At 73.3% G+C, this 42,406-nt stretch carries 34 protein-coding genes, 1 tRNA gene and 1 pseudogene; 12 read left to right on the forward strand and 24 right to left on the reverse strand.

What is annotated here, in order from left to right; translation table 11 throughout:
* The 4 genes and pseudogenes from EBN88_RS08075 to EBN88_RS08090 form a co-directional block, all read right to left on the reverse strand.
* Positions 1 to 570, reverse strand: a pseudogene (locus EBN88_RS08075) (hypothetical protein); the annotation flags it as partial.
* Positions 567 to 1,223: an aminodeoxychorismate/anthranilate synthase component II gene (locus EBN88_RS08080; RefSeq protein ID WP_122183111.1), complete on the reverse strand. Its 657-nt coding sequence runs from the start codon at positions 1,221 to 1,223 to the stop codon at positions 567 to 569. The pseudogene EBN88_RS08075 and the gene EBN88_RS08080, both read right to left, overlap by 4 nt.
* Positions 1,220 to 1,399 (reverse strand): hypothetical protein, encoded by a 180-nt coding sequence (locus EBN88_RS08085; RefSeq protein WP_122183112.1) that lies wholly within the window; start codon positions 1,397 to 1,399, stop codon positions 1,220 to 1,222. The genes EBN88_RS08080 and EBN88_RS08085 overlap by 4 nt, the downstream gene beginning before the upstream one ends.
* Positions 1,400 to 1,477: 78 nt before the next feature.
* A complete protein-coding gene (locus tag EBN88_RS08090; RefSeq protein WP_122183113.1) occupies positions 1,478 to 2,224 on the reverse strand; it encodes a DUF881 domain-containing protein in 747 nt (248 codons plus the stop codon).
* 121 nt (positions 2,225 to 2,345) lie between these two features.
* Here EBN88_RS08090 and crgA point away from each other — a divergent pair, with 121 nt between their 5' ends.
* Positions 2,346 to 2,609 carry a cell division protein CrgA gene (crgA, locus tag EBN88_RS08095; protein WP_122183114.1) on the forward strand — a complete coding sequence of 88 codons (264 nt, stop codon included), beginning with the start codon at positions 2,346 to 2,348 and terminating at the stop codon, positions 2,607 to 2,609.
* A 248-nt stretch (positions 2,610 to 2,857) separates the two neighbouring features.
* Here crgA and EBN88_RS08100 read toward each other — a convergent pair whose 3' ends face one another.
* Positions 2,858 to 3,736: a rhomboid family intramembrane serine protease gene (locus EBN88_RS08100; RefSeq protein WP_122183115.1), complete on the reverse strand. Its 879-nt coding sequence runs from the start codon at positions 3,734 to 3,736 to the stop codon at positions 2,858 to 2,860.
* 103 nt (positions 3,737 to 3,839) lie between these two features.
* Positions 3,840 to 4,367 carry a peptidylprolyl isomerase gene (locus tag EBN88_RS08105; RefSeq protein ID WP_122183116.1) on the reverse strand — a complete coding sequence of 176 codons (528 nt, stop codon included), beginning with the start codon at positions 4,365 to 4,367 and terminating at the stop codon, positions 3,840 to 3,842.
* Between the two features lie 185 nt (positions 4,368 to 4,552).
* On the opposite strand from EBN88_RS08105, the gene EBN88_RS08110 reads away from it, so the two are divergent.
* Positions 4,553 to 5,035, forward strand: a complete 483-nt coding sequence (locus EBN88_RS08110) for a DUF5324 family protein (RefSeq protein WP_147472679.1) — start codon at positions 4,553 to 4,555, stop codon at positions 5,033 to 5,035.
* Positions 5,036 to 5,163: 128 nt separating this feature from the next.
* Here EBN88_RS08110 and pknB read toward each other — a convergent pair whose 3' ends face one another.
* The 6 genes from pknB to EBN88_RS08140 form a co-directional block, all read right to left on the reverse strand.
* Positions 5,164 to 7,185, reverse strand: coding sequence for a Stk1 family PASTA domain-containing Ser/Thr kinase (pknB, locus tag EBN88_RS08115; protein ID WP_122183118.1), 2,022 nt, complete (start codon positions 7,183 to 7,185; stop codon positions 5,164 to 5,166).
* Between the two features lie 263 nt (positions 7,186 to 7,448).
* Entirely contained in the window at positions 7,449 to 8,924 is a 1,476-nt protein-coding gene (locus EBN88_RS08120; protein WP_122183119.1) for a peptidoglycan D,D-transpeptidase FtsI family protein, read from the reverse strand.
* Positions 8,921 to 10,321 carry an FtsW/RodA/SpoVE family cell cycle protein gene (locus tag EBN88_RS08125; protein ID WP_122183120.1) on the reverse strand — a complete coding sequence of 467 codons (1,401 nt, stop codon included), beginning with the start codon at positions 10,319 to 10,321 and terminating at the stop codon, positions 8,921 to 8,923. The genes EBN88_RS08120 and EBN88_RS08125 overlap by 4 nt, the downstream gene beginning before the upstream one ends.
* A gap of 43 nt (positions 10,322 to 10,364) precedes the next feature.
* Positions 10,365 to 11,813, reverse strand: a complete 1,449-nt coding sequence (locus EBN88_RS08130; RefSeq protein ID WP_122183121.1) for a PP2C family protein-serine/threonine phosphatase — start codon at positions 11,811 to 11,813, stop codon at positions 10,365 to 10,367.
* Between the two features lie 40 nt (positions 11,814 to 11,853).
* On the reverse strand, positions 11,854 to 12,357 hold the full coding sequence (locus tag EBN88_RS08135; RefSeq protein ID WP_122183122.1) for an FHA domain-containing protein FhaB/FipA: 504 nt from the start codon (positions 12,355 to 12,357) through the stop codon (positions 11,854 to 11,856).
* A gap of 10 nt (positions 12,358 to 12,367) precedes the next feature.
* Positions 12,368 to 13,192: an FhaA domain-containing protein gene (locus EBN88_RS08140; RefSeq protein WP_122183123.1), complete on the reverse strand. Its 825-nt coding sequence runs from the start codon at positions 13,190 to 13,192 to the stop codon at positions 12,368 to 12,370.
* A 338-nt stretch (positions 13,193 to 13,530) separates the two neighbouring features.
* On the opposite strand from EBN88_RS08140, the gene EBN88_RS08145 reads away from it, so the two are divergent.
* Positions 13,531 to 13,617: transfer RNA gene (locus tag EBN88_RS08145), tRNA-Leu, on the forward strand.
* Positions 13,618 to 13,907: 290 nt separating this feature from the next.
* Positions 13,908 to 15,095 carry a glycosyltransferase family 4 protein gene (locus EBN88_RS08150; RefSeq protein WP_233580528.1) on the forward strand — a complete coding sequence of 396 codons (1,188 nt, stop codon included), beginning with the start codon at positions 13,908 to 13,910 and terminating at the stop codon, positions 15,093 to 15,095.
* On the opposite strand, the gene EBN88_RS08155 is transcribed toward EBN88_RS08150, so the two are convergent.
* The 6 genes from EBN88_RS08155 to hisC all read right to left on the reverse strand — a co-directional run bounded on the left by EBN88_RS08155 (position 15,067) and on the right by hisC (position 24,829).
* The gene (locus tag EBN88_RS08155; RefSeq protein WP_122183124.1) at positions 15,067 to 15,813 is read right to left on the reverse strand and encodes an SDR family NAD(P)-dependent oxidoreductase; all 747 of its coding nucleotides are present in this window, start codon (positions 15,811 to 15,813) and stop codon (positions 15,067 to 15,069) included. The two genes, EBN88_RS08150 and EBN88_RS08155, sit on opposite strands and share 29 nt — an antisense overlap.
* A gap of 17 nt (positions 15,814 to 15,830) precedes the next feature.
* Complete coding sequence (locus EBN88_RS08160; protein ID WP_122183125.1) at positions 15,831 to 17,378, reverse strand: sensor histidine kinase; 1,548 nt, start codon at positions 17,376 to 17,378, stop codon at positions 15,831 to 15,833.
* Between the two features lie 69 nt (positions 17,379 to 17,447).
* The gene (cydD, locus tag EBN88_RS08165; RefSeq protein WP_122183126.1) at positions 17,448 to 20,969 is read right to left on the reverse strand and encodes a thiol reductant ABC exporter subunit CydD; all 3,522 of its coding nucleotides are present in this window, start codon (positions 20,967 to 20,969) and stop codon (positions 17,448 to 17,450) included.
* Entirely contained in the window at positions 20,966 to 22,036 is a 1,071-nt protein-coding gene (cydB, locus tag EBN88_RS08170; protein WP_122183127.1) for a cytochrome d ubiquinol oxidase subunit II, read from the reverse strand. Before cydB ends, cydD begins: the two co-directional genes overlap by 4 nt.
* Positions 22,037 to 22,086: 50 nt before the next feature.
* A complete protein-coding gene (locus EBN88_RS08175; RefSeq protein ID WP_122183128.1) occupies positions 22,087 to 23,622 on the reverse strand; it encodes a cytochrome ubiquinol oxidase subunit I in 1,536 nt (511 codons plus the stop codon).
* A 139-nt stretch (positions 23,623 to 23,761) separates the two neighbouring features.
* On the reverse strand, positions 23,762 to 24,829 hold the full coding sequence (gene hisC / locus EBN88_RS08180; RefSeq protein WP_233580531.1) for a histidinol-phosphate transaminase: 1,068 nt from the start codon (positions 24,827 to 24,829) through the stop codon (positions 23,762 to 23,764).
* Between the two features lie 368 nt (positions 24,830 to 25,197).
* Here hisC and EBN88_RS08185 point away from each other — a divergent pair, with 368 nt between their 5' ends.
* The 3 genes from EBN88_RS08185 (at position 25,198) to EBN88_RS08195 (ending at position 28,418) form a co-directional block, all read left to right on the forward strand.
* Positions 25,198 to 26,325, forward strand: a complete 1,128-nt coding sequence (locus EBN88_RS08185; protein ID WP_122183130.1) for a LacI family DNA-binding transcriptional regulator — start codon at positions 25,198 to 25,200, stop codon at positions 26,323 to 26,325.
* A gap of 152 nt (positions 26,326 to 26,477) precedes the next feature.
* The gene (locus EBN88_RS08190) at positions 26,478 to 27,443 is read left to right on the forward strand and encodes a metallophosphoesterase (protein WP_233580529.1); all 966 of its coding nucleotides are present in this window, start codon (positions 26,478 to 26,480) and stop codon (positions 27,441 to 27,443) included.
* A gap of 258 nt (positions 27,444 to 27,701) precedes the next feature.
* A complete protein-coding gene (locus EBN88_RS08195) occupies positions 27,702 to 28,418 on the forward strand; it encodes a hypothetical protein (protein ID WP_122183132.1) in 717 nt (238 codons plus the stop codon).
* A gap of 536 nt (positions 28,419 to 28,954) precedes the next feature.
* Here the strand turns inward: EBN88_RS08195 and EBN88_RS08200 are convergent.
* Positions 28,955 to 29,806: an HAD family hydrolase gene (locus EBN88_RS08200; RefSeq protein WP_233580530.1), complete on the reverse strand. Its 852-nt coding sequence runs from the start codon at positions 29,804 to 29,806 to the stop codon at positions 28,955 to 28,957.
* Between the two features lie 113 nt (positions 29,807 to 29,919).
* Here EBN88_RS08200 and EBN88_RS08205 point away from each other — a divergent pair, with 113 nt between their 5' ends.
* The 5 genes from EBN88_RS08205 (at position 29,920) to EBN88_RS08225 (ending at position 34,648) form a co-directional block, all read left to right on the forward strand.
* A complete protein-coding gene (locus tag EBN88_RS08205) occupies positions 29,920 to 30,879 on the forward strand; it encodes an LLM class flavin-dependent oxidoreductase (protein WP_122183142.1) in 960 nt (319 codons plus the stop codon).
* A 134-nt stretch (positions 30,880 to 31,013) separates the two neighbouring features.
* Positions 31,014 to 31,988: an ABC transporter ATP-binding protein gene (locus EBN88_RS08210; protein ID WP_122183143.1), complete on the forward strand. Its 975-nt coding sequence runs from the start codon at positions 31,014 to 31,016 to the stop codon at positions 31,986 to 31,988.
* The gene (locus tag EBN88_RS08215) at positions 31,985 to 32,869 is read left to right on the forward strand and encodes an ABC transporter permease subunit (protein WP_122183134.1); all 885 of its coding nucleotides are present in this window, start codon (positions 31,985 to 31,987) and stop codon (positions 32,867 to 32,869) included. Before EBN88_RS08210 ends, EBN88_RS08215 begins: the two co-directional genes overlap by 4 nt.
* Entirely contained in the window at positions 32,866 to 33,783 is a 918-nt protein-coding gene (locus EBN88_RS08220) for an ABC transporter ATP-binding protein (RefSeq protein WP_122183135.1), read from the forward strand. Before EBN88_RS08215 ends, EBN88_RS08220 begins: the two co-directional genes overlap by 4 nt.
* A gap of 142 nt (positions 33,784 to 33,925) precedes the next feature.
* Positions 33,926 to 34,648 (forward strand): ABC transporter permease subunit, encoded by a 723-nt coding sequence (locus EBN88_RS08225; protein WP_122183136.1) that lies wholly within the window; start codon positions 33,926 to 33,928, stop codon positions 34,646 to 34,648.
* Positions 34,649 to 35,272: 624 nt separating this feature from the next.
* Here EBN88_RS08225 and EBN88_RS08230 read toward each other — a convergent pair.
* The 5 genes from EBN88_RS08230 to efeB all read right to left on the reverse strand — a co-directional run.
* Positions 35,273 to 37,351 (reverse strand): glycosyltransferase, encoded by a 2,079-nt coding sequence (locus EBN88_RS08230; protein ID WP_122183144.1) that lies wholly within the window; start codon positions 37,349 to 37,351, stop codon positions 35,273 to 35,275.
* Positions 37,352 to 37,465: 114 nt separating this feature from the next.
* A complete protein-coding gene (locus tag EBN88_RS08235) occupies positions 37,466 to 38,377 on the reverse strand; it encodes an HAD family hydrolase (RefSeq protein ID WP_122183137.1) in 912 nt (303 codons plus the stop codon).
* A complete protein-coding gene (gene serS, locus EBN88_RS08240; protein WP_122183138.1) occupies positions 38,374 to 39,651 on the reverse strand; it encodes a serine--tRNA ligase in 1,278 nt (425 codons plus the stop codon). The genes EBN88_RS08235 and serS overlap by 4 nt, the downstream gene beginning before the upstream one ends.
* A gap of 577 nt (positions 39,652 to 40,228) precedes the next feature.
* Complete coding sequence (gene pheA / locus EBN88_RS08245) at positions 40,229 to 41,167, reverse strand: prephenate dehydratase (RefSeq protein WP_122183139.1); 939 nt, start codon at positions 41,165 to 41,167, stop codon at positions 40,229 to 40,231.
* Between the two features lie 43 nt (positions 41,168 to 41,210).
* Positions 41,211 to 42,406, reverse strand: a 1,196-nt coding sequence (efeB, locus tag EBN88_RS08250) for an iron uptake transporter deferrochelatase/peroxidase subunit (RefSeq protein WP_122183140.1), incomplete at its 5' end; no start/stop codon positions are given.

A 42,406-nucleotide genomic window follows, 5' to 3' on the forward strand; every position in this document is an offset into this window, starting at 1 on the left:
GGCCGCGCGCCGGCGCGCGGCCCGCCCGCCGCCCTCGGCGCCGGACGCGCCCTCGCCGGACGCGACATCCGAACCCGCCCCGGCGTCAACCTCGTCGGCGAGCCGCCTCAGATCCTCGGGCCGGCGCAGGCCGACCGTCTCCGGGTCGTGTTCCCGCCGGGGCGGCCGGACCTGGAGCCCCATGGTCTCCGGGTCCGCCTCCTTCGCGCGGGGCGCGAAGACGTCGAACGCCGACTCGTAGTCGTATGTCTCGTGCGGATACTCGCCCCCCGCGTACTCCCCGGCCGGGTACGCCCCACCCGCGTACTCCCCGGCCGGGTACGCGTCCGCCGGATAGCCCTCCGCCGGGTAGCCGTCGAACGCCCCGGCCGGCGCGGCCCGGTGGTCCGCCGGCCCGCGCTGTCCGGGAAGCGGGTCGCCCAACGGGTCGTCGAGGGCGTCGACGGCCGCCTGGTACGGGTCGGCGGCGGCGTGGCCCGGCCGTTCTCCCGCCGCCGGATACGGTTCCTCCGCGTAGGGCTCCTGGTGCGGGTCCCAGGCCGCGCCCTCCCCGGGGCGCGACGCGTTCACGCCGCCGGCTCCTGCTGGCCGATCCGGCCCACGACGGGCGCGAGGCCGTGGGAACGCCCGACCGCGTCCGGGTCGCCGCAGCGGGCCAGCCAGTTGGCCAGCATCCGGTGGCCGCCCTCGGTCAGCACCGACTCGGGGTGGAACTGGACGCCCTCGACGGGGAGTTCGCGGTGGCGCAGCCCCATCACCACGGCCCCGGCCCGCGCCGTGACCGTCAACGCCTCGGGGAGTCTCGGCTCCTCGGCGGCCAGCGAGTGGTAGCGGGTGACCGTCAGCGGCGAGGGCAGCCCCTCGAAGACGCCCGCGCCGTCGTGCTCCACCTCGGAGGTCTTGCCGTGCAGCAGCTCGGGGGCCCGGCCGACCACGCCGCCGTAGGCAGCCGCCATCGCCTGCATCCCCAGGCAGACGCCGAACACCGGCACCCCGGTCTCGGCGCAGTGCCGCACCATCGGCACGCTGACGCCGGCCCGTTCGGGGGTGCCGGGGCCCGGGGAGATCAGCACGCCGGCGAAGCCGCCCTCCGCGACCCGGTCGGTGGTGACCGCGTCGTTCCGCAGCACCTCGCACTCGGCACCGAGTTGGTAGAGATACTGGACGAGGTTGTAGACAAAGCTGTCGTAGTTGTCCACGACGAGGATGCGGGTGGCGCTCACCGGCCGGTCCCCCCTTGGGCGTCGTCCACGGTCACGTCATTGAAGGGCAACAGCGGCTCGGCCCACGGGAAGACGTACTGGAAGAGCAGGTAGACCACGCCCAGCGCCAGGGCCAGTGAGAGCACCGACCGCACCAGCGTGTTGCCCGGCAGGTGTCGCCAGATCCACCCGTACATGGCTTCCCGTCCCCATTTCGTGCGACGCCGCGTGCCCCAAGCGTACGACGACGGCGTGGGGGCGCGGGGTGATCAGGGTCAGTTCCCGGGCTCGACGGGGCGGGCGTGGTGCAGCGCGACGCTTCCCTCGTATCCGGGCAGGGTCACCGAGTCGTGTTCCTCGACGTCCCAGCCGAGGCCGTAGGCGGCGACATAGCTCTGGTAGTTGCGCAGCGCGGGGGAGTCGTCGAGGGCGGCGCGCAGCCGGTCGGTCGGGCCGACGGCGGTGATGGTGTACGGCGGGGAGTAGAGCTGGCCCTGGAGGATCAGGGTGTTGCCGACGCAGCGCACCGCGCTGGTGGAGATCAGCCGTTGGTCCATGATCCGCACGCCCTCGGCGCCGCCCGACCACAGGGCGTTGACCACGGCCTGGAGGTCCTGCTGGTGGATGACCAGGTCGTTGGGGGTGGGCTCGGGGACGCCGGGGAGCAGCGGTTCGGCGTCCCTGGGGGCGTCGGTGAGGGTGACGGTGAGCCCGGGGCCGGTCAACTCGCTCAGCCCGGCGGCCGTCTCGGCCAGGTCCAGGCGCAGCGCCTGCTCGGGGTCGGTGCCGGAGTCGCGCTCGGTGAGGGCGGCCACCTCGGAACGGAGTCGCGCGGCCGAGGACTCCAGGGCGTCGTTCTGCCGCTCCCGCTCGCGGATCAGGTCGGACATCTGGAGCAGGGAGTCGTCGGTGCGGATGTTGTTGCCACGGGAGACGGTGAAGCTGATCCAGAAGAGCAGACCCGCCAGGGCGAAGACCGCGACCGTGCCGAGCCGGGCCCGGCGGAAGGGGAAATTCCTCACCGTACCCTGGTCTCCTTAAACAGCCGCGGAAGGACTACGCTAGCCGACGATCCCATAGCTACGCGCTTCGGAGCGCGACCAGGTAGCGCCTTACGCAGCGCGATCGACAGGAGTTTCTCTCGTGCCGAAGTCTCGGGTCCGTAAGAAGAAGGACGACAGCTACGCGCCCTCGGAGAAGCGGGCGACGACCAAGCTCGACATGAGTTCGGGGCGTCGTTGGGTGGCTCCCCTGATGCTGGCGCTCTTTGGCATCGGGCTGGCGTGGATCGTGGTCTACTACATGACCAAGGCGGATCTGCCGGTGGGAGCCCTCGGCGACTGGAACATCGTGGTCGGCTTCGGCTTCATCGCCCTCGGCTTCGTGGTCTCCACCCAGTGGAAATGACCCGCCCGACCCTTCCCGCCGGCATCCCACAGGGTTATCCACAGGCCGCCTGAACATCGCAAGATCTGTGGATAACCCTGTGTGTCGAGCGGCGGGGACCGACCGCGTTCGAACCCTTCGCACCCCTGTTCTCCTGCGGAAACGCCCCTCGTGACGGTGACGGGCGCGAGTCGTCCACAGTGTGCACAAGATCCGGGACCGGCTGTGGATAAGTCTGACCTTAGGCCCGGGAAGCGGGGCCCGGGGGCCTAGCCGACCAGCTGGTTCGTCCGCACCAGACAGGCCACGAGGATCGCCAGCGCGACCAGCGCGCACACCGCCATCTGGATCGGGAGCCGCGTCCTGCGCGGCGCCCAGACCATCCCGGCGGCGACCACCGAGCCGACGACCAGCCCGCCTATGTGCGCCTGCCAGGCGATCCCGGACCAGGTGAACGTGATCACCAGGTTGATCGCCAGCAGCAGCAGGATCGGCCGCATGTCGTAGTCGAGCCGGCGGGCCAGCACGGCGGTGGCGCCGAACAGCCCGAAGATCGCGCCCGAAGCGCCCAGCGACAGCTGCCGCTCGTCCGCCAGCAGGTAGGAGAGCGTGGAGCCGCCGAGCGCGGAGAGCAGGTAGAGCGCGACGAAACGGACCCGGCCCAGCGCGCTCTCCAGCTGCGGGCCCAGCAGCCACAGGCCCAGCATGTTGAACCCGATGTGCCAGACCTCCTGGTGCAGGAACGCGGAGGTCAGCAGCCGGTACCACTCGCCGTCGGCCACCCCGATCCAGTGGGGGGCGAAGATCGTCCCGCCGTCCGCCGCGTGGCCGACCATCCCCAGGTCCACCACCAGCTCGTCGCCGCGCGCCAGCACGGCGAGGAAGACCACCGCGTTCAACGCGAGCAGCACCTTGGTGACCAGCCCCGAGTCCGCGGTGACCCGGCCGCCGGCCAGCGTCCTGGGCCGCGCGGCCCTGCTGGCCACCGCCGCGCCACGCACACACTGGCGGCACTGGTACCCGACGGAGGCCGGCACCATGCAGGCGGGGCAGATCGGCCGGTCGCAACGGGTGCAGCGGACCCCGGTCTCCCGCTCCTGGTGCTGGTAGCAGCGGGCGAGCCCCGGCTGCGGATGCTGCTGGGCCATGACGTCCCTTCGCTGCTGGCGGTGGACCCGGGGCCGAACGGAAACCGGCCCCCTGATCCTACGGACAGGGGGCCGGAATCGTTCCCGGAATGCCGACTTCCGGTCAGCGGCTCTCGACCGTGACCGACTCGATCACCACGTCCTGCACCGGACGGTCGGTGTTGCTGTCGGTCGCGGTGCCGGCGATGGCGTCCACCACCTGCTGGCCCGCCGGCGAGGTGACCTCGCCGAAGATGGTGTGCTTCCCGGTCAGCCACGCGGTCGGGGCCACCGTGATGAAGAACTGCGAACCGTTGGTCCCGGGACCCGCGTTGGCCATGGCCAGCAGGTAGGGGCGGTCGAAGGCCAGCTCGGGGTGGATCTCGTCCTGGAACTTGTACCCGGGGCCGCCGGTGCCGTTGCCCAGGGGGTCCCCGCCCTGGATCATGAAGCCGCTGATCACCCGGTGGAAGACCGTGCCGTCGTACAGCTTCTCGGTGGACCGCTGCCCGGTGGCCGGGTGGACCCACTCGCGTTTGCCCTCGGCGAGCTCGACGAAGTTCTTGACCGTCTTCGGCGCGTGGTTCGGGAAGAGCCGCACCTCGATGTCGCCTCGGTTGGTCTTCAGGGTGGCGTAGAGCTGCTCAGCCACGATCTACCTTCCGTCTACGTTCAATGACGGTCACCGATCCTGCCACGGACTCCCGACACGCCATGCCCCCGGATGGCCCTTTCGCGTGCCGTGGCGCCCCGTACCCGGCATGATTTGCGCACGAGTGGACAAGAGGAAGAGTCAGCGGGAAACCGCCACCAATGATCACCAAGGAGGCGAAAACAGTGACCCGGAACGGGAAGGCGACTGTTCGACAGGCGGGTGACGCGGTGCTCCCCTACGCGCTCTCCGCCAGGGAGAACGCCGCACGGTACGCACAGCAGGCCCGCGCCTACATGGCCCCTCGTGCCTCTCGGGCCGCTACCCAGGCCCGGCTCCGGTATGAGGCCCAGTGGGTGCCCCGCATCGAACAGGCCAGGCTCGCGGCGGGCCCGGCGAAGGAGAAGGCGGCCCTGCGCTCCGCCGCCGCCGTCGCCGCGCTGCGCGGCGATCTGACGGCCGATGAGATCCGTCACATGGCGCACCGCAGGCGGCGCCGGGCCAGGACCGGGCAGTTCGTCAGGAGGCTGGGGCTGATGGGCCTGCTGGCCGGCGGCGCGGTGGTCGCCTGGAAGTGGTGGAGCGCGCAGACCGACCCCGACTGGCTGGTCGAGCCCTCCCCCGCCACGGACGTCCCCAGCGAGCCGGAGGAACAGGCCCTGGGCTGACCGCCAGCCCTTCCGTTCCGCCGGAGCCGGGGTCGCCCCGAGGACCGAGACCCCGGGAAGAACACGAGACGGGCACGTCGGAGGCGTTCAACGCCTCCGAGGTGCCCGTCCGTTCGTCCCCGGCCGGGTCAGTCGTCCCGGCCGTTCATCCCGAGGATGCCGCCGTCGCCCTCCGTGCCGCCCTCGGGTCCGCCGCCGGGGCCGCCCGGGTCGCCGCCGCCGCCCGGGTCGCCGGCGCCCGGGTCGAAGGTGCTGATGGTGATCGGGGTGTCCGGCGCGACCTTCTGGCCGCCCGGCGGGTTGGTGACCACGACCAGCGCCGTCGGGGTGTCGGGACCCTCCACGGTCAGCTGGTTGAAGCCCGCCCCGTTCAACGCGGCCCTGGCCTGCTCCAGCGGCTGCCCCGCGACGTTGGGCACCTCGACCTCGGCCGGCGTGGTCTGCGTGGGCACGGCGACCGTCAGCACCACCAGGCCACCCGGCGAGTGCTGCGAACCGGCGCCCGGGTCCTGGCTGATGACCTCGTTCTCCGGCCGCGAGTCGTCCGGCTGGTTCTCCCGCGTCACGGTGAACCCGGCGGCGACCAGCTCGGCCCGGGCCTGGTCGAAGGGCTTGCCGACCACGTCCGGCACGGCCTCCGTGTCCGGGGCGGTGGCGACGGTCAGCGTGACCTCGCTCTCCGGCTCCACCTCCGTGCCGCCCTCCGGGTCCTGCGAGAGCACGGTGCCCGGCTCGGCGTTCGGGTCCTCCTCGGACTCCTGCCGCACCGTCAGGTCGAGGTCCTCCAACTCGGCCTGGGCGTCCTCGAACGAGTCGCCCGTCACGTCCGGCACCTCGACCAGCTCCGGGCCGGCCGACGGGATGATGGTGACGGTGTCGCCCTCCTCGCCCTCGGTGCCGGCCTCCGGGTCGGTCGAGCAGACCGTGCCCTCCTCCTCGTCGCAGGGCTGCGGGTCGCCGAGGCTGACCCGGAACCCGAGGCCGTCCAGCCGCTCCTGGGCCTCCTCCACCGGCTCGCCCGACACGTCGGGCACCCGCAGCGTCCCCTCGGGCGGCTCGTTGCCGAACATCGCCCGGCCGATGAGGATCGCGCCCACCAACACCAGGATGCCGGCGAGCACCAGCAGGATGGTCGAGGTGTGCCGGCCGCCCCCGCGCCGGTCCGCGCGGCCGTAGTCGTCGTCATAGCCGTCCGGGTCCCGGGCCGGCGGCATCATCGTGGTGCCCGGGTCGGTCGGCCGCAGCATGGTGGTGGGGCGGTCGTCGTAGCCGTACGCCGCGGCGCCCATCGCCGCCGTCGCGCCGACCGGGCGCCCGTCCAGGGCCGCCTCGATGTCGGCGCGCATCTCGTCCGCCGACTGGTAGCGGTAGTCCGGGTCCTTCACCAGCGCCTTCATCACGATGGCGTCGGTGTCGGGGGTGATCTCCGGGTCGAAGACGCTCGGCGGCTGCGGCTCCTCCCGCACGTGCTGGTAGGCGACCGCCACCGGCGAGTCCCCTATGAACGGGGGCCGCACGGTGAGGAGTTCGTAGAGCAGACAGCCCGTGGAGTACAGGTCGGAGCGGGCGTCGACCGTCTCGCCCTTGGCCTGCTCGGGGGAGAGGTACTGCGCGGTGCCGATCACGGCGGCCGTCTGGGTCATCGTCATCCCGGAGTCGCCCATGGCGCGGGCGATGCCGAAGTCCATCACCTTCACCTGGCCGGTCCTGGTGAGCATGATGTTGGCCGGCTTGATGTCCCGGTGGACGATCCCGTTGCGGTGCGAGTACTCCAGCGCCTGGAGGATGCCGATACACATCTCCAGCGCCCGCTCCGGCAGCAGCTTGCGTCCCGAGTGCAGCAGCTCGCGCAGCGTCGAGCCGTCGACGTACTCCATCACGATGTAGGGGATGGAGATCCCGTCGACGTAGTCCTCGCCGGTGTCGTAGACGGCGACGATCGCCGGGTGGTTCAGGGAGGCGGCCGACTGGGCCTCCCTGCGGAACCTGGCCTGGAACGTGGGGTCGCGGGCGAGGTCGGCACGGAGCGTCTTGACGGCCACGGTGCGGCCCAGGCGGGTGTCGTGAGCCAGGTAGACCTCGGCCATACCCCCTCGGCCCAACACCTGGCCCAGCTCGTACCGCCCGCCGAGGCGACGCGGCTCATCCATGTTTCCAGCCCTCTCCGTGTGTTCCCGGGCCGCGCTCCCCGGTGGCGCTCGGGCGTGGGGAGTCAGACCGTGGCTTACGGTACCCGGCGGGGATGAACCCGCCGGGCGGCGGTGTGCGGCCGATATCCAACCGGTATCGCCAGCCACCACGACCGGTCACCGTGGGCCGGTCCCAGATATGACGTGCGTTCGGTGGTTCGCGGTTGCCCACCGGGGCGGGGGCCGGACCGCCCGGGGCGTGCACGGGGAGGGGGACACGAACGTCAGCCCTGGTCGTCGTCCAGCACGGCGGCCATCACGTCCATGGCGATCGGTGCCGCGAAGCGGCTGCCGGAGATCAGGTCGCGGTCCACCTCGCCGTCGCCGATCTCGATGACCACGGCCACCGCCACCGGGGAGCCCTCGTCGGTGATCGCGTAGGAGATGAACCAGGCGTACGGCGGCTCCGAGTTGTCCTCGCCACGCTGGGCGGTGCCCGTCTTGCCGCCGATGCGCACGTCGTCGCCGATGGAGCCACGGTCGATGTTGTTGCCGTCGACGACCTCCTCCATCGCCTCCTGGAGCTGGCGCGCGTTGTCGCCCGAGACCGGCTCCCCCAGCTCCTCCGGGTCGTGCTGCTCGATCACGTTGAGGTTCGGCGCGACCAGCTTGTCCACCATGTAGGGCGACATCAGCGTGCCGTTGTTGGCGACGGCGCTGGCCACCATCGCCATCTGGAGCGGGGTGGCGCGGTTGGACGCCTGGCCGATGCCGGCCATCGCGTTCTGCGGGCGGTTGTCCTCGGGGTAGACGCTGGCGCTCGACCGGACCGGCGTGAAGTGCTCCTCGTTGAAGCCGAACCGCTCGGCCATCTCGATCATGCCCTCGTTGCCGACGTCGTTGCTCAGCCCGGCGAAGACGCTGTTGCACGAGTACCGCATGGCGTCGCGGACGTTGGCGTCGGCGCAGACCCCGGGCACCTGGTTCCCCAGCTCCCTGTCCTGGGTGTCGGGCAGGATGTAGGGGTCCTCGTAGTCGGTGGCCTCGTCGATGTCGTCGATCAGGCCGTTCTCCAGGGCGGCGGCGGCCGTGACCACCTTGAACGTGGAGCCGGGCGGATAGGTCTCGCGCAGCGCCCGGTTGAGCATCGGCTCGTTGTCCTCGTCGCCCTGGAGCGCGAGCCACGCCTCCTCGTCGTCGGCGCCGTAGCCGGCGAAGGACGACGGGTCGTAGGAGGGGGCGGACGCCAGCGCCAGGATCGCGCCGGTGCGCGGGTCCAGCGCGACCACGGCGCCCTTGCGGTCCCCCAGGCCCTCGAACGCGGCCCGCTGGGCGTCGCCGTTGAGGGTGGTGACCACGTCGCCGCCGCGCTGGTCCCGGCCGGTGATCATGTCGATCGTGTTGTTGAAGAACAGCCGGTCGTCGTCGCCGGTGAGGATCGAGTCGTTGACGCCCTCCAGGAAGCTGGTGCCGTACGCCTGGGAGGCGTAGCCGGTGACCGGGGCCCACATCTCGCCGTCGGTCCAGGTGCGCTGGTAGCGGTAGTCCGGGTCGTCCGTCTCCTCGGAGCCGGTGATCGGCTCGCCGTCCACGATGATGTCGCCGCGCGGGTTGGAGTAACGCTCGATGGAGACGCGGCGGTTGTCCTCGTGGCTCTGCAACTCGTCGGCCTGGACGAACTGGATCCAGTTCACCCGGACCAGCAGGGCCAGCATCAGTACCCCGCAGAACACGGCCACCCTGCGCATGGGCTTGTTCATGGACGAACCACCTGAGTCTGTTCGGCGTCGAGAGAGGGCGCGGGCGCTGGCGCGGGTCTGCGGGCAGTGTCGCTGATGCGCAGTAGGAGCGCGATAAGCGCCCAGTTGGCGATGACGGACGAGCCGCCCTGCGCCAGGAACGGCATGGTCATGCCGGTCAGCGGGATCAGCGCGGTGACGCCGCCGGCGACCACGAAGACCTGGATGGCGAAGACGCCGGCGAGGCCGACCGCCAGCAGCTTGCCGAACGGGTCGCGCGCCGCCAGCGCGGTGCGCATCCCGCGCTCGATCAGCAGCGCGTAGAGCATGACGATCGCCATCAGCCCGGCCAGGCCCAACTCCTCGCCGACCGTGGCCAGGATGTAGTCGCTCTTGGCCGCGATGCCGCCGATCAGCCGCGAGTAGCCCTGCCCCAGGCCGGAGCCGAAGAGCCCGCCCGAGCCGAACGAGAACATTGCCTGCGCCGTCTCAGTGACGCCGTCGTTGGCGGCCCGGTCCAGCGGGTTGAGCCAGTTGTTGACCCGCTCGCCGACGTGCGCGTTGGTGCTGGCCACCAGGACCGCGCCGCTGGCCGACAGCAGCAGGCCGAAGATGATCCAACTCGTGCGCTCCGTGGCCACGTAGAGCATCACCACGAAGATGCCGAAGAAGAGCAGCGAGGTGCCCAGGTCGGTCTCGAAGATCAGGATCAGCAGGCTGATCGCCCAGATCACCAGGATCGGGCCCAGGTCGCGCCCCCGGGGCAGGTAGAGGCCCATGACGCGGCGGCTGGCCAGGGCCAGCGCGTCCCGCTTGACCATCAGGTAGCCGGCGAAGAACACCGCGATGATGATCTTGGCGAACTCGCCGGGCTGGAGGGAGCCGACGCCGGGAATCCGCACCCAGATGCGGGCGCCGTTGATCTCCTCGCCGACGACGATCGGCAGCGCGAGCAGGACCAGTGCCACCACCATCGAGATGTAGGTGTACCGCTGGAGCAGCCGGTGGTCCTTCAGGAGCAGCAGCACCCCGATGAAGAGCGCGACGCCCACCGTGGACCACATCAGCTGGCCCGGGGCGAGCGGGCCGCCCAGCCGGTCCGTGGTGATGGTGGGCTCCTGGTCGAGCCGCCAGATCAGCACCAGGCCGAGGCCGTTGAGCAGGGTCGCGATCGGCAGCATCAGCGGGTCCGCGTAGGGGGCCCAACGGCGGACCGCCAGGTGCGCGACGCCGGCGAGCAGGCCGAGGCCGAGGCCGTAGCCGAGCATCCCGGCCGGCAGCGAACCCTCCTTGGCGAGGCCGACGTTGGCGTAGGCGAAGACCGGGATCACCACCGCGAACACGAGCATCATCAGCTCGGTGTTCCGGCGACTCGGCAGACCGCCCGGGGAGACGGTGGTGTTGTTGTTGCTGCTCATGCCTTCAGGTCTCTCGGTCCGCTGTGTGCCACCGCGCGCCGCGCTATGTGGCGCACTGGTTCGCCAGCTCCCGCTGTTCGTCGGTCAGCTCGGGCGTCGTCGGCTCGCCGCTGGGCTCCTCGGGCTCCTTGCCGTCCTCCCCGGTCTCCCCCTGCTGCTCTTCCTGCTGCTCCTGTTGCCGCTCCTGCTGCTCGGCGATCAGCTCGCACACCTCGGCCTGGGCGCCCAGCGCCTCGATCTGGGCCCTGGCGTCCTCCAGGCTGTCGGCCGAGATGTCGTTCCGCACGTTCCGCTGCTGGTAGGTGGGCAGCGAGTCGACCAGGATCTCCGGGTGGTCCTCCTTGACGCTGCTGAGGTCCAGCGGGCCGAGGCTCTGGCTCAGGCCCTGGTAGAGCGCCAGATGGTCGCCGTTGACCCCCACGTAGTACTGCGTCTGGGTCCAGCGGTAGCCGGTGTACAGGCCGCCGCCGACCACCGCGACGGCCAGCGCGACCAGCAGCCAGTTGCGCACCGGGTGGGGCCGGCGCGGGCGCTGCTGGACGTACTCGTCGTCGGGGTAGAGCTGGCCGAAGACGCCGGTGGCCGGGCCGGCCGGGCCCGGTGCCGACGAGTCGGCGGGCGGCGGCGGCTGCTGGCGGCCCAGCTCGGCGGCGCGGGCGGCCGGGGTCCGCGGGGTGCCGGAGGAACGCTGGGCCTGGGTCTCGGCGACGGCGCCCACGATCTGCGGGGCGTCGGAGAGCTGCCGGGCCAGGGTGTCGCTCTCCTGGCTGTCCACGTCCACGACGTCCGCGATGATGCAGGTGATGTTGTCCGGGCCGCCGCCGCGCAGCGCCAGCTCGATCAGCTCCCGCACGGTGTCCGCGGGCGCCGCGTTCCCGACCATCGCGTCCCGCATGGTCTCGGGGCTGACCACCCCGGACAGGCCGTCCGAGCAGAGCAGATAGCGGTCCCCCGGGCGCACCTCGCGGATGGAGAGGTCGGCCTCGATCCGGTCGGCGCTGCCCAACGCCCGCATCAGCAACGAGCGTTGCGGGTGGGTGGTCGCCTCCTCCTCGGTGATCCGGCCATCGTCGACCAGCCGCTGGACCCAGGTGTGGTCCTGGGTGATCTGCGTCAGCTCGCCGTCCCGCAGCAGGTAGGCGCGGGAGTCGCCGACGTGGACCACGCCCATCCGCTGGCCGGTCCACAGCAGGGCGGTGAGCGTGGTGCCCATCCCGTCCAGCCTGGGGTCGTCGGCCACCATGCCGCGCAGCTGCTCGTTGGCCCGCTGCACCGAGGCGTCCAGCGAGGTCAGCAGGTCTGAGCCGGGGATGTCGTCGTCCAGCGGCACCAGGGTGGAGATCACCTCGGAGCTGGCCACCTCGCCCGCCGCCTGCCCGCCCATGCCGTCGGCGATGGCCAGCAGCCGTGGGCCCGCGTAGCCCGAGTCCTCGTTGTGCCCCCGGATCATTCCGACATGGGAGCCGGCCGCGAATCTCAGTGACAAACTCATGCGCGCCTCTCCCACCCTCCGGTCGTCATTGTGGTCGGACCTACTTCCGAAGCTCGATGACCGTCTTGCCGATCCGGATCGGCGCGCCGGGCGGAATGGGGACCGGGGTGGTCAGCCGGCCTCGGTCGAGATAGGTGCCGTTCGTCGAGCCGAGGTCCTCGACGATCCACTGGCCGTTCTGGTCCGGATAGATCCGGGCGTGACGCCCGGAGGCGTAGTCGTCGTCGAGCACGATGGTCGAGTCGTGTGCCCGGCCGAGCGTAATGGTCTGCCCCTGGAGGGCGACAGTGGTTCCGGCGAGGGAACCTTCGGTGATGACCAACTTCGTGGGGGCGCCGCGCCGCTGCCTGCCCCCGGAACGGGCCTTGGGCTGGGGCTGCCGCTCCCGGCGCTGGCCCGCCTGGTCGGGGCGGCGGACGGCGGCGCGCTGCGTGACCCGGGTACCGAAGAGGTCGCTGCGGATCACCTGGACCGCGACGATGACGAACAGCCACAGGACGGCCAGGAAGCCCAACCTCATGACCGTCAGGGTCAGCTCTGACATTGCCCCCCGCTTACCCTTCGGCTTGCCGGTAGATGACTGTGGTGCTGCCCACGACGATCCGTGAGCCGTCGCGGAGCGTAGCGCGTTTGGTGTGCTGTCCGTCCACCACGATGCCGTTGGTCGAGCCCAGATCCCGCACCGAGGGGGGTTCCGTGGCCTGGATCTCGCAGTGCCGGCGGGAGACCCCGGGGTCGTCGATGCGCACGTCGGCCTCGGTGCTGCGGCCGATCACCAGCGAGGCGCGGGAGATCTGGTGGCGGGTGCCGTTGATCTCGACCCAGCGGCGGGCGCGGCTGGGCGCCGGCTGGCCGTAGGGGGGCGCCGGCGGGCGCGGGGGCGCCCCGGGGGGCGTGGCGGGCGGCGGGGGCGGATAGCCGGGGGAGCCGGTGAAGGGTGGCTGCTGGGGTGGGCCGCCGTAGGGCGGCGCCGTCGGTGGGGCGCCCGCGCCGTGGCCGGAGGCCGAGGCCGCCAGTGTGCGGCTGCGCACCCGGTAGAGGCCGGTGTCCAGCGACTCGGCCTGCTCCAGGTGGACCCGGATCTCGCCCATGAACGTGTACCGCTGCTGCTTGGCGTACTCCCGGACCATGCCGGCCAGTTCGTCACCCAGCTGCCCCGCGTAGGGGCTCAGCCGCTGGTAGTCCCCGGTGCTCAGCTCGACGATGAAGTCGTTGGGGACGACGGTGCGCTCGCGGTTCCAGATGGTGGCGTTGTTGTCGCACTCGCGCTGGAGCGCGCCGGCGATCTCGACGGGCTGTACCTCGGACTTGAAGACCTTGGCGAAGGTGCCGTTGACGAGGCCCTCCAGCCGCTGCTCGAAGCGCTTCAGTACTCCCATGTGCACCTCCTTCTCCGTTGTCCCGGCACGCGGCTGAAGTGGTAGGGCTTACTGATCGTATCCACGCGCGAGACGCCCAGGTGGTTCCCACCTGGGCACCGGTCTCCCCCCGGATCGTAGGGGGGAGCTTGCAACAGTGTCGCGCATGTGCGGAGCTGATGCCGAGGGGACCTGGAACGGGGGGCGCGACGGGGGCTGACCGGGGCGCGGGCGGGGCGCCCGGGGGTGAACGCCGGGAGAAAACCGCGGGTGAGGACACCCCGCCGGGCGTGCTAGCCTTCTGGATGTCGGCAGCGCTCCGGGCCACAAGGGTCGGTGGCGAGGCCACGAAGGTGCTCGCGCGGGTGGCGGAATAGGCAGACGCGCTGGATTCAGGTTCCAGTGCCCGAAAGGGCGTGGGGGTTCAACTCCCCCCTCGCGCACCAGAGTTCATCTCCTCAAGGACCTCAGCTCCGCTGGGGTCCTTCTGCTGTGCCGGGCCGGGGCGGGTGACGAATGTCACCGGCCGGCGCGCGGTCTCCGGCTCCGGGGTCGGCCCCCGGGATTCTGTCCGGTTGTCTGTTTGTTCTCTGCGCGCTCCCGTGATTTCGCGGTCGCTTTCTGTCAGGGTTGCTCACCGCCCGACGGTTACGGAGCGTGGAGGGAACGTCATGGGTGGTGAGCGGCGGCGCGGAGGGCCCGACCGGTCGGCGGGGGCGGACGCGGGGGCCGGCGCGTGCTGACCGTCGCGCACCTGGTGCAGCCGGTGGACGGCGGGGTGGCCAGGGCGGTGGCCGATCTGGTGCGCGCCCAGAGCCGGTTGGGGATGCGCACGGTGGTGCTCTGCCCCTCCGGGGGCTGGCTGGCCAGGGAGTCGGCCAGGGCCGGCGCCCGGGTCGGGCTCTGGCTCGCGGAGCGCACGCCGACGGGGAACCTGCCCTGGGAGGTGTTCTGCGCCGGCCGCGCCGTGCGGCGGGCCGCGCCCGACGTGGTCCATCTGCACGGCGACAAGGCCGGGTTGGCCGGCCGGCTGGCGCTGCGCGGGCTGCTGCCCACCGTCTTCCAGCCGCACGTCTGGTCCTTCCAGGCCGCCCGTGGCGTTGGCAGCCAGCTGGCCCGCCGCTGGGAGCGGCTCGCGGTCGGCTGGACGGACCGGGTGCTGTGCGCCGTCGACCACCAGCGGCAGGCCGGCCGGCGGGCCGGCGTGGACGCGCCGACGACCGTGCTGCGCACCGGCGTCGACCTCGACCGGCTGCCGCGCGGGGACCAGGTGACGCGCCGCCAGTCGCGCGCCGCGCTGGCCGCCGTGCACGGGCTGCCGCAGCGGGCGCCGCTGGTGGTCTGCGTCGGCCGGCTGGCCCAACGGCGGGGCCAGGACGTGCTGTTGCGGGCCTGGCCCCGGGTGCTGGCCCGGGTGCCCGGCGCCAGGCTGGCCCTGGTGGGCGAGGGACCCGAGCGGGCCGCGCTCCGCCGGGCCGCCGGGCCCGAGGTCCTCTTCACCGGGCACACCGAGGACACCGCGCCCTGGTTCGCCGCCGCCGACCTGGTGGTCGCGCCCACCCGCTGGGGCGGGACGGGGCTGGCGCCGCTGGAGGCGATGGCGGTGGGGCGGCCCGTGGTGGTCGCCGACGTGGGCGGCGCCGGCGAACTGCTGCCGCCGGGGCAGGCGCCCCACTGCCTGGTGCCGCCGAACGACCCGGCGGCGCTGGCTCGTTCGCTGGAGGCGCTGCTGGTCGACCCCGAGCTGCGCGGGTCGCTCGGCCGGCGGGCCGGGGAGCACATGCGCGAGGTCGGCTCCGTGGAACGCACGGCGGCCGGCTGCGCCTCCGTCTACCGCGAGCTGTTGGCGGGACGGGCCGCCGCGCCCGAGGGCCGGCCGGTCGCCGGGCGGCGGCTCAACGGCCGCGCTCGGCCCCGCCGTTGACCTGGATCACCTGCGCGGTCAGATGGCCGGCCGCGTGCGAGGCCAGCCAGTGCACCGTCTCGGCCACGTCGCCCGGGGTGCCGGCGCGGCCGTTGAGGGTCTCGTCGATCCTGGCCTGACGGCGCTCGGGCGTCATCGAGTCGCCGAAGAACTCGGTGTCCTCGATCAGCCCGGGCGCGACCACGTTCACGGTGACGCCCCGGGGGCCGAGGTCGCGGGCCAGGTCGAAGGCGTAGGGGTGGAGGGCGGCCTTGCTGGCGGCGTAGGCGCCGGAGCCTGAGCCCCGGAAGGCGGCGATGGAGCTGAGGAAGAGCACCCGGCCGCCCGGGGAGGCGAGCCGGTCGCGCAGCGCCTCGGTGAGCAGCACGGCGGTCAGGGTGTTGAGGCGGAAGTTCACCGTCCAGTCGTGGGCCGTCGCCGCCAGCGGGTCACCGCTCTCGGCGGCCGGCTCCAGGCCGCCGTTGCCGCCGGCCGAGTGGACCAGGACGTCCACGGTGCCGAAGCGTTCGGCGACCAGCTCGGCCACCGTGGCCGCGCCCTCGGGCCGGGTCAGGTCGGCGGGGCAGGCCACAGCGCCGGCCACCGTCTCGGCCGCCCGCCGCAGCGCCTCGGGGCGGCGGCCCACCAGGACCGTGGTGTCGCCGTCCCGCGCGAAGGCCAGCGCCGTCGCGAAGCCGATGCCCGTGCCGCCCCCGCTGATCACCACCGTGCGTGCCATGGCCGGACCGTACCCCGTCAGCGGGGGGTCTGCCAGGCCAACGTGGTGCCGGCGCCGCCGATGCCGGGGCCGACCTCGGCGGTGCCGCCGAGCGACTCGGCCCGCCTGACCAGGTTCCGCAGCCCGCTCCGCCGCTGGCCGCCCGCGCCCATGCCGACGCCGTCGTCGGCGACGGTGAGCCGCACCGCCTCCCGGCCGTCGGGCTGGTGGGCGCGGGCGTCCACGGTCACCTCGACGCGGGAGGCGTTGGCGTGCCGGGCGGCGTTGGACAGGCCCTCGCGGAGCGCGGCCAGCAGGTTGCGGGCCACGCCCTCCTCGACGACCGAGTCGACCGGGCCGACGAACGAGACGGCCGGCCGGAAGCCCAGCAGCTGGGCGGCGGCGCCGGTCTCGCGGAGCACCCGGGTGCGCAGCCCGGTCGGGGCGTCGTCCGGGTGCTGCTGGAGGGCGAAGATCGCGGTGCGGATCTCCTGGATGGTGGCGTCCAGTTCGGTCGTGGCCTGGTCAACCCGCTGGCGCACGTCCTCGGACGAGGTGACCCGGCGCGCGCCCTCCATGATCAGGCCGACCGCGAAGAGCCGCTGGATGACCAGGTCGTGCAGGTCGCGCGCGATCCGGTCGCGGTCCTCCAGCACCGCCAGCAGCTCCCGGTCCCGGCGGGCCCTGGTCAACAGCAGGGCGAGGGCGGCCTGTTGGGCGAACTGGGTGGCGTTGGCCCGCTCCGGCACCGAGTAGGGCGGTGCCTCGCGGGACCTGGCCAGGGAGAGCACGCCCAGCGTGGTCTCGTCGCTGGTCAGCGGCAGCAGCATGTGCGGGCCGTAGGGCCCGCCGAGGTCCAGCGGCGGGGCGGCGTCGGCCGTGGGGCGGTCCCGGAAGACCGGGTCGCCGGCGAGCACCTGCCGCACCGTGGGGGAGTCGGCCGGAACGGTCGAGCCCAGCAGCCCGCCGGGATCGTCAGCGCAGACCGCGACCACGGTCAACCCGTCCTCCCCGTTGGGTTCGAGCACGGCGGCGACCGCCGCCCGGGCCAGCCGCCTGGCCTGCTCGGCGACCACGGCCAGGGCGTTGTCCTCCGGGTCCTCCGGCTCGGCGGAGAGCAGCGAGGTGGACAGCTCCAGGCTGCCGTCCAGCCAGCGGGCCTGCTGGCGCACCGCCTCGTGCAGCCGGGCGTTGCCCAGCGCGAGGCCGGCCTCGGCCGCCAACACCCGGACCAGCTCGCCGTCGGCCTCGGTGAACGTCCCGTGCGGCGGGTCGGTCAGCCAGATCGCGCCGGACTTGGCGCCGTGGACCAGGACGGGCGCCCAGAGCGTGGTGTCGGGGGACGGGCGGGCGCCCCGGCCGTCCAGCAGCGCGTGGAGCAGCGGCTCGGGGTCGTGCACGGGCGCCTGCCCGTGGGTGAGCAGCCGGTCGATCCGTTCCCCGTCGTCGCTGAGCACCGCGAGGGCGGCGTGGCCGGCGCCCGTCAGCTCCGCGGCGGCCCGGACGACCCGGGCCGGCACGGCCTCCGGTTCGCTGTCGCCGCCGAGCGCCGCCAGGGCCCTCAGCGGCTCCGCCACCTGCCGCATACCAGCAGCGTAAGGAGTCCGTTTCGTCGGCGAAAGTCGGTGGTGTCCCGACGGCGCTCGTCTCCGGGTTCAGCGGGCGCCCACCGGCTCCGGGCGCCCGCCCTCGGCCGCCGCCTCCCGCTCCAGCAGCGCGCGGAACGGGCCATCGACGGCGGCCAGTTCGGCCGGCGCCCCGCGCTGCGCCACCCGGCCGCCGTCCAGCACCAGCACCTCGTCCACCGCCTCGACGCCCGCCAGCCGGTGCGTGATCAGCAGGGCGGCGCGGCCCTCGGCGGCGGCCAGCAGGTCCCGGGTGAGGGCGTCGGCGGTGGCCAGGTCGAGATGCTCGGCCGGCTCGTCCAGCACCAGCACGGGAAAGTCCGCGAGCAGCGCCCTGGCCAGGGCCAACCGCTGCCGCTGCCCGCCCGACAGCCGCGCCCCGCCCTCGCCCACCGGGGTGTCCAGCCCCTCCGGCAGGGACTCCACCCACGCCAGCAGCCGGGCCCCCGCCAGGGCCGAGCGCAGCTCCGGCTCCGAAGCCGAGGGGCGGGCCAGCAGCAGGTTCTCCCGGAGGGTGCTGTCGAAGACATGGGCGTCCTGCGCGCACAGGCCGACCCAGCGGCGCACCGTCTCCCCGCGCAGCGCGGTGGCCTCGGTGCCGCCCAGCGTGTAGGTGCCCGCCTCGGGGTCGAGAAAGCGCAGCAGGCAGTGGGCCAGCGTGGTCTTCCCCGCGCCCGAAGCGCCAACGACCGCGATCCGCCGGCCCGGCGTCAGCTCCAGGTCGACGCCGCGCAGCGCCGGGACATCCTGCCCCGGGTGGCGCGCGGTCAGCCCGCGCAGCCGCAGCGGGAACGGGCCCGCCGGCGCCGGGGCCGGCCGCTCCGGCTCGGTCACCGGCTCCGGCGCGGTCAGCACCTCGCGCACCCGCTCGGCCGCGCGCCGGGAGCGCTGCCGCTGCTGAACGGCCAGCGGCAGCCCCGCCACCGCCTCGAACGCGGCCAGCGGCACCAGCACCACGGTGGCCAGCCAGACGCCGGCCAGCTCCCCGTTCGCCACCGCCGGCACCCCGAACCAGCCGGCGGCGGCGACCGTCGCCCCCGTGACCAGCACGGTCAGCCCGCCGGCGAGCGCGGTGACCCGCGCCGAGCGCCGGGCCAGCCGGGTCAGTTCGCCGTCCGCCTCGGCCACGGCCGCCCGCCGGCCCGGCAGCGCCCCGGCCACCAGCAGCTCGTCGGTCCCGGTCAGCAGCGTCACCACCCGCTCCGCCAGCACCCCGCGCGCCGGGGCCGTCCTGGCCTCGGCCCGCCGGGCCAGCGCGCCGGCCAGCGCCGGCACCGCTACGCCGGCCAGCAGCAGCCCGACGGCCAGCGCGGCGCCGGCCGCCGGCAGCAGCCAGCCGGTGAACAGCACGCTGGCGACGCCGACCGTGCCCGCCACGGTCACCGGCAGCAGCCAGCGCAGGAAGTAGTCCTGGAGCGCGTCCACATCGGCCACCATCCGGGAGAGCAGGTCGCCCCGGCCGCGCCGCCCCAGGCCGGCCGGCGCCAGCCGCTCCAGCCGCGCGTAGACGGCCACCCGCAGGTTGGCGAGCAGCCGCAGCACGGCGTCGTGGCTGAGCAGCCGCTCCGCATAGCGGAAGACCGCACGCCCCAGGCCGAAGGCGCGGGTGGCGGTGACCGCCACCAACAGGTAGAGCACCGGCGGCTGTTCCCAGGCCCGGGAGATCAGCCAGCCCGAGGTGGCCATCAGCCCCACCGCGCTGCCCAGCGCCAACGCGCCCAGCACCGTGGCCAGCGCCAGCCGGCCGCGCCCTCCCCCGGCCAGCCCCCGCACCCAGCGCAGCGCCGAGCCCTCGCCCGAGCCCCGCCCGGCCGGCGGCTCCGGCAGCGGAACGGCGTCCGCCGCGCCCGCGCCCGCCGCCGGGCGATGTTTCACGTGAATCATTCGGGCCGGGTCCGCCGGCCGTTCCGGGTGCGCCGGCCGCCCCAGCCGCACCGTCCGGTCGGCGATGGCCAGCAGCGCCGGCCGGTGGCTGACCAGCAGCACGGTCCGCCCGGCCGCGTGCCGGGCGATCGCCGCGACCACGGCCGCCTCGGTGGCCCCGTCCAACGCGGCGGTCGGCTCGTCCAGCAGCAGGACCGGCCGGTCGGCGAGGAACGCCCGCGCCAGCGCGACCCGTTGCCGCTGCCCCGCCGAGAGCCCAGCGCCGCCCGGGCCCAGCCGGAGCGCGGGGTCCAGCTCCCCGGCGGCCGCCTCGGCGAGCGCCGCCGCCACCTCGGCGTCGCCGGCGTCCGGGCGGGCCAGCCGCACGTTCTCCGCGACCGTGCCAGCGAAGAGCAGCGGGCGCTGCGGCACCCAGGCGATCCCCCGGTGCCAGGCGGCCAGGTCCAGCGAGGCCAGCTCGACCCCGCCCACCAGCACCCGCCCCGACTCCGGCCGCACCAGCCCCAACAGGGCCCGCAGCACCGTCGACTTGCCGCCGCCCGACGGGCCGGTCAGCGCCACCGTCTCGCCGGGCGCCACGCTCAGGCTGGTCTCGGGCAACGCGGCCTCCGCCGGCTCGGTGGGCCCGCCCGCCCGTTCCGGATAGCGCACCACCACGCGCTCCAGCCGGAGTTCGGGGAGCGCCGGCACCGGCGCGCTGCCCCGGGCCGGCGGCTCGGTCTCCAACACCGCGAAGACCTCCTCGGCCGCCGCCAGGCCCTCCTGCGCCGCGTGGAACCTGGCGCCCACCTGCCGCAGCGGCAGATAGACCTCGGGCGCCAGGACCAGCACCACCAGCGCGGTCTCGAGGTCGAGGTCGCCGTGGACCAGCCGCATCCCGATGCTGACCGCGACCAGCGCCACCGAGAGCGTGGCGAGCAGCTCCAGCGCGAACGAGGAGAGGAACGCGACCCGCAGGGTGCGCAGCGTCCCGCGCCGGTAGGAGTCGGTGATGGCGCGGATGTTCTCGGCCTGGGCCCGGGCCCGGCCGAAGACCCTGAGGGTGGCGAGGCCGGCGACCACGTCGAGGAAGTGGCCGGAGAGCCGGGACAGTTGGTGCCAGCGCCGGTCCATCTGGGCCTGGGTGGCCCAGCCGATCAGCACCATGAAGATCGGGATCAGCGGCAGCGTGACCACCATGATCCCGGCGGCCACCCAGTCCTCCGTCGCCACCCAGGCCAGCACCGCGAACGGCACCACCGCCGCGAGGCCCAGCTGCGGCAGATAGCGGCCGAAGTAGTCGTCGAGCGCGTCGATCCCCCGGGTGGCCAGCGCGGTCAGCTCCCCCGTCGGCCGCCCGTTGCGCCCGTGCGGGGTCAGCAGCGCGGCCCGGTCCGTCAGCAGCAGCCGCAGCCGCGAGGTGACCGAGGCGCCCGCCCGGTGCGCCAGCCAGTCGGTGGCGTAGCTGACCAGACCGCGCGCCAGCGCGGTGGCCGCCAACCAGCCCAGCCAGCCGCCGAGTTCGCCCAGGTCCTGGCCGGCCGTCACCGCGCCCGCGATCACCCGCGCGATCAGCAGCGCCTGTGCGACCAGCAGCCCCGCCTCCGCCAGCCCCAGCAGCACCGAGCCGACCAGCAGCCAGCGGGTCGCGGAGGCGTGGCGCAGCAGCCGGGGATCGACGGGCCTCATGCCGGGCTCCCGGTGCCGGCGCCCGCCGGCTCCGCGCCCGCGCCCGCCGGCTCCGCGCCGGCGCCATGGGCGGCCGGCGCCAGGTGCTGGGTGCCTATCCGCTTGCGGAAGACCCAGTACGTCCAGCCCTGGTAGAGCAGCACCAGCGGGGTGGCCAGCACCGCGCACCAGGTCATGATCCGCAGGGTGTACGGCGAGGAGGCCGTCTCGGCCGCCGTCAGCGACCAGGCCGGGTCCAGCGAGGAGGGCATCACGTCGGGGAAGAGCGTGAGGAACCACAGCGCGACCACCGCGACCACCAGCACCCCCGAGCTGAGGAACGCCCAGCCCTCCCGGCCCCTGGCGTTGGCCGCCAGCGCGCCGACCAGCGCCAGCACCGCCACGACCAGCGCCGGCGCCCCGCGCCAGGTGTCCGCCTCGGCCAGCGTCCAGCCGAGCCAGCCCACGGTCAGCGCGCCGCCGACCAGCCCCAGCCGCCCGGCCAGCCGCCGGGCCCGCGCCCGGATGTCGCCCACCGTCTTCAACGCGGCGAACAGCGCGCCGTGCAGGGTGAAGAGCGCCAGGCTCACGGCGCCGCCCACCAGCGCGTGGGGCGAGAGCAGATCGCCCACGTCGCCGACGAACTCGCCCTCGGCGTCGATCGGAACGCCCCGCACGATGTTGGCGAAGGCGACGCCCCACAGCACCGACACCACCAGCGAGGAGACGAAGATGGCGTGCTCCCAGCCGCGCTGCCAGCGCTCCTCGGGCCGCTTGGCGCGGTACTCGAAGGCCACCCCGCGCACGATCAGGCAGACCAGGATCAGCAGCAGCGGCAGGTAGAAGCCGGAGAACAGGGTGGCGTACCAGTCGGGGAAGGCGGCGAACGTCGCGCCGCCCGCGGTCAGCAGCCACACCTCGTTCCCGTCCCAGACCGGCCCGATCGTGTTGATCAGCACGCGCCGCTCGGCCCGGTCCCTGGCGAGGGTCCCGGTGAGCACGCCGATGCCGAAGTCGAACCCCTCAAGGAAGAAGTAGCCGACCCACAGCACGGCGATGACGACAAACCAGAGGGTGTGGAGTTCCATCCGAACGCTCCCTTCGCGTCTCGGTGCTTGGCTGTGCCGTCAGGAGGAGGTCAGTAGGAGAAGGCCATGGGACGGTCCTCCGACTCGGCGTCCGCCCGGGCGCCCGGCACGGACGGCGGCCCGCCGATCCGGGTCGGCGGATGGCGGTCGGCCTCGGTCAGCTCCGGCGGCCCGGCCTTCACATAGCGGATCATCAGCCGCACCTCGATCACCGCGAGCAGCCCGTACAGCGCGGTGAACACGACCAGCGAGGTGATCACCTCGCCCTGCGAGACGCCGGGGGAGACCGCGTCGGCCGTTCTCAACACCCCGTAGACCACCCAGGGTTGGCGCCCGGTCTCGGTGAAGATCCAGCCCCAGGCGTTGGCGACCAGTGGGAAGAGCATGGTGAGCGTGGCGATCCGCCAGTACCAGCGGGTCAGCCCCGCGCCCAGCGGGAGGTGGCGGGTGAGCGCCAGCCGGGGCACCTCGTCCTCCCCGGTCCTCAGCTCATCGCCCAGCAGGAACCGCCGCCTGGTCAGCCACAGCCCGGCCGCGCCGATCGCCGCCGAGGCCATGCCGAAGCCGATCATCCAGCGGAAGCTCCAGTAGGCCAGCGGGATGTTGGGCCGGTAGTCGCCCGGCCCGTACGCCTCCCGCATCGCCTCGTTGGTGTCGTTGATGCCGGGCACCGGGTCGCTGAAGTTGTCGTGCGCCAGGAAGGACAGCAGCCCGGGCAGCTCGACGCTGACCACGTTGTGCCCGGCGTCCACGTCGCCGACCGCGAAGAGCGAGAACGGCGCGGGCGCCTCGGTCTCCCAGAGCGCCTCGGCGGCGGCCATCTTCATCGGCTGCTGCTCGTACATGATCTTGCCGAGCCGGTCGCCGGTGAACGCGGTCAGCATCCCGGCGACCACCATGGTCACCAGCCCCAGCCGCAGCGAGGTGCGCATCACCGGTATGTGCCGGCGGCGCAGCAGGTGGAACGCGGAGATCCCGACCAGGAACGCGCCGCCCACCAGGAACGCCGCCGTGATGGTGTGCGCGAACTGGGCCACCGCCGTGTTCTGCGTCAACACCCGCACGATGTCGGTGAGTTCGGCGCGGCCGGTCTCCTCGTTGATGCGGTAGCCCACGGGGTGCTGCATCCAGGAGTTGGCGGCCAGGATGAAGTACGCCGACAGGACGCTGCCGGCCGCAACGGTCCAGATGGTGGCGAGGTGCAGCCTGGGCGGCAGCTTGTCCCAGCCGAAGATCCACAGGCCGATGAAGGTGGACTCGAAGAAGAACGCGATCAGCGCCTCGAAGGCGAGCGGGGCGCCGAAGACGTCCCCGACGAACCGCGAGTAGTCGGACCAGTTCATCCCGAACTGGAACTCCTGCACGATCCCGGTGACCACGCCCATGGCGATGTTGATCAGGAAGAGCTTCCCCCAGAACTTGGTGGCCCTGAGGTACTTCTCCCTGCCCGTGCGCACCCACGCCGTCTGGAGCCCTGCGGTCAGGCTGGCCAGGGAGAGGGTCAGCGGAACGAAGAGGAAGTGGTAGACGGTCGTGATGCCGAACTGCCACCGTGCCAACGTCTCCGGCGCGAGCGCGAGGTCCATGGGTCCGCTCCTGTGCTTGTGAACGTATTCACATTCACAAGCCATTATGCGCCGCGCTCTCCCCCGGGCTTCACCCGGGGTGTCCTTTTCGTGAAGGCGCGGTGTTCTCCCAGCTCAGCCGGGGTGCGACGGCCTCAGATCAGCTCGGCCCCGAGCCGCCGGCCAGAAACGCGCCCGCCACCGCCAGCACCAGGTCGTTCGCCTCCGGCTCGGCCACCGTGATCCGCACGCCCTCCCCGGGGAAAGGACGCACCGTGACGCCCCGCTCCTCGCAGCGCGCCGCGAACTCCGCCGTGGCCTCCCCCAACCGCAGCCACACGAAGTTGGCCTGCGACTCCGGCACCGTCCACCCCTGGGCGCGCAGCGCCTCGGTCACCCTGGTCCGCTCGGCGACCAGCGCCGCCACCCGCTCCAGCAGCGCCTCCTCCGAGCGCAGCGAGGCGATCGCTGCGTCCTGCGCGATCTGGCTCACCCCGAACGGCACCGCCGTCTTCCGCAGCGCCGCCGCCACCCTCGGGTGCGCCACCGCGTAGCCGACCCGCAGCCCGGCCAGGCCGTACGCCTTGGAGAAGGTGCGCAGCACACAGACGTTGGGCCGGTCCCGGTACAGCTCCACGCCGTCGGGCACCTCGGGGTCCCGGTTGAACTCCCGGTACGCCTCGTCCAGCACCACCAGCACGTCCGACGGCACCCGGTCGAGGAAGGCCAGCAGCTCGGCGCGGCGCAGGGCGGCGCCGGTCGGGTTGTTCGGGTTGCACACGAAGACCAGCCGGGTGCGGTCGGTGATCGCGTCCGCCATCGCCGGCAGGTCGTGCTCCTCCTCCGCCGTCAGCGGCACCCGGACCGAACGCGCCCCGGAGATCTGGACGACGATCGGATACGCCTCGAAGGACCGCCAGGCGTAGACCACCTCGTCGCCCGGGCCCGCCGTGGCCTGCACCAGCTGCTGGGCCACGCCCACCGAGCCCGTGCCGAGCGCGAGGTGGTCGGCCGGCACCGCCAGCCGCTCCGCCAACTCGGCGGTCAGGGCCGAACTGGCCAGATCCGGATAGCGGTTGAGCGCTCCGGCGGCGGCGACGGCCGTCTCCAGCACCCCCGGCAGCGGGGGGTAGGGGTTCTCGTTGGACGACAGCTTGAAGGTGCGGTCCGTCGCGGCCCTGGCCCGGCCGGGAACGTAGGCCGGCAGGCCGTCGAGCGCCGCGCGCAGCCGGGGGCCGACGCCCGCCGACGCGGCGCCTCGCGAGGAGTCCTGGGAGGGAGAAGGTTGAGCGGTCACCCGTTCACCCTAAGGGCGAGCCCGGCTCGCGCCACCCCGTCGGGCCGGCGCATCCGACCTGCTGCGCGCCCCCGTCGAGCTGCCGGCGCGCCGCACTCGATCGAGTGAGCCGAGCGACGTTGAAAGCCGGCGGCCCTCCCCTGCGGCCGCGCGCCGAGTGCGTCGAAGCCGGGACGCCTGACCTGGTGGATCTTCTGATCCCAGGCCGGGAGGCCGTGTTGACCATGCGGAAACGTCTGCTCGGGGGCCCGTTCACGCCCCCGAGAACCGCTCGTCTCCGGGCCTACCATCAGGTCGCCATGACAGCAGCGAAGCATCCGGTGCCACGGGCCAAGGGCCGCCGTACCAGCGGCAGGGCCGGCATTCGTGAGGTGGCGGCAGCGGCCGGCGTCTCCATCACGACTGTCTCCGACGCGCTCAACGGCAAGGGACGGCTGCCGGACACGACCCGCCGCCATGTGCGGGCCATCGCCGACCGCCTGGGCTACCGCCCTTCGGCCGCCGCGCGCACCCTGCGCACCGGCAAGTCCGGGCTGATCGGACTGACGGTCACCACCTACGGCGAAGAACCGTTCACCTTCACCGAGTTCGCCTACTTCGCGGAGATGGCCAGGGCGGCGACCTCCGCCGCGCTCGCCCGGGGCTACGCCCTGGTGATCCTGCCCGCCGCCTCCCAACACCGGGACTTCGACGTCTGGTCCAACGTCGCCCTCGACGGCACGGTGGTCATCGACCCCTCCGACCACGACCCGGTCGTCACCGAACTGGTGCGGCAGGGCATTCCGGTGGTCTCCGACGGCCAGCCGGGTGGCGACCTGCCCGTCACGGCCTGGGTGGACAACGACCACCAGGCCGCCGTCGCCGGGCTCCTCGACCACCTCGCCGCCGCCGGCGCCCGCCGGATCGGCCTGCTCACCGGGACCAGCACCGACACCTACACCCGGCTGTCCACCACCGCCTACCTCAACTGGTGCGAACGCGCCGGGCAGGAGCCCGTCTACGAGGCGTACCCCGCGCACGACCCGTGCGCCGGCGCCATGGCCGCCGACCGGCTGCTGGCCCGACCCGACCGGCCGGACGCGGTCTACGGGCTCTTCGACCCCAACGGCACCGACCTGCTCGCCGCCGCGCGCCGCTACGGCCTGCGCGTTCCGGACGACCTGCTGCTGGTCTGCTGTAGCGAGTCCACCGTCTACGCGGCGACCGAACCGCCCGTCACCACCCTCTCCCTCCAGCCGGGCCGCATCGGGACCGCCGTGATCCAGCTGCTGATCGACGCCATCGAGGGCGGCGAGACCGGCCGCGTTCCGCAGTTCCGGATGATGCCCACCGAGCTTCTGGTGCGCGCCTCCTCGCAGCCGGGGGCGCGCCGCACCGAGCGCGCGACTGTGGCAGCCCCCCGCAAGCCCCCTGCCGTCGAACGATAGTTTCGGGTAAACAGTTACCGGCCTGGCAACGGTCTCCCCCAGGTGTGTCACAACTGGCCACCGGGATTCCTATGATGGGCGAACGGCATGGGGACCCGGCCCGATCGTTCGGGTCCCGCAGGTGGAGGCGGCGCGCAGTGGTGGAGGGGTCGATGACTCAGGGGGCCGACCAGGGACCAGTGGCGGGGCGCGGCACGCCCCCGGGCGGCGCCGAGGCGACTCCCGATCTGTATACGCCGACCCTGCCGGACATCCCGGTCATGGACGGCGGCGTCGGCCCGCTCTACGTGGTCGGCGACGTGCACGGCTATCTGGACGAGCTGAGGGTCGCGCTGCGCGAGGCCGGCCTGACCGACGCCGACGACCACTGGGCCGCGGGCAACGCGCGGCTGTGGTTCCTGGGCGACTTCACCGACCGTGGCCCGGACGGGGTCGGCGTGCTGGACCTGGTGATGCGGCTCTCCGCCGAGGCCGCCGCCGCCGGCGGGTACTGCAAGGCCCTGCTGGGCAACCACGAGCTGCTGCTGATCGGGGCCAGCCGCTTCGCCGACACCCCCGTGGACTCCGCCGCCGGCACCGCGTCCTTCCAGGCCGCCTGGATGCTGAACGGCGGCCAGCGCACCGACATGGAGCGGCTGCGCGACCACCACATCCAGTGGATGTCCCGGCTCGACTCGATGGCGGTCGCCGACGGGCACCTGCTGGTGCACTCCGACACCACCTCCTACCTCGACTACGGCAGCGCCGTCGACGACGTGAACGACGCGATCTGGCAGGCGTTGCAGCGCAACGACGTCGGCGAGACCTGGGAGCTGTTCCGCAAGTTCACCAAGCGGTTCGCGTTCCGCGACGAGGACGGGCCCGGCGCGGTGCGCGAGTTGCTCGACACCTTCGGCGGCAAGCGCGTCGTGCACGGGCACAGCCCCATTCCCTATCTGACGGGGGAGACGGGCGGCTCGGACGCCGACCCGGACGGCGCGGGCGAGGACGCCCCGCCCGGCGTCGAGGGGCCCCACGTGTACGCCGACTCCCTGGCCATCGCCATGGACGGCGGGGTGACCATGGGCGGCAAACTGCTGGTGGCGCGGCTGCCGTTGCCCGACCAGGACCGGGCGTAGCCGCTCGCGCGCGGGTCCCCGCGCCGGTTCGGGGGCGCGCGTTGTCTTCGGGGCGCGCGTCGCGCCGCCCGTGCCTGCCGGTTGGGGCGGGAGGTGTGGGTGGGGCGTGGCTGGGCAGGGGATGGGGGGACGATAGGGCGGAGTCGTACGAACTCCGGCTATTTTCCTGTCCGAATCGCGCCTGGCCCTTTACCATCTTGGTCCCTGGCTCACGTCCTTGTTCAACAGCTCTCTGCCTGAGTGCATCTGGGGGCGCCCATGAACAGCCCAGTCGAACTGCCGGCCGGTGACCGGTCCGAGGTCGAGCGGGTGCTTGAGGAGGCGCTGCGCGCTGCCCGGCTGGCCGCCGACGTGGGGCCGGAACGCATGGCGCGCGTGCGGGAGTTGGCGTTGGCCGCGCTGCCCGAGATCCTGCTCTCCGCCGAGCCCCAGTACCGACGGTTCGCGGCGCTGCGCGAGCGCCTCCGCGAGGCGGACGGCCGGGAACGTGGCGCCGGCGCGGCGGTCGGCGGCGACGGGGGCGGCGGCCGTCGCGGCAGCGGCGGGCTGTTGGTCGCGTTCGCGCTGGTTCCGGTGTTGGCGGGCATCAGCGCGGTGATCTTTCTGCTGCTCGGGTACGCGCTGCGGCTGGCCAGCCCCGAGCCGGCGGTGGCCTCCTCGATGCGCTCGGTGGGTTGGGCGTTCGCGCTCCTGGCGTCGGGAGGCGCGCTGGTCGCGGTGGGCGCGCTGCTGGTGGCGGCGGTGCGCAACGGCTCCACCTCGATCAGGGCCTCGGCGCCCGCCGCGAGCGTGGCGTTGACCCAGGAGGTCGCCGTCGCCCGCGCCGAGTGGCGCCGGGCGCTGCTCGACCAGGGGTTCAACCCGCTGCTGCGGCGGGAGTTGGCCGACGCGCCCCCGCCGGAGGGGCGCACCCCGCGACTCCGTTACAGCAGCCCGCACTTCAGCAGCCCGGAGTTCTCCAGCGGCGACGACTAGCCCTGGCCGGGCCGGCGCCTTCGGCCTGGCGGCCTGGTGCGCTGTGTCCGGTGGCTGAACGGCGGCGACGGTCGTCGTTCGTCGGATGGTCCGGCCGTCGGGTGGCGTCGCCCGCGTGGCCAACGGGCCGAGCGACGGCGGTCGTTCCGTTGCTGGCCGGGCGGTCGGCGACGGGTTCTCCGGCGGGCCGGCCGCGGTGGTCGTTCACCGTGCGGCTGCGAGCCGTTGCCTGCTGAGGTGCGCCGCTGCTCAACCGGACGAGCGGTGACGGTCGTTCACCGGGTGCTTCGGCAACGGGTGCCGCGTCCGGCGGCGCCGACAGCCCGGTGGCCCGCGGCCAACCCTTGCCAAGAAGAGGCTCAGCGGCCCTGCGGCCTCCGGCCGTTCCGCGAAAGCCTCGCGATCAACGGTCCCGCGCGCAGCGGCGATACGACCCCTTCCCAAGTCCCAGCGGCCAGCGCCCGTTGGGCACGCCCCGCACGGGCCGGCCGCCGGCGGTGCCCGTTCCCCGAAAGCCCAGCGGCCAGCGTCACGCGTCACGTGGGGAGGAGCAGCAGGCGTTCGATTGTCTGGGCGACGCCGTCGTTCTCGTTGGTGTCGGTGTGGTGGGCGGTGGCCGCCAGGACGGCGGGGTGGGCGTTGGCCATCGCGTAGCCGGTGCCGGCCCAGGTCAGCATCTCCAGGTCGTTGGGCATGTCGCCGAAGGCGACGACCCGCGACGGGTCGATGCCGGCGCGTTCGCAGCGCAGCGCCAGCGTCGTGGCCTTGCTGACGCCGGGCGCGCTGATCTCCAGCAGCGCCGAGGGGCTCGACCGGGTGGACTCGGCCCACCGGCCGGTCGTCTCCCTGGCCAGGGTCAGGAACGCGTCGGGGGCGAGGGTGTCGTGGTGGGCCAGCAGCTTGAGCACGGGGGCGCCCCGGTAGGTGTCGCCCTCGGCCAGCAACTTGTCGACGGGCGCCACCTCGATCGCCGGGTCCATGGTCATCGGCGGGTAGCCGGGCTCCTGGTGGATGCCGATGGTGCGTTCAACGGCGAACGTCGTTCCCGGGGCCGCCGTGCGCAGCGCGTGCACCACGGCCAGCGCGTTCTCCCTGGGCAGGGGGCGCACCTCGATCAGCCGCGCGTCGTTCCGCAGGTCGACCACGGCCGCGCCGTTGCCGCAGATGGCGACGCCCTCGCCGTGGAGGTGTTCGCTGACCACCTCCATCCAGCGCGCCGGGCGGCCGGTGACGAAGACGACGCGGATGCCGGCCGCCGTGGCGGCCGCGAGCGCCGCCGCCGTGCGGGGCGAGACGGTCTTGTCGTGGCGCAGCAGGGTGCCGTCGAGGTCGGATGCGATGAGTTGGGGGCGTAGGGAGGGCGTGGCGGGCTCGGGAAGTACTGGCACAGTCACCCAGCATATGCGCGCACTTCCGTGCGGTGACTCACTCGTCTGTGCGCCCCCCTCGCTTGTCGGGAAGCGGCGGTACCGTGCCAGGAAAGGGCCTACGCTTGCTGCTCATGGCTGTCTCCCCCGAGCCTGCGCTGCGGCTTTCCACCGTGATCCTGCCCGTCCACCGTTGGGCCCAGGGCGGGCGACAGCGATGGGAGCGCGCCGAGGAGTTGGGCTTCCACACCGCCTACACCTATGACCATCTCTCCTGGCGGAGCTTCCGCGACCGCGCCTGGTTCGGGGCGCTGCCCACGCTGACGGCGGCGGCCGTCGTCACCGAGCGGCTGCGGCTGGGCACGCTGGTCACCTCGCCCAACTTCCGCCATCCGGTGCCGCTGGCCAAGGAGTTGCTCAGCCTCGACGACATCTCCGGCGGCCGCGTCACGCTGGGCATCGGCTCGGGCGGCACCGGCTTCGACGCCACCGCGCTCGGGGACGACGCCTGGACGCCGAGGGAACGGGCCGACCGGTTCGCCGAGTTCCTGCGGCTGCTGGACCGGGTGCTCAGCCGGGGCGGCGAGGGGGACGAGGCCGAGCCCGCCGCCGGCGTCTCGTTCCGGGGCGACTTCTACTCGGCGCACGAGGTGCGCAACCAGCCCGGCTGTGTGCAACGGCCCAGGCTGCCCTTCGTGGTCGCGGCCGCCGGGCGGCGCGGGATGGGGCTGGCCGCGCGGCACGGGCAGGGCTGGGTCACCACGGGCGACCCCAAGACGCTGGGCAACGACGCCAGCCCGGCCGACTACCGGGCCGGCCTGGCCCGGCAGTTGGAGCTGTTGGACAGCGTCTGCGAGGACAGCGGCCGGCAGCCGGGCGACGTGCGGCGGGTGCTGCTGGACTCCAGCGACCGCCCGGCGGGCGTCGGCACGCTCGACTCGGTGGACGCCTTCGTCGATCACGCCGGGCATCTGGTCGAGCTGGGCTTCGACGAACTCGTCGTGCACTGGCCGGTCGAGGACTCCGTCTTCGCCACGGACCCCGAGGTCTTCGAGCGGATTGCCCTGGAGGGAATGGCGCAGGTCAGGGGATAGACGGTAGTCCTTTGGTAGGGGGTCGGGCGGCGTTGGTCGGCCAGTGGTCTGAGTGTTGGCCCCTAGGGGCTGGACCAGAGGATGCCTACTGAGGGCTGACGCGCGAGACGAAGGTCACGGCTACCGTCGTGGTCGTGAGCGTGATTGAAACCAACGGCTTGACCAAGCGGTATCCCCGGGTGACCGCGTTGGACGGCCTGACCATCGACATCCAGCCCGGGGTCACCGGCCTGGTCGGTGCCAACGGTGCGGGGAAGTCCACCCTGATCAAGATCCTGTTGGGACTGGCCCCGGCGACCGAGGGGACTGCGAGCGTCCTCGGCCTCGACTCGGCGGCCCAGGGCGAGACGATCCGGGCGCAGGTGGGCTACATGCCCGAGCACGACTGCCTGCCGCCCGATGTGAGCGCCACCGAGTTCGTGGTGCACATGGCCTGCATGTCCGGCCTGCCGCGCACGGCGGCCCGGGAGCGGACGGCCGACACGCTGCGCCACGTCGGGCTCTACGAGGAGCGGTACCGGCCCATGGGCGGGTACTCGACGGGCATGAAGCAGCGGGTCAAGCTGGCACAGGCGCTGGTGCACGACCCGAAGCTGGTGCTGCTGGACGAGCCGACCAACGGGCTCGACCCGGTCGGCAGGGACGAGATGCTCGGCCTGATCCGCCGCATCCACAGCGACTTCGGCATCTCCGTGCTGGTGACCTCCCATCTGCTGCGGGAGTTGGAGCGCACCAGCGACCACATCGTGGTCATCGACGGCGGCCGGCTGCTGCGTTCGCAGACCACGGCGAGCTTCGTCGAGGCCACGGCCTCGCTCGCCGTCGAGGTCACCGACAGCGACGCGCACCCGGACGGGACGGCGGCGCTGCGCACCGCGCTGGCGGCGGCCGGCGTGGAGACGGTGACGACCCCGGGCCGGCAGATCCATCTTGAGATCACGGACGAGAGCGTCTACGACGTGGTCAGGGACGCCGTCGTCGAACTCGGCCTGGGCCTGGTGCGGATGGAGCGCGGGCGGCACGAGATCGCCGAGGTGTTCCGCTCGCGCGGCGCCGAGGACGCCGCCGACCAGGCAGCCGACGTCAGCAACGCGGAGGTCACCCGATGAGCACCGGCACGGATGCCCGCATCCACAACATCGGCTACCGCAACTACACGGGCGAGCGCCTCGGGATCTCCTACGCGCGGCGCGCGCTCTTCACGCACTCGCTGCGCGGCTCCTTCGGCCTCGGCCGGTCGGCCCGCTCCAAGGTGCTGCCGATGGGCCTGTTCGCGATCATGATGGCGCCCGCGGTGGTGATGGTGGCCATCGCCGCCTTCGTCGGGCTCGACGAGCTGCCCATCGAGTACACGAGCTACGCGCTGTTCATGCAGCCCATCGTGGGGCTGTACGTGGCGCTCGCGGCGCCGCAGATGGTCTCGCTCGACCTGCGGTTCAAGGTCACCCCGCTGTACTTCTCGCGCCCGATCGAGCGCCGCGACTACGTGGTAGCGAAGTACGCGGCGCTCTGCTGCGCGATCTTCCTCTTCGTGGCGCTGCCGCTGGTCCTCGCCTATGTCGGCGGGCTGCTGGCCGACCTGGGCTTCGCCGAGCAGACCAGGGGCTTCGCCCAGGGCATGGCGCTCTCGGTGCTCTTCGCCCTGTTGCACGCGGCGCTCGCGCTCTGGGTCGCCAGCCTCACCCCGCGCCGTGGCTTCGGCGTGGCCGCCGTGATCGGGGTGTTGACCATCCCGTACTTCGCGGTCACCGCGCTTCAGGCCGTCGCCTACGAGCAGGGCAGCGAGAACGCGGTCGGCTGGATAGGTCTGTTCTCGCCCGGGTCGCTGATCGACGGCATCCAGTCCTCGTTCCTCGACGGCAGGTCGGGCTACCCGTACGAGCAGACGCCGACCGACGGGGCCGGGTTCGCGTTGCTGGCGATGGCGATCCTCGTCACCGTCGTCTGCTACCTGCTGCTGGGACGCCGCTACCGAAAGGCCGGGCTGTGACCACCCTCCATATCACCAACACCTCACGCTGGTTCGGCAACGTGGTGGCGGTCAACGACATCACGATGACGATCGGCCCGGGCGTCACCGGCCTGCTCGGCCCCAACGGCGCCGGCAAGTCCACGCTGATCAACATGATGAGCGGCTTCCTGGCGCCCTCCGCCGGCACGGTCACCCTCGACGAGAAGCCGATCTGGCGGAACGCCGACTGCTACCGGCAGATCGGCCTCGTGCCCGAGCGCGAGGGGATGTACGACTACCTCACGGGCGGCGAGTTCGTGCTGGCCAACGCCGAGTTGCACCAGCTGCCCGACCCGAGGGCGGCGGCGGCCGAGGCCCTGGCCACGGTCGAGATGACGCACGCCGCCGACCGCCGCATCGACACCTACAGCAAGGGGATGCGGCAGCGGGTCAAGATGGCCTCCGCCCTGGTGCACCACCCGTCGGTGCTGCTGCTGGACGAGCCGTTCAACGGGATGGACCCGAGGCAGCGGCTCCAACTCATGGATCTGCTGGCCAAGATGGGCGACGAGGGCCGCACGGTCCTGTTCTCCTCGCACATCCTGGAGGAGGTCGAGCAACTCGCCAGCCACATCGAGGTGGTCGTCGCCGGCCGGCACGCGGCCTCGGGCGACTTCCGCAAGATCCGCCGGCTGATGACCGACCGGCCGCACCGCTATCTGATCCGCTCCAGCGACAACAGGGCGCTGGCCGCCGCGCTGATCGCCGACGCCTCCACCTCGGGCATCGAGGTGGACGTGGCCGAGGACGCGCTGCGGGTGCAGGCCGTGGACTTCGCGCGCTTCACGGAGCGGCTGCCCTCGCTCGCCAGGGAGCGGGACATCAGGCTGCTGACGGTCGCGCCGTCCGACGAGTCCCTGGAGAACGTCTTCTCCTACCTGGTGGGGACGTGACGACGATGCCTCGACTGCTTCGACCTCTTCGACTGCCTCGACTTCGCCGTTCCGCCCGCCCGTCGGCCGCGCCGCGCCGCGTGGCCCTCCGCCGGCGTTCCGCCCTCGACTCGGCGCACCGCCGTTAAGGAGCCCCTCCGCGATGTACAACCACACCGTCGCCCGGCTCACCTACCGGGCCCTGCTCGGCCGTCGCCGGGTGTTGATCCTGATCGCCCTGCCCGCGCTGCTGTTGACGATCTCGCTGGCCGTCCGGCTGATCGGTGGCAGCGACGACGGGGCGGCCGTCGAGGTGTTGGGCGGCTTCGCCCTCGCCTCCATGGTCCCGCTGATCGGCGTCGTCGCCGGCACGGGGGCCATCGCGCCGGAGATCGACGACGGATCGATCGTCTATCTGCTGGCGAAGCCGCTGCCACGGCGCACCATCATCCTGACCAAGCTGACCGTCGCGATCGCCGTGACCGTCGCCTTCACCACGGCGCCGATCCTGGTGTCCGGGCTGATCCTCAACGGCAACAGTCAGGGCATCGCCTCGGCCTACACCGTCGCGGCCGCCGTCGCGGCCGTCGCCTACAGCGCGATCTTCCTGCTGCTGGGCACGGTCTCGCGGAACGCGGTGGTCTTCGGGCTGATCTACGCGCTGGTCTGGGAGGCGCTGTTGGGCAGCACGCTGCCCGGGGTGCGCACGCTCAGCGTGCAGCAGTGGTCGTTGTCCCTGGCCGAGGGGATAGCCGCCTCGGGCGCCGACGTCACGTCGGACGTGGCGCTGCCGTTGGCGCTGGTGCTGCTGGTCGCGGCCACGGTGCTCGGCACGTGGTACTCGATACGCCGCCTGACGGCGCTGACGGTCACCGGCGACGGGTAGCCCTGCGGGCGGCTTCGGGGAGCGCGCGGCGCGCCGCGCGGTGCGCTGGCCGCGCGGGCTGGGGGGTGCGCGCGGTGCGCTGGCCGTGCGGGCGTGCGCGCGAAGCGCGGGGCGGTGGCGCTTCGCGCGGGGCTGGTCGTAGGCCGGGTGCCCGGCGGGCCGGGGGCCTCCCGGTGGGTGGTCGATGACGGGCCAGGGCCCCGGCGGGTTGGCGGGCCACCAGCCGGGTCGGGGCATTCCGTGGTGGGTTGGGCGGGTTGCTGGCCGGGGCGGTGTAGCGCTTCGGGGCGGGGGCCGGTTGGTTGGGTGCCACTCCGGTGCCGGGTGGCGCTGCGGGCCGGTGCGGGGTGGGAAGGCTGCTCGAAGTGTCGCGATGATGCCGGGTGTTCAGGCGTGGCGCGACGGCGGAGTCGGCGTTCCGGCAAGGGCCGGGAGCCCGCCGCCGGCGGGCGGTGGCGGGTGATCCAAGGTCCGGACCGAGGCCGAGGGTTGGCGTTCCGGCAGCGGGGGCGAACTCCCGCTCAGGGCCGGGAGAAGGGGGACGGGGCCGGGCGCCGGGCCGTGGGGCCCCGGCGGCCGGCGGTTCTCCCCGTCCCGGAGGGCGGGGGCACCGGGCCCGAACGGTCAGGAGCCGTCCGTGGGTTGGTCGGTGATGGTCAGCGCCAGGTCGTGGTCGCCGGTGTAGCGCACGCGGAGGCGGACCGGGCCGCGCTTGGGGTGGGGCAGGTCGAGCGCCGGGAAGAGGTCCGTCCTGCGGCGGTCCACCGCGTCGCCGCCGATGCGGGCGACCAGCGCGCCGGTGCCGTCCGGCGCCCGCAGCGACAGCCGCCAGTCGCTGCGCGACGTCGTGTGCGCCGCCAGCGCCGCCTCGTGGGGGATGGTGAGCAACAGGCCCGAGGCGCCCTCGGGTTGGCACTCGACGGCGAACCCGGGGCCCGCGTTCTCGCCCACCCCCTCGGCCAGCGCCGTCCACGCCCCGACGGCGACGCCCCCCGGGCCCATCGGCAGCGCCCGCACCCCCACGGCGTCCCCGTCGAGGAGCACCTCCGTCACCTCGGCGTGGGCCGGACGCAGCCAGCTGCGCACCGTGAGGTTGCCGTCCTTGGTGCGGTACGGAATCCACGCGGTCACCCCCCGCGCGCCGACCTGGGGGAGCGCCCCGACGAGGGCGGCCTGGCGCACCTGGTCGGCGGCCACCCGCAGCGCCCTGCCGGCGACGTCGCGCCCGAGGAAGAAGTCCCAGCGCCCCTCGGGGAGTTCCAGGCTCTCCGGGCCGAGCAGCAACTCCACCCGGCGCGTGCCGCGCACCCTCGGCAGCGGCAGCAGGATCTCCCGCCCCAGCGCGTCATGGCGTCGGCGCAGCAGCAACTCGCCCTCGCCCCTGGGCAGCGACCGCCCGTCCAGCGAGACGCGCACACCGCCGTCCGCCTCGCTCTCGCCGTATCCCCGGGGCCGCCCTCCCGGCGCCGACGAGCGGCGCCAGATCCGCGACAGCCCGCCGAGCCACCCGCCCCTCGGCTCCTGCGGCCGTTCCGGCCCGGCGCCCGAGGCGTTCGGGGCCCACTCCCGGAAGAGTTCCTCGTACCGCGCCGCGATCACCGCCGGGTCGTAGGCGGCGGCCGACGCCCGCCCCGCCGCCGCCAGCCGGCCGCGCAGCGCCTCGTCCGCGAGCAGCGGACGCAGCGCCTCGGCCAGCGCCGCGCTGCCGCCCGCCAGCGGCGACAACACCCCGTTCTCGCCATGGGAGATGATCTCTCCCGGGCCGTGCGGGCAGTCCGTGGCCGCCACCGGAACCCCGCACCGCATCGCCTCCACGATGGTCAGCCCGAAGGACTCGGCGTCCGAGGAGACGGCGGCCACCGCGCCCTTGACCCACTCGGTCTCGATCGGCGAGGCCGCCCCCATCAGCCGCGCGCGGTTGTGCAGGCCGAGTTCGCCGATGCGCCGGCGCAGGTTGTCCCGTTCCACGCCCCGGCCGTAGATCCGGAGTTCCCAGTCGGGGAACTCCGGCGCCAACTCGGCGAACGCGTCGATCAGTCGGTCGTAGCGCTTCACCGGCGCGAGCCGGCCGGCCGCCACGATCACCCGGGAGTCGCCGCCGGCCGGCGGGACGGCGGGGGCGGGGGAGCAGTTGGGCACGCTGACCACCCGGACCGGGGCGTCGGCCAGGACCTCGGCGTACCGCTGGGCGTCCGCCGCCGAGACGCAGACCAGCGCGTCCAACTCCCGCGCGGCGGACAGCTGTACGGCCCTGGCGCGCTTGGCCCTGGCGTCGTAGGTGACGTGCTCCTGGGCGACCCGCAGATAGCGCGGCTGGCCGAGGCGCGCGAGATAGACGTTGAGCGTCGGCCGGGTCGAGATCACCACGTCGGCGTCGACCCGCTCCAGGAACTCCCCCATCCGAAGGTCGCTGAGCCGGGAGGGCGCGACCCGCCCGTAGTTCATCGGCAGCTCGGCGAAGACGGCGCTGGGCTCGGCGGGTTCGGGCCCCTGGCCCGCCGCGTCCCTGGCCCCGGGGCGCAGGTCGATCAGCGGGGTGATCCGCACCCGGGGGTCGAAGCGCAGGCTCGGCGTGGTGCGCGAGCGGTAGAGGCTGGCGATCCGCACGCTGTGCCGTTCGGCCAGGGCGCCGGAGAGATTGGCCACCGAGCGGATGGTGCCGCCAATCCCATAGGCGTTGTTCAACAGAAAAACAATCTTCACATGGCCCCCCAACATCGAACACGGCTCCGCTACTGGCGGTTCGACGGGGCGTAACTCCGGGCGGTTCCCTGGCGGCGCGCGCCCCCGGCGGCGCCCGGGTGCGAGGGGCGTGGGTCAACGTCCCCGGGTCAGCAGCCGTTCCAGCACCAGCGCGATGCCGTCCGCGTCGTTGCCCTCGGTGACCTCGTCGGCCGCCGCCCTCACCTCGGGGTGCGCCCCGCCCATCGCCACGGAGTGGCCGGCCCAGGCGAACATCGACAGGTCGTTGGGCATGTCCCCGAACGCGATGGCCTCGGCCGCCCGCACCCCCAGCCGGCGCGCGGCCAGCGCGAGCCCGGTGGCCTTGCCGAGCCCCAGCGGCAGCACCTCGACCAGGCCCTCTCCGGAGACCACGAGCCCCACCGCGTCGCCGACCTCGGCCGTCGCCGCGGCGGCCAACTCGTCGTCGCCCCAGGTGGGATGGCGCAGATAGAGCTTGATCAACGGCTCGGCGAAGAGCGCCGCACGCTCCCGCGCCCGCTGCGGCGCGTCCGGCCCCGGGCCCGTTCCCGCGTCCTCGCCGAAGCCGCTGCCCGGCCCGGTGTGGAAGCGTTCGTCCATCACCACCTGCCCGTTCAGCCCGTCGCGGTTGGCCGCGACGCCCAACGGGCCGAACGCCGCCTCAAGGCGCGTGACCACGGCCCTGGCCAGCGCGCGGTCCAGGGTCACCGAGGTCACCAGCCGGTCCTCGCCGGCGTGGTACAGCTGCGCGCCCTGGCCGCAGACGGCCAGCCCCTCGTAGCCCAGGTCCCTCAGGATGTGCCGGGTCCAGGCCACGCTGCGCCCCGTGGCCACGACGTGCAGCGCGCCGGCGGCGACCGCCGCGCGCAGCGCCGCCCTGGTGCGCGGCGAGATCGACTCGTCCGTGCGTAGCAGCGTCCCGTCCAGGTCGGTCGCGATCAGCCGGTAGGGGAACGGGCCGCCGGGCCCGGCCGGTTGGGCCGGAACGGGAGCCCCGGCGAGCGGCCCGGGGCGCGCGTGGCTCATCGGGCGACCGGCTCCAGCACCTCACGCCCGCCGAGGTGAGGACGCAACACCTCGGGCACGTACACCGAGCCGTCCGCCCGCTGGTGGTACTCCAGCAGCGCCACGATGGTCCGGGAGACCGCGCACAGCGTGCCGTTCAGCGTGGCCAGCGGCCGGGTGCGGCCCGCCTCGCGCATCCGGACCTGGAGCCGACGCGCCTGGAAGTCCGTGCAGTTGGAGGTCGAGGTGAGCTCGCGGTACCGGCCCTGCGTGGGGAACCACGCCTCGCAGTCGTACTTGCGGCTGGCCGAGGAGCCCAGGTCGCCGCTGGCCACGTCGATCACGCGGAACGGCAGCTCCAGCGAGGTCAGCCACTGCTTCTCCCAGCCGAGCAGCCGCTCCAGCTCGTCCTCGGCCTCCTCGGGCGCGACGAACGAGAACATCTCGACCTTGGTGAACTGGTGCACCCGGAAGATGCCCCGGGTGTCCTTGCCGTAGGAACCGGCCTCCCTGCGGTAGCACGGCGAGAGGCCGGCGTAGCGCAGCGGCAGCTGGTCGGCCTCGATGATCTCGTCCATGTGGTAGGCGGCCAGCGGGACTTCGGATGTGCCGACCAGGTAGTAGTCGTCCTGCTCCAGGCGGTAGACGTCCTGCGCCGCCTGCCCCAGGAAGCCGGTGCCCTCCATGGCGCGCGGTCGCACCAGGGTCGGCGTGACCATCGGAACGAAGCCGGCGGCGGTGGCCTGCGCGATCGCCGCGTTCACCAGGGCCAGTTCCAGCAGCGCGCCGTCGCCGCGCAGATAGGCGAAGCGGGAGCCGGAGACCTTGGCGGCGCGCTCGGTGTCGATGGCGCCCAGCGCCTGACCCAGCTCCAGGTGGTCGCGCGGGGTGATGCCCTCGGCCGCGAAGTCCCTGATCTCGCCGATGGTCTCGCGCACCGTGAAGTCGTCCTCGCCGCCCACCGGAACGTCCGGGTGGACCACGTTGGAGAGCTGGAGCAGCAGCGCCTCCGCCTCGGCCGCGGCCTCCTCGCGCTCGGCGTCGGCCGCCTTGACCTCCGCCGACAACGCGCCGGCGCGGGCGAGCAGTTCGGCCTTCTCCTCGCCCTGCGCGCGCGGGATGAGCTTGCCCAGCCGCTTCTGCTCGGCGCGCAGCTCGTCGAAGCGCGTTCCGGAGGACCTGCGCCGCTCGTCGGCGGACAGCAGCCGGTCCACCAGGTCGACGTCTTCACCACGGGCGCGCTGCGAGGCGCGCACCAGGTCCGGGTTCTCGCGGAGCAGTCGAAGGTCAATCACGTCCGACAGGCTACCGGGCCCCTGTCGGGCCCTGAAACGGAAAAGCCCGCCGGGCTGTTTCGCCTGTTTTGTCCCATGAATCGCCGGCGCCGGCAAACCGGCCCGTTGGCCTCGGCGGCCGTTCCCCGGGGCCCGTCGGCCGCCCGCCCATCGCCTTGTCCGCCGCCTCGTCCACGGCTCTGTCCACCGCCGCCGGAAAGTTATCCACAGGCCCGGGCCCCGGCCTGTGGATGAACGGCAGTCGATCTTCGACCCCGCCGAGCGTGCGGCGGATAATTCCCCGCCCAAACCGCTGTCATTCGCACTTCCGGGGGAATCCACGAGAATCTCTGGGAAACTCGCTCGCTCTCAGGAGTTATTCGGAGTGATTCGGGTGACGAAAAGCGGCTCATTGCGCGATGGGTGACGTGCTGCACAGTATCCGGATATGGGCCTAATGCCCGTTTCTCCGAACGCTCCCGCGTATCGACTTATACACAGCCACGGTGGGTGCCCTGTGGATAACCTGCCGAACAGTCCACAGGCCAGCGGCCCCGACGGCGCGCACCTCCGGGACCCGCCGTCCGCGCCGCCCGCCTCAGGCCGGTCCTGGCCGGCCGTCCAGGCACCGGGTCAGCCAGTCGGAGGCCGCCAGGAAGTCCGCGTCCCGCGTCCCCTCGACCACCGTCGGCCGCACCTGGTCCGCCCTCGGGTAGGAGCCCAGGAACCGCACGTCCGAACAGAGCCGCCGCAGCCCCATCAACGACTCCCCCACCCGGCGCTCCGCGACATGCCCCTCGCAGTCGACGGAGAAGCAGTACTGCCCGATGCCCTTGCCGGTCGGCCGCGACTCGATCCGGCTCAGGTTCACCCCCCGGGTCGCGAACTCCTGGAGCACGTCCAGCAGCGCGCCCGGATGGTCCTCGCGCAGCCACAGCACCACCGAGGTCTTGTCCGCCCCGGTCGGCGCCGCCGGCCGGGCCGGGCGGCCCACCAGCACGAAGCGGGTGGTCGCGTTGTCCGCGTCGTGGATGCCGGTCACCAGCGGCGTCAACCCGTAGGTCGCGGCGGCGAACTCGCCGGCGAACGCCGCGTCGAACCGTCCCTCCTGCACCAGCCGCGCGCCGTCCGCGTTGGAGGCCGCCGACTCCCAGACCGCGTCCGGCAGATGCCTCCCCAGCCAGCCGCGCACCTGCGGCTGGGCCACCGGGTGCCCGGTCACGGTCTTGACGTCCTCCAGGCTGGTGCCCGGCCGCACCAGCAGCGCGAACGCGATCGGCAGCAGCACCTCCCGGTAGATCATCAGCGGCTCCCCGGTGGCCAGTTCGTCCACCGTGGAGGTCACCCCGCCCTCCACCGAGTTCTCGATCGGCACCAGCGAGCCGGCGGCCTCACCCACCCGCACCGCGTCCAGCGCGGCCGGCACCGAGATCATCGGGATCAACGCCCGGGTCGCCGCCTCCGGCAGCGTGCGCAGCGCGGCCTCGGTGAACGTCCCCTCGGGGCCCAGGTAGGTGTAGCGGCTCGCAGAAGTCATAGCAGTCACGGTAGCCCCGTCCGGGTCCCGGGGACGCGGCGCTTCAGCCTTCGAGAAGACGCTGGCCGACATACTCGTCCTCCGCCGCACCGCCGGGCACGGCGAACAGCCCGCTCGCCTCGTGCCGTACGAACGCGCTGAGCGCGTCCCCCCGGTCCAACTTCCGCTGCACCGTGACGAACGACCGCAGCGGGTCCGCCTGCCAGCAGACGAACAGCAGCCCGGCGTCCGGCGCCCCGTCCTCGCGGAACCCGTCGTCGTAGGAGAACGAGCGCCGCAGCATCGTCGCCCCGCCGTTGCTCTCCGGCGCTGTCACCCGCACATGCGCGTTGGCCGGGATCACCGGGGAGCCGTCCGGGTTCGTCGCCGCCAGGTCCACCGGACTGGTCTCGCTCCCCCCGGTCAACGGCGCACCGTCGGACCGCCGCCGGCCCAGCACCCGTTCCCGCTCCTCGCCCGTCAGCCCCTCCCAGTCGTCCAGCAGCATCCGGATGCGGCGCACCACCGCGTAGGAACCGCCCGCCATCCACGCCGGCTCGCCGTCCGCCGGCACGAAGACGTGCCGCTCGAAGTCCGGGTCGTCCGGGCTCGGGTTGTTGGTGCCGTCGACCTGACCCATCAGGTTCCGCCCGGTCATCGGCCGCGCGGTGGCCCCCGGGCTGCGGTGGAACCCGGCCATCCGCCAGCGGACCCGCGCCGTCCCCTCGGCGGCCCGCCGCACCGCGCGCAGCGCCTCGAACGCCACCAGCGGGTCGTCGGCCCCGATCTGCACCCACAGGTCCCCGTTCGACCGCGCCTCGTCCAGCGCGTCCTGGGAGAACGCGGGCAGCGGGCGCAGTGCCTCGGGGCGCAGCGCGGTCAGTCCGGTGGCATCGAAGAAGCCGTGCCCGAAGCCGAAGGTGAACGTCAGCGACGCCGGTCCCGCGTCGTCAGCGATGCCCGTGCCCGCCTCGTCGGGACGGCCGGCCATCAGCGCGGCGGCCAGCGTCGACCAGCGGCGCAGCAGCGCGGCGGCGCCGCGCCTGCCGGCGTCGTCCACCAGGTCGAAGGCGACCAGATGGCTCCGCGACTGGAGGGGCGTGGTGATCCCCGGCTGATGAACGCCGTGAAACGGAACCGTCGTGCTGCCCAGGGTGCTCAGCGCCGGCTCGCCCGGCTCGGAGGCGGCGGCCTGGCCGAACGCGCCGCCGGCCGCGCCGGCGGCGAGGCCGGCGACCCCGGTCGCGGTGGCGGTGCCGA

This window comes from Streptomyces triticirhizae (assembly GCF_003696235.1).
GTDB lineage: Bacteria > Actinomycetota > Actinomycetes > Streptomycetales > Streptomycetaceae > Streptomyces > Streptomyces triticirhizae.

What these genes read in the sequence shown, in the direction of transcription:
- EBN88_RS08085 (WP_122183112.1), bottom strand. Translation starts at nt 1,399, where the DNA reads ATGTACGGGTGGATCTGGCGACACCTGCCGGGCAACACGCTGGTGCGG.
- EBN88_RS08100 (WP_122183115.1), bottom strand. Translation starts at nt 3,736, where the DNA reads ATGGCCCAGCAGCATCCGCAGCCGGGGCTCGCCCGCTGCTACCAGCAC.
- pknB (WP_122183118.1), bottom strand. Translation starts at nt 7,185, where the DNA reads ATGGATGAGCCGCGTCGCCTCGGCGGGCGGTACGAGCTGGGCCAGGTG.
- EBN88_RS08120 (WP_122183119.1), bottom strand. Translation starts at nt 8,924, where the DNA reads ATGAACAAGCCCATGCGCAGGGTGGCCGTGTTCTGCGGGGTACTGATG.
- EBN88_RS08125 (WP_122183120.1), bottom strand. Translation starts at nt 10,321, where the DNA reads ATGAGCAGCAACAACAACACCACCGTCTCCCCGGGCGGTCTGCCGAGT.
- EBN88_RS08130 (WP_122183121.1), bottom strand. Translation starts at nt 11,813, where the DNA reads ATGAGTTTGTCACTGAGATTCGCGGCCGGCTCCCATGTCGGAATGATC.
- EBN88_RS08135 (WP_122183122.1), bottom strand. Translation starts at nt 12,357, where the DNA reads ATGTCAGAGCTGACCCTGACGGTCATGAGGTTGGGCTTCCTGGCCGTC.
- EBN88_RS08140 (WP_122183123.1), bottom strand. Translation starts at nt 13,192, where the DNA reads ATGGGAGTACTGAAGCGCTTCGAGCAGCGGCTGGAGGGCCTCGTCAAC.
- EBN88_RS08155 (WP_122183124.1), bottom strand. Translation starts at nt 15,813, where the DNA reads ATGGCACGCACGGTGGTGATCAGCGGGGGCGGCACGGGCATCGGCTTC.
- EBN88_RS08160 (WP_122183125.1), bottom strand. Translation starts at nt 17,378, where the DNA reads ATGCGGCAGGTGGCGGAGCCGCTGAGGGCCCTGGCGGCGCTCGGCGGC.
- cydD (WP_122183126.1), bottom strand. Translation starts at nt 20,969, where the DNA reads ATGAGGCCCGTCGATCCCCGGCTGCTGCGCCACGCCTCCGCGACCCGC.
- cydB (WP_122183127.1), bottom strand. Translation starts at nt 22,036, where the DNA reads ATGGAACTCCACACCCTCTGGTTTGTCGTCATCGCCGTGCTGTGGGTC.
- EBN88_RS08175 (WP_122183128.1), bottom strand. Translation starts at nt 23,622, where the DNA reads ATGGACCTCGCGCTCGCGCCGGAGACGTTGGCACGGTGGCAGTTCGGC.
- EBN88_RS08185 (WP_122183130.1), top strand. Translation starts at nt 25,198, where the DNA reads ATGACAGCAGCGAAGCATCCGGTGCCACGGGCCAAGGGCCGCCGTACC.
- EBN88_RS08190 (WP_233580529.1), top strand. Translation starts at nt 26,478, where the DNA reads ATGACTCAGGGGGCCGACCAGGGACCAGTGGCGGGGCGCGGCACGCCC.
- EBN88_RS08195 (WP_122183132.1), top strand. Translation starts at nt 27,702, where the DNA reads ATGAACAGCCCAGTCGAACTGCCGGCCGGTGACCGGTCCGAGGTCGAG.
- EBN88_RS08205 (WP_122183142.1), top strand. Translation starts at nt 29,920, where the DNA reads ATGGCTGTCTCCCCCGAGCCTGCGCTGCGGCTTTCCACCGTGATCCTG.
- EBN88_RS08215 (WP_122183134.1), top strand. Translation starts at nt 31,985, where the DNA reads ATGAGCACCGGCACGGATGCCCGCATCCACAACATCGGCTACCGCAAC.
- EBN88_RS08225 (WP_122183136.1), top strand. Translation starts at nt 33,926, where the DNA reads ATGTACAACCACACCGTCGCCCGGCTCACCTACCGGGCCCTGCTCGGC.
- EBN88_RS08235 (WP_122183137.1), bottom strand. Translation starts at nt 38,377, where the DNA reads ATGAGCCACGCGCGCCCCGGGCCGCTCGCCGGGGCTCCCGTTCCGGCC.
- pheA (WP_122183139.1), bottom strand. Translation starts at nt 41,167, where the DNA reads ATGACTTCTGCGAGCCGCTACACCTACCTGGGCCCCGAGGGGACGTTC.